The sequence below is a fragment of the Kitasatospora sp. NPDC089797 genome, from assembly GCF_040684795.1.
GTDB lineage: Bacteria > Actinomycetota > Actinomycetes > Streptomycetales > Streptomycetaceae > Kitasatospora.
Window position 1 is genome coordinate 1 of sequence record NZ_JBFBGS010000021.1, and the last position, 57,671, is coordinate 57,671.

The window sequence follows — 57,671 nt, forward strand, 5'->3', positions numbered from 1 at the left end:
TTCCGAACCCGGAAGCTAAGCCTCACAGCGCCGATGGTACTGCTGGGGGGACCCTGTGGGAGAGTAGGACGCCGCCGAACAATCATTCAGAAAAGGCCCCCCCGGGTTACCGGGTGGGCCTTTTCGCGTTTCCGGACCGGAGCCCTCCGGAGTCTTCCGGGGAGCGGGCGAGGAATCGAGGAAGTTCGGAAGATCCTGGCCGGCCGTGTCGAGAACCCGTGGCCTGCTCCGTCCCCGGGGTGGATGTCGCCACAATGGGTGGCACCAGCGCCGAAGGAGAAGCACCATGGCCAAGTACCTGCTGCTGAAGCACTACCGCGGGGCCCCGGAACCGATCAACTGCGCGCCGATGGACCAGTGGACGCCGGAGGAGGTCACGGCGCACATCAAGTTCATGCAGGACTTCGCGGCCCGACTGGAGCGGACCGGTGAGTTCGTCGACGCCCAGGGGCTGGCGCCCGAGGGGACGTGGGTGCGGTACGACGGCGAAGGGCGCCCGCCGGTGACGGACGGTCCGTTCGCCGAGACCAAGGACCTCATCGCCGGCTGGATGGTGATCGACGTCGACAGCTACGAGCGTGCCGTCGAACTGGCCGGGGAGCTCTCGGCGGCCCCCGGGGCCGGTGGCCGTCCGATTCACGAGTGGCTGGAGCTCCGCCCGTTCCTGGGCATGCCGGCGACCATCACCGAGTGACCTCCCCGATGGACGAGGCATTGATCCGGAGCCTCACCCCGGGCGTACTGGGTGTCCTCGTCCGCCGCGGAGCCGACTTCGCGGCGGCCGAGGACGCCATGCAGGAGGCGTTGGTGGAGGCGGTGCGGGTCTGGAGGACGGACGCGCCGCGGGACCCGAAGGGCTGGCTGGTCACCGTCGCCTGGCGGAAGTTCCTCGACGCGACCCGAGCGGACACCGCTCGTCGGCGTCGGGAGGACGCCGTCGAGCGGGAGCCGGAGCCCGGCCCCGCGCGCCCGGTGGACGACACGCTGCAGCTCTACTTCCTGTGCGCCCACCCGTTGTTGACGCCCTCCTCGGCGGTCGCGCTGACCCTGCGCGCCCTCGGCGGGCTGACCACGCGGCAGATCGCCCGGGCCTATCTGGTGCCCGAGGCGACCATGGCGCAGCGGATCAGCCGGGCCAAGCGGACGGTCTCGGCGGTCCGGCTCGACCGGCCGGGGGACGTCGCCACCGTGCTGCGGGTGCTCTACCTGGTGTTCAACGAGGGCTACTCCGGCGATGTCGACCTGGCCGCCGAGGCGATCCGGCTGACCCGGCAGCTGGCGGCGGTGATCGACCACCCCGAGGTGGCGGGACTGCTGGCGCTGATGCTGCTGCACCATGCCCGGCGGGCCGGTCGGACCGGCCCCGACGGCCGTCTGGTGCCGCTCGCCGAGCAGGACCGGGGCCGGTGGGACACCGGGTTGATCGCGGAGGGCGTCGGGATCCTCCAGGCGGCCCTGGCCCGGGACGGGTTGGGCGAGTTCCAGGCCCAGGCGGCCATCGCGGCGCTGCACGCGGACGCTCCCACCGCGGCGGAGACCGACTGGGTGCAGATCGTCGAGTGGTACGACGAGCTGGTGCGTCTGACGGACAGTCCGGTGGTCCGGCTGAACCGCGCGGTGGCGGTCGGTGAGGCGGACGGGCCGCGCGCCGGGCTGGCGGCGCTCGAAGCGGTGGACGACGCGCTGCCGAGGTACGCGGCCGTGGCGGCGTACCTCCACGAGCGGGACGGCGACCGGGCGGCGGCGGCCCGCCGGTACGCCGAGGCGGCCCACCGGGCGCCGAACCTCGCGGAGCGCGAGCACCTGACCCGCCAGGCCGCGCGGCTGAACGCCCGACCCGACGCCCGGCCCGATGCCCGATCCGCTCCCCGGCCCGGCCCGCAGGGCTGAGCCCGGGCGGGGTCAGAGCCGGCCGGCCGCCTTCAGCGCCAGGTAGGCGTCCGCCAGCGCCGGGGCGATCCGGGCGGGCGGGGCGTCGAGGACGGTGACGCCGTGCCGGGTGAGCCGGTCGGCGGTGTGGCGGCGGTCGGCCCGGGTCTGTTCGGCGGCGGCCGCGCCGTAGACGGCCTCGACGGTGCCGCGGCCGGCCGCCAGCACGTCCAGGTGCGGGTCGGCGACGGAGGCGAGGACCACCTCGTGGCGCTTGGTGAGCAGGGGCAGCACCGGGTGCAGGCCGTCCTCGACGGTGGCCGCGTCGAGGCCGGTGAGCAGGACGATCAGCGAGCGGTGCGGGGCCGTCTTGAGCGCCGTGGAGACCAGGGAGCGCATGTCGGTCTCGTGCAGCGCGGGCTCCAGCAGGGCCATCGCGTTGGTGAAGGCGGGCAGGATCTCGCTCGGCGGGCTGCCGATCACCGAGGCGCGCTTGCGGGCGTCGTGGGCGAGCAGGTCGACCCGGTCACCGGCCCGGGTGGCGAGGGCGGTGAGCAGCAGCGCGGCGTCCAGCGCGGCGTCCAGCCGGGGGGCGTCGCCGACCCGGCCGGCCGAGGTGCGGCCGGTGTCGAGGACGACGAGGATGTGCCGGTCGCGTTCGGGGCGCCAGGTGCGGACGGCGACGGTGTTGCGGCGGGCGCTGGCGCGCCAGTCGATGGAGCGGACGTCGTCGCCCGGCAGGTACTCCCGCAGCGAGTCGAACTCGGTGCCCTGGCCGCGGGTCAACACCGAGGTGCGGCCGTCGAGTTCGCGCAGTCGGGCGAGTCGGGAGGGCAGGTGCTTGCGGCTGTTGAACGGCGGCAGGGCGCGGACCGTCCAGGGGACGTGGTGGGAGCCCTGACGCCCGGCCAGGCCGAGCGGGCCGAGTGAGCGGACCGTCACCCGGTGGGCGTGGTGGTCGCCGCGGCGGCCGGGGGTGAGCACGGAGGTGACCCGGCGCCGTTCGCCGGCCGGGACGGTGAGGGTGTGCCGGGAGGCGGTCTCGGCGGTGCCGGGTCGCCAGGCGGAGGGGGCCCAGGCGTCCCGGAGCAGGGCCCGCAGCGGCCGCCCGGAGGGGTTGGTGACGGCCAGTTCGACCGAGGCGGTGTCACCGAGCCGGACGGTGGTGTCGCCGCCCCGGACGATCCGCAGGCTGCGGACGGGGGCGGCGAGCACCAGGTCGACCAGGACGGCCAGCAGGAGTCCACCGGTGACGGCCCCGATCCCGGCCCAGGAGGGCAGCAGCAGGCCCACGAAGAGTGCGCCGAGTGCGGCGATCAGGGCGGTTCGCCCGGTGAGGGCCATGCGGGTGCGCTCCTTCGGAAGCCCGGGACGGAGAGGGGCCGTGGATCAGCGGGGGGCGGGCGTCTGGGCGAGGACGGCCTGGATGACGGAGTCGGCGGTGACGCCCTCCATCTCGGCCTCGGCGCGCAGCGCGACCCGGTGCCGCAGGGTGGGCAGGGCGAGTGCCTTGACGTCGTCCGGGGTGACGTAGTCGCGTCCGGCCAGCCAGGCCCAGGCGCGCGAGGCGGCGAGCAGGGCGGTGGCACCGCGGGGGGAGACGCCGATGGACAGCGACGGGGACTGCCGGGTCGCCCGGCAGAGGTCGACGATGTACGCCAGGACCTCGGGCGAGACGGTCAGTTCGGCGATCTGCGCGCGGGCGGCGGCGAGGTGCTCCGGGCCCGCGACCGGGCGGACGCCGGCGGCGGCGAGGTCCTTCGGGTCGAAGCCGGAGGCGTGCCGGGACAGCACCTGGAACTCCTGGTCGCGGTCGGGCAGCGGCAGGATCAGCTTGAGCAGGAAGCGGTCCAGCTGGGCCTCGGGCAGCGGGTAGGTGCCCTCGTACTCGACCGGGTTCTGGGTCGCCGCGACCAGGAACGGGACGGGCAGCGCACGCGGCACGCCGTCCACCGTGACCTGCCGCTCCTCCATGGCCTCCAGCAGGGCGGCCTGGGTCTTGGGCGGGGTGCGGTTGATCTCGTCGGCGAGCAGCAGGTTGGTGAAGACCGGGCCGGGCTGGAAGGAGAACTCGGCGGTGCGGGCGTCGTAGACGAGCGAGCCGGTGACGTCGCCGGGCATCAGGTCGGGGGTGAACTGGATGCGCTTGGTCTCCAGGCTGAGTGCCGTGGACAGGGTGCGGACCAGCAGGGTCTTGGCGACGCCGGGGACGCCCTCCAGCAGCACGTGGCCGCCGCAGAGGAGGGCCACCACCAGGCCGGTGACGGCGGCGTCCTGGCCGACGACGGCCTTGCCGATCTCGGCGCGCAGGGCGGTCAGGGCCGCGCGCGGGTCGGTGACGGGCGTGGCCGGTGCGGCGCTCGGCGTGCCGGGGGTGATGCGGAGCTGGGCGGTCGCCTGTTCGGTCACGGGTTCCGTACCTGCCTTTCGAGGGCGTCGAGGTCGTCGGCGAGCCGCAGCAGCGCGGCGTCGTCGGTCGGGGGCGGGCCGTACAGCAGGGCCCGGACGTCCCCGGCGGGTCGTTCGGGGAGGCGGCCGGCGACGGCCGCGCAGAGTGCCTCCGGATCGGGCCCGTCCGCTTGGAGCGGGAGGCCGAGGGCGGGGGCGAGGCGGTGGGCGGCGGCGCGGCGCAGGGCCTCGGCGGCCCGGCCGTGGGCCTTGGCGCGCCGGTAGAGGCGGGCCCGGCCCTCGGTGGTCTCGGCGGCGCGGACCACCACGGGCAGGTTCTCGCTGACCACCGGGCCGAGCCGGCGGGCGCGCCAGAGGGCGGCCAGGACGGCGGCGACGGCGAGTTGGTAGCCGGCCCAGTGCCAGCCCTCGGGGAGGTAGTCCTCGAGGGACTTGGTGCGGGTGCCCGCGGCGACCGGTGCGGAGTAGTCGGGCAGGTGCCAGGTGAGGCGGGGCTGCGAGCCGAGCAGGCCGAGCGCGAGCGAGGCGTTGCCGTCCTGGGCGAGTTCGCCGTTCTGCAGGAAGCGGCCGCTGCCGAGCACGATCACGTCGCCGCCGCCGTCGGGCGTGCTGACCAGGGGGTAGCCGTGGCTGCGCGGGTAGCAGCCGTCGCCGCGGCTGCCGCTGGTGTAGAGCATGCCGCCCATCGAGGCGCTGCCGGCCCGGACGGCTTCGGGCAGCGCGCAGCCCGGCGCGCTGCCGTGGACGGCCGCGAACGGCACCCCGCCGGCCTCGTCGGCGGTGCGGATGCCGGGGGCGAGTGCGGTGAGGGCGGCCGGGCCGGGGGCGATCAGCACCAGCCGCTGGTGCCGGGCGGCGGCGACGGCGCGCAGCTGGGCCGGGGTGAGCAGGTCGGGTTCGGGCAGCACCAGGGTGTCGGCGCCGCTCGCGGCGGTCGCCGGGTCGGTGCTGAGGTCGGTCCGGACGCCCTGGCGTTCGAGCAGGGCGACCACCGCGTGGGCGCCGTCCGCGTCGTAGGAGCGCGGGTCGGTCGGCGGGTAGCGGTGGCCCTGGCCGAGGGTGGCGACGCCGACGGCGGCGGCCAGCAGGACGCCGAGGAACACCAGGTACCAGCGGGCCCGGCGGAGCAGGCCGCGCCCGGTGGGGGCGAGGCTGGTGGGCGCGGTGTCGGCGGCGGGTCGTTCGGCGGCGGGGGGAGCGGGGGCGGTGCTGGTCATGCCGCTCCTCCCGGGGGCGGGGCGGGGGCCGCGGCCGGGGCGGCGGTGTGGGCGAGCACCGGGCGGGTGCGTTCCAGGGTCCGGTCGAGGTCCAGCAGCAGCTGGTAGGCGGGCCGGTCGGCGGTGCGCTCGCCGTAGGCGATGTCGTCGAAGGTCCGGGCGGCCGCGGCCAGTGCGGCGGCGTGCTCGGGCAGGGCCCGGCCGGCCTCGGCGGCGGCCTCGTCGGCGGTGCGGCCGGGGCGGACGTCGAGCAGGGTGCGTTCCTCCAGGGCGCGCACCAGGGCGCGCATCTGCTCGCGGACGGCCTCGGCCCAGCGTCCGGCGGCGGCGTGTCCGGCGGCGTCCGCGCGGTGCTGGGCGGCGCTGCGCGGACCGTCGGTGCCGTACACGCCGAGGTCGGTGCGGACGGCGCGCCCGGGGGCGCCCAGGCGCCACCAGACGGCGGCGCCGATCACCAGGGCGACGATCAGGAACAGCACCAGTCCGGTGGTGCCGTCGGTGCCGTCGGCGGAGATGCTGCCCATGGCGCGGTCGATGTGGTCCCAGATCCAGTCGACGACGCGTTCCAGGAGCCCCGGGTCGTTCTTGTGGTACTCGGCGTTGAGCAGCTCGTCGCGGGCGGCGTCGCGGGCCGGGTCACGCGGAACGGTGACCGGGGCGCCGCCGGCGGCGAGGAGCCTGTCCCCCCAGATAGGCATCCGGTTCAGTGCCTCGCCGGGGTCTGCTCGGCCTGGCCGTTCCAGCCGCTGCCGTCCTGCTCGGGCAGTCCGGCGGCGCGGGCGAGCTCGATGTCCAGGGCCTCGCGGCGGATCCGCTGGTCGATGTACACCAGCACGCCGACGGCGGCGAGGAACGGGGTGGTCAGCGCGGAGGCGATGATCCCGGCGATCGCGGTCATCACCATCATGCCGATGGACTGGTGGTCGGTGTCGCCGAGCCGGTCCATGGAGCCGAAGCCGAGGACCAGGCCGATGAAGCGGAACGGGATGAGCAGGGTCGCCCCGACGATCCCGGCCAGGACCCGGCTGAGCAGGACGATGCCGAGGATCCGCCACCAGGAGCCGCGGGCCAGCCGCCGCGAGCGGGACAGCGCGGTCACCACGCCCTGCTTCTCCAGCATCAGCGCGGGGGCGGCCAGGCTGTAGCGGATCAGCAGCCAGAGGGCGACCGGGACGGTCAGCAGGCCGACCAGGAACAGCAGCGACACGGTCGCGGGCGTGTCGGCGCCGCCGGCGCTGTAGCCGAGCAGCGGGGTGAAGCCGAGCAGCACCACGCCCGCGGTCATCAGGGTGGTGAGCACGGTGAGCCCGAGCAGCTGGAGCAGCCGGGGGCGGGCGTCGCGCCAGGCGTCGCCGGCGGTGACCGGGCGGCCGAGGACGGCGCGGCTGACCACGACGGTGAGCAGGGCCACGGCGAGCGCGTCGAGCAGCAGCGTCAGCGGCATGCTGGCGAGCAGGGTGAGGAACTGGGTGGCGGCGCCGGTGCGGCCCTTGACCAGCAGCTGGGCGACGAAGGAGCCGGCCTGGTCGAGGACGGCGATGCCGAGCGAGAGGGTGAGCGCGGTGCGCCAGTGCCGGCGGACGGTGGTGACGGCGCCGTCGAGCAGTTCGCCGACGCTGAGCGGGCGCAGCGGGATGACGCCGGGCCGGGGGCTGCGGGCGGCGTCCCAGCCGTACGGGTCGCGGCCGGGCGGCTGCGGGCCGCGGTTCGGCTGTCCGTACTGGGCGCCCCAGCCGGGGGTGGGCCGAGGGGGTGCCGACGGACCGGGCACGGCGGCGGGCGCGTCGGCCGGGGGCCGGGCACCGTCGCGGGGCGGCTCGGACGAGCTGGGCGAGGCCCAGCCCGGAGTGTCGGTCATCACTGCTCCTCGGAGGGGCGTCCTGGGCGCGGTTCCGGGCGGATCTTTCGCCCGCGCGCAGCGCCCATCGTGCCATGGGGCCCGGAGACGCCCCAGGGGTATCCGGTTGCTGATCGGCAACGGGGGCCGTCGGGGGGTCGGACGGCGGGTTCCGGACTGCCCGGAGGTGCTCTGACGAGGGCTATTCGCCCGGTATGGCCGGAATTCGACGGCGCGGGAGTTGGCCGTTGTGGAGCAATGACACTGCTGTGCGGCAGGTCACAATCCGGTAATGAGAAGATGGACCCATGAAGGGACGCGTCCTCGTCGTTGATGACGACTCCGCACTGGCCGAGATGCTCGGCATCGTGCTGCGTGGTGAGGGTTTTGAGCCGTTTTTCGTCGCGGATGGGGACAGGGCGCTAGCCGCGTTCCGGGAGAGCAAGCCTGACCTGGTCCTGCTCGACCTGATGCTGCCCGGTCGGGACGGCATCGACGTGTGTCGGCAGATCCGGGCGGAGTCCGGCGTGCCGATCGTGATGCTGACCGCGAAGACGGACACGGTCGACGTGGTGGTGGGCCTGGAGTCCGGCGCCGACGACTACGTCACCAAGCCGTTCAAGCCCAAGGAGCTGGTGGCCCGGGTGCGCGCCCGGCTGCGCCGTGCCGAGGAGCCGACGCCGGAGCAGCTGACCATCGGCGACCTGGTGATCGACGTGGCCGGCCACTCGGTGAAGCGGGAGGGGCGCAGCATCCCGCTGACCCCGCTGGAGTTCGACCTGCTGGTCGCGCTGGCCCGCAAGCCCTGGCAGGTGTTCACCCGCGAGGTGCTGCTGGAGCAGGTCTGGGGCTACCGCCACGCGGCGGACACCCGCCTGGTCAACGTCCATGTGCAGCGACTGCGCTCCAAGATCGAGAAGGACCCGGAGCGCCCCGAGATCGTGGTGACCGTCCGCGGCGTCGGCTACAAGGCCGGACCCAGCTGACGTGACGGACCGGGCTGACGACACCCCGTCGGGTTCCGCGACCGACGGGGCGGGCGCCGTGCGCGGGGACGTGCTGAGTTCGACCACCCGCCGCCGCGGCCCCTCCGGGGTGTTCGGCCTGCTGAAGCGTCAACTCCGGCGCCCGGTGCGCCGGGTGACCGCGCTGTACCGCCGGTCGATCCAGCTGCGGGTGGTCGCGGTCTCGCTGCTGGCCTCCATCGCGGTGGTCCTGGTGCTGGGCGTGGTGGTGGTGGCGCAGGTGCGCAACGGCCTGCTCGGCACCAAGATCGACGCGGCCCGGGCGCAGGCCCGGATCGGCTTCCAGGTCGAGCAGAAGAAGATCGACGAGGCCCGGGACCAGAACCTGCGCGGCGCCGTCGACCCGACCGCCGGCGAGACCGGCACCTGGCTGCTGCGCCAGGTCAACGACCTGGCCGCGAGCGGGCAGACGGTCTACTCGGTGATCGCGATGGCGCCCGGCACCGGGACGGTCGTCCCGGACAGCGCGGGCTTCGCGCCGCGCTACTCCGGCGACATCCAGCCCAGCAGCATCCCGGACACCCTGCGCGCCAAGCTGTTCGCCGAGCCCGCCCAGATGTTCGACCAGCCGACCCGGATCCACCGCTCGCCCGAGAGCGGCGGCAAGAGCGAGCCGGGACTGGCCCTCGGCATGCAGTTCGTCGGCCCGGCCAACACCAGCTACCAGCTGTTCTACGTGTTCTCCTTCGGCCAGGAGACCGACACCCTCAACCTGATCACCGGCACCCTGGCGACCGCCGGCGTCTTCGTGGTGATCCTGATGGGCGGCATCGCCTGGGTCGTGGTGCGCCAGGTGGTCACCCCGGTGCGGATGGCGGCCGGCATCTCCGAGCGGCTCGCCGACGGGCACCTGGAAGAGCGGATGAAGGTGACCGGGACGGACGACATCGCCCGCCTCGGGGAGTCGTACAACCGGATGGCCAACGCCCTCCAGGCGCAGATCCGCCAATTGGAGGAGCTGTCCCGGGTGCAGCGGCGCTTCGTCTCCGACGTCTCGCACGAGCTGCGCACCCCGCTGACCACGGTCCGGATGGCCGCCGACCTGATCTACGACAGCCGCGAGGACCTGGACCCGATGGCGGCCCGCTCGGCGGAGCTGCTGCAGGGCCAGCTGGACCGCTTCGAGTCGCTGCTCGCCGACCTGCTGGAGATCAGCCGCTTCGACGCCGGTGCGGCGATCCTGGACGCCGAGCCGGTCGACCTGCGCGAGATCGTCGCCCGGGTGGTGGAGGCCGCCGACCCGCTGGCCCAAGCCAAGGGCAGCACCGTGGTGATCCGCGGCGACGGCGAGCCGGTGCTGGCGGAGGTGGACTCCCGGCGGATCGAGCGCATCCTGCGCAACCTGGTGGTCAACGCGCTGGAGCACGGCGAGGGCCGTGACGTGGTGGTCCGGCTGGGGTCGGCCGACGGCGCGGTCGCGGTCGGCGTGCGCGACTACGGCATCGGCCTCAAGCCGGGCGAGGCCTCCCGGGTGTTCCACCGTTTCTGGCGGGCGGACCCGTCCCGGGTGCGCACCACCGGCGGCACCGGTCTGGGCCTGTCGATCGCGGTCGAGGACGCCCACCTGCACGGCGGCTGGCTCCAGGCCTGGGGCGAGCCCGGCGGCGGCTCGCACTTCCGGCTGACGCTGCCGCGCACCCGCGGCGGCGAGATCAACCGGGCCCCGTTCCGGCTGGAGCCGGAGGACTCGCGCAACAACCGGGGCCTGGGCGCGTACGGCACGCCGTACCGGAGGGCGATCTCCCCGTCCGGCTCGACGGCGATGACCGCCGCCGAGGATCCGAGCGAGGCGCCGGAGGGCCCCGGCAGCGGGCTCGGCAGCGGGCTCGGCGGGGTGCTGAACATCGGCCCCGGACTGGGCCGGAACCGGCTGCCCGAGGGGCCGCGCTCGGACCCCTCGGACGTGCGGACGACGGGGGCCGGCTACGGCGTCACCGGCGCCCAGGTCATGGTGGACCCGACGCCCGGCCGGCCGTCGGTGGCACAGCGGACGGCGGAGCCGTACGCGACGGGTGGGACGGACCTGGAGGGGTCGCAGCGTGCGAAGGACGAGCAACAGGACTGAGCCGCGGCTCGTGGCGGTGGCCGGCGTGGTGCTCGGCGCCCTGGTGGCGAGCGGCTGCGCGGCCATGCCGGACTCCGGCGGCATCACCAAGGTGGAGCTGTCCCAGGGCTCGGCCGACAAGAACCTCCAGGCCAGGGTCTTCCCGGTGGCGCCCGGCAGGGGCGCCAAGCCGCGCGAGCTGCTGACCGGCTTCCTGGACGCGGTGACCGCCGACGAGGGGTACGAGACGGCGCGCAAGTACCTCACCGAGCGCGCCGCCGCGACCTGGGACCCTGACTCGGGCATCAAGGTGCTCTCCGCCACGAAGATCCCGGTCGACCAGGCGGTCGGCGACGGGGACACCAAGTTCTCCGAGACGGTGACGGGGCAGCTGCTGGCCAAGGTCGACGAGCGGCACTCGTACTCGCTGGCGGTCGGGGCGCAGCCGACCGACTCGTTCGACTTCACCTTCGTCCGGGAGAAGGACGGCGAGTGGCGGATCGACGCCCTGCCGGCCGGCGTGATCATGAACGAGACCAACTTCCGGAACAGCTTCCGGCAGGTCGAGCGCTTCTTCTACACCGCCCCCGACCCGTCCGTGCCCGGCTCCGGGAGCGGCGGCCAGGAGGTGCTGATCGCCGACCCGGTCTACCTGAGGCGTCGGGTCGACCCGCTGACCGCGGCGGCCAAGGCGCTGGTCGGCGGGCCCTCGGTCTGGATCGCGCCGGTGGCCCGGACGGCCTTCCCGGAGGGCGCCACGGTCGACAAGGTGACCGTCGACGACGGCCGGGTGGCCCACGTGCAGCTCGGCGGGGTGGACCTGGGCGATCCGTCGGCCTGCCGCCGGATGGCGATCCAGCTCTACTACACCTTCGCCGACCAGGGCCGGGGGCAGGTCGACCGGACCGAGCTGAAGGGGCGGCGCGGCTCCTGCGTCTTCGCCCGCGGCGACGGCGCGGCCGTCGGCCCCGGCGCGCTGGCCGGGCCGGTGACCCCGCAGCAGTACTACCAGCGGGCCGACAACGGCGTGCTGATGGTGACCGAGGACGGGCACAGCGGGGACCCGGTGCCCGGGGTGCTCGGCAAGCCGCACGCCAACGGGGTGCCGGCCCTGGGCACCGTCGCGGTCAGCCGGGACGGCTCGCAGGCCGCCGCGATCTCGGACGACGGGCACCAGCTCTACTCGGTGTCGTTGCAGGCCGGGGCCGTCACGATGCCCGATCCGGTGCTCAGTTCGCCGGTGAAGGCCGGGGCCAAGGACGACGGCCTCACCTCGCCCAGCTGGGACGGGCGCGGCGACCTCTGGGTGGTGGACCGCAACCCGCAGGCCCCGCGGGTGGTGATGGTGCGCGGCGGCCGGGCGTACACCGTGCCGGTCAACGACCTGTTGACCGGGCAGACGGTGCAGGCGGTGAAGCTCTCCTCGGACGGCGCCCGGATCGCGCTGATCGTCAAGTCGCCCGGGGTAAGCGGCAGTTCGCTGAAGTTCGGGCTGGTCGAGCGTGGCGGTACGCCGAGCGCGCCGACCGCGCGGATCACCGGGCTGCGCGCGGCGGCCCCTTCGCTCACCGATGTCACCTCGGTCTCCTGGGCGGACGCCGACCAGCTGCTGGTGCTCGGCAAGGAGGCCGACCGGCCCCAGCAGCTGTACTACATCAGCACCGACGGCTCGCAGAGCACGGACAGTCAGCTGCAGACCGGCAACGGCCTGCCGTCCTCGCCGCAGTCCATCTCGGCCGCGGAGTCCCGCGGGTACCTCCAGGCCCAGCCCTGGCCGGTGCTCGCGGTGGCCGGCGGCACCGTCTACCGGCTGGTCAACAACCAGTGGCGGGAGGCCCAGTTGGTGGACAAGGCCCGTTCGTACTTCTACGCGGGCTGAGGCCCCGGCGGGGGAGCGTCAGCCGGCCGGCCGCACCGAGGTGGCCGCGACGGCGGCGCCGGCCCGGGCCGGCAGCCCGGCGTCGGCCAGTGCCCGGGCCGCCTCGGCCAGGCTCGCCCCGGTGGTCACCAGGTCGTCCACCAGCACCGGTTGACGGCCGGCCAGGCCCCGGCGGGCGCGCGGCAGCACGGTGAGCGCGCCGTGCAGGTTGCGCCGCCGCTCGGCGGCGCTCAGCCCGGCCTGGTCGGCGACCGGGCGGGCGTGCCGCAGCAACGGCGCGGCCCGGACGTCCAGTCCGGCCCGGCGCAGCGACCGGGCGGCGGCCCCGGCCAGCCGCAGCGTCGGGTCGTGGCCCCGGGCGCGCACCGCCGCGCGGGCCGAGGGCATCGGCACCAGCAGCAGCGGTGCGGCCCCGGCCCGGGCTCCCAGGGCGGAGCGCACCGCCCGCCCGAGCGCCTCGCCCAGCGGTCCGGCCAGGCGCAGTGCGCCGCGCTCCTTGTGCGCGAGCAGCAACTGCCGCACCGGGTCGGCGTAGGGCGCGGCCGCGTGCGCCCAGGGCAGCGGCGTGGGGCCGGGGCAGGAGGTGGCCAGGACGTGTCGGCAGGCCGGGCAGAGCTGACCGCCCCCGGTGCCGCAGCCCGCGCAGTTCGCGGGGAGCAGGACGTCCAGCAGCCCGGCCAGTGCGTGGCCGAACGGTGTGGGTGCGGACGGCGCGCGGGAGGGGGTAGGCGGACGGGAAGGGGAGGGAGGCACGGCTGCTCCTGGCGGCGGCAGGCACGGAGAGTCAGCAAAGGATCCGCCGTATGGGGGGCGTTGTCCAGGTATTTACCCTTACTTCACCCGCCGGAGGGTAGACAGGGTGCAACAGCTTGACCGCACGCCACCGGCACCGCCCGCAGTATCGGGTCATACCCACCTTCTCGCCTGGGGAGGCGAAAACCCCGTGTGAGGTGTTCGATAAGGCTCCAAGGGGTTTCAACCGTCCCTGATGGGGAGGAAGTGGTTGAGGGCCAGTCGTTCCCGCCGCTGGCGGCGGGGGCGGGGGCCGGCAGTGGATGGGCTGGTCCAGCTGGAGCTCAGTCCGGTCCGGTAGCACCCGGATCGGCGTCAGCACGAGGGATCGGAGTTCTGCGTGGACATCGTCGTCAAGGGCCGCAAGACCGAGGTGCCCAAGAGGTTCCGCGAGCACGTGGCCGAGAAGCTGGAGAAGGTCCAGAAGTTCGACGGCAAGGTGATCAGCCTCGACGTCGAGGTGTCCAAGGAGCACAACCCGCGGCAGGCCGACCGGTCCGACCGCGTGGAGATCACTCTCCGTACCCGGGGCCCGGTCATCCGGGCCGAAGCCGCCGCCGCTGACCCGTACGCGGCGCTCGACCTGGCCTCGGCGAAGCTCGACGCCCAACTGCGCAAGTCCGCGGACCGGCGTCGGGTGCACAAGGGCGGTGCCAACGGCCGCACTCCGATCAGCGTTGCCGAGGCGACCGCGGCACTGGCCGCGCTGCCGGCCGCGACGCCGCCGGAGGGCGGGACGAACGGGGCCGTCCGCAAGACCATGATGGGATCCCTGGAAGTGGAGGGCGAAGGCCCGCTGGTGGTCCGGGAGAAGACGCACTCGGCCGCCCCCATGGCGCTGGACCAGGCGCTCTACGAGATGGAGCTGGTCGGCCACGACTTCTACCTCTTCGTGGAGAAGGACAGCGGCCTGCCGAGCGTCGTCTACCGCCGGCACGGCTACCACTACGGCGTCATCCACGTGCAGCCGGACATGGCGGCCGGCGTGGCCAGCGGCGCCGGCGGCGCGATCGGCCGGTCCGTCGACGAGGACTGACCGTCGACGAGGACCGACCGTTCCGGCAGTGATGGACGGAGGGGTGACCCCGGTGGCAGCGGCCGCCGGGGTCACCGGCGTTTCGGGGCGTTCCGCCCGTACCGGGCACCGCCGGTGGGACGGGTTCGAACGGTGCGCGGGCCCGTTGCGCGGAGGGGTCACCCGATGCGGGGGAATCGGCGCCGGAGGGTGACTGCGGCGGTGGCTGGGCGTGGAATGATTGGGCGCACGTCGACCCGCGAAGGGGGAGGAGCGGATGGGGGATCACTTCGGGCTGGGGCCCGCAGCGGGGCCGGTCACCGGGCTGCCGCCGGGGCCGGAGGAGGAGCCCGCGTACGCGCCGCGCCGGGGTGAGCCGATCCGTGTCCTGGTGGTGGACGACCACGCGTTGTTCCGCCGCGGGCTGGAGATCGTGCTGGCGGAGGAGCCGGACATCAAGGTCGTGGGTGAGGCCGGGGACGGCGCCGAGGCCGTGCTCAAGGCCGCCGACCTGCTGCCCGACATCATCCTGATGGACGTCCGGATGCCGCGCCGCAGCGGGATCGAGGCCTGCACGGCGATCAAGGACGTGGCGCCCAGCACCAAGATCATCATGCTGACGATAAGCGACGAGGAAGCCGACCTCTACGAGGCGATCAAGGCGGGGGCCACCGGCTACCTGCTCAAGGAGATCTCCACCGACGAGGTCGCCACCGCGATCCGCGCGGTCGCCGACGGGCAGTCGCAGATCAGCCCGTCGATGGCCTCCAAGCTGCTCACCGAGTTCAAGTCGATGATCCAGCGGCGCTCCGACGACCGGGACCTGGTGCCGGCGCCCCGGCTCACCGACCGGGAGCTGGAGGTGCTGAAGCTGGTGGCGACCGGGATGAACAACCGGGAGATCGCCAAGGAGCTGTTCATCAGCGAGAACACCGTGAAGAACCACGTCCGCAACATCCTGGAGAAACTCCAACTGCATTCCAGGATGGAGGCGGTGGTGTACGCGATGCGGGAGAAGATCCTCGAAATAGGGTGACCCGGCGGCCCGCCGCCGCTATTCCCCGAGGAGCTTCTCCAGGGTCGGGCGCAGCCGTTCGTCGTGCAGCGCCTCGACCCGCACCGCGTCGCAGCCGACCCACCCGGCCGCCTCGCGCAGGGCGGCGGCGAGCGCCTCCAGGTGCCGGGCGGAGCCGTCCCGGCCGTCGGTCAGCGAGACCTGCCGGGCGACCAGGGTGCGGCCCTCCCGGGCCGGGTCGACCCGGCCGACCAGCCGGCCGCCGGCCAGCAGCGGCATCGCGAAGTAGCCGTGCACCCGCTTGTGCTTGGGCGTGTAGGCCTCCAGCCGGTGCGACATGCCGAAGATCCGCTCGGTGCGGGCGCGGTCCCAGATCAGCGAGTCGAACGGTGAGAGCAGCGTGGTCCGGTGGCGTCCGCGCGGGGCGGCGGCCAGGGCGGCCGGATCGGCCCAGGCGGCGGCCCGGGCACCGTCCGGGCCCCAGCCCGCGACCTCGACCGGGACCAGCCCGCTGTCCGCGAGCACCGGGTCCAACTGCTCGGCGCGCAGCCGGTGGTAGTCCAGCAGGTCGGCCCGGGTGGCCACGCCCAGCGCGGCGCCGGCCTGGGCCACCAGGGTGCGCAGGCACTCCTCGTCGGACCGGTCCTGGCCGAACAGGGCGTCGGGGACGGCCTGTTCGGCCAGCGCGTAGACCCGCTTCCAGCTCCGGCGCTCGGTGCAGACCACGTCGCCGAAGGCCAGTGCCCGCTCCACCGCGATCTTGGTGTCGGACCAGTCCCACCACTCGGCCGTCCGCTTGGCGCCGCCCAGTTCGGTGGAGGTCAACGGCCCCTCGGCGCGCAGCTTGTCGAGCACCGCCCGGTACGTCCCGGGCTCGACCCGGTGGCTCCAGACCCGGCCGCGGTCGCGGTAGGCGCGGCGCCGGAAGGCGAACAGCGGCCACTCCTCGACCGGCAGGACGCAGGCGGCGTGCGACCAGTACTCGAAGCCGGTGCCGGAACCCCAGTAGGCCGCCTCGACCGCCGGACGGCCGACCGCGCCGAGCCGGGCGTACGGCACCAGCTCGTGCGAGCGGGCCAGCACCGAGATGGTGTCCAGCTGGACGGCGCCCAGGTGTCGCAGCACCCCGCGCACCCCGGCCCGGCGGTCGGGCGCGCCCAGCAGGCCCTGGGCGCGCAGCGCGATCCGGCGGGCGTCGTCGGCGCCCAGGACGGTGACGGGGGTGTGGCCGGCGGCGGAGGTCATGCCGGCGAGCGTAGCCGGGGGCACCGACAGCGGGGCTCCGGGCCGGGGCCCGGTCGGGCCCGTGCGGACGGGCCGCGCCGAGCCGGCGTCCGGGGCCGGGGTCCGGGCCCGGCGTCCGGGCTCAGGCCAGGTCGGCGGGGAGCAGCGAGCCGACCCAGGCGTCGCGGAAGACGCCGCGCTGGTCGGCGTACGACCGCAGGGTGCCCTCGTGGCGGAAGCCGACCCGCTCGGCGACGGCCCGCGAGCCCTCGTTGCCGACGTAGGCGAGCCACTGGAGGCGGCGCAGGCCGAGGTCGGTGAGCGCCCAGCGGGCGACCGCGCGGGCGGCCTCGACGGTGTAGCCGCGGCCGCGCCGCTCCGGCGCCGTCCACCAGCCGACCTCGCCGGCGCCCGGGTCCCCCAGCCTGCGGATGACCGCCTGGGTGCCGACCAGGAGCCCGGTCTCCCGTTCGACCACGCACCAGATGAACCGGGCGCCCCCGGCCAGCCCCTCGGGGGCCAGGGTGCGGACGAAGAACTCGGCGTCCTCGCGGCGGTAGGGGGCGGGGACGACCGTCCAGCGCTGGATCTCCGCGTCCTGGCAGGCGGCGAGGACCGGGTCGATGTCCGATTCCTGCGGTGCGCGCAGCACCAGCCGCCCGGTGGTGAGGGTGACGAGTTCGTTCCGGGGTTCTTCCACGGGCGGATTATTTCCTCGCGGGAGGAGGGCGGGCATCGGAATTCCGGGCCAACTCCAGGGCCGGTCGACCGTTTTGTCCCGGTGGGCGGTGCTATCGGGCCATGTGCACGTGCGGGTGACACGGGAATACCGTGCTGACGCACCTCCCGGCGCATTGGACTCCTCGCATACGATGGCCCGTGCGGTGGGGTGGACCCCCCGTGCAGTCGTCCAGTGCCAATACAGGCAAGGAGCCCGCTCAAGTGTCCGTCTTCGACAAGATCCTGCGCGCCGGCGAAGGCAAGATCCTTCGCAAGCTGCAGCGGATTGCTGCCCAGGTCAACTCCATCGAAGAGGACTTCGTCAACCTCACCGACGCCGAGCTGCGCGCGCTGACCGACGAGTACAAGCAGCGGCTCGCGGACGGCGAGACGCTGGACGACATCCTCCCCGAGGCGTTCGCCACCGTCCGCGAGGCCGCCAAGCGCGTGCTCGGCCAGCGGCACTACGACGTCCAGATCATGGGCGGGGCGGCCCTGCACCACGGTTACGTCGCCGAGATGCGCACCGGTGAGGGCAAGACCCTCGTCGGCACCCTGCCCACGTACCTGAACGCGCTGACCGGCAAGGGCGTCCACCTGATCACGGTCAACGACTACCTCGCCGAGCGCGACTCGGAGTGGATGGGCCGGGTGCACCGCTTCCTCGGCCTCGAAGTCGGCGTGATCCTGGCCAACATGACGCCCGTCGAGCGCAAGCGCCAGTACGCGATGGACATCACGTACGGCACGAACAACGAGTTCGGCTTCGACTACCTGCGCGACAACATGGCCTGGTCGCAGGAGGAACTCGTCCAGCGCGGCCACAACTTCGCGGTGGTCGACGAGGTCGACTCGATCCTCATCGACGAGGCCCGCACCCCGCTGATCATCTCCGGCCCGGCGGACCAGGCGACCAAGTGGTACGCCGACTTCGCCAAGCTGGTGCTGCGTCTGAAGATCGACCGCGACTACGAGGTCGACGAGAAGAAGCGCACCGTCGGCGTCCTGGAGGAGGGTGTCACCCGGGTCGAGGACTACCTCGGCATCGACAACCTCTACGAGTCGGTGAACACCCCGCTCGTCGGCTTCCTGAACAACGCCATCAAGGCGAAGGAGCTGTACAAGAAGGACAAGGACTACGTCGTCATGAACGGCGAAGTCATGATCGTCGACGAGCACACCGGCCGCATCCTGGCCGGGCGCCGCTACAACGAGGGCATGCACCAGGCGATCGAGGCGAAGGAGGGGGTGGAGGTCCAGAACGAGAACCAGACGCTGGCCACCATCACCCTGCAGAACTTCTTCCGTCTGTACGACAAGCTTTCCGGCATGACCGGTACCGGCACCACCGAGGCCGCCGAGTTCCACCAGATCTACAAGCTCGGCGTGGTGCCGATCCCGACCAACAAGACGCCGCTGCGCATCGACCAGCCCGACCTGATCTACAAGTCGGAGCCGGCCAAGTTCGCCGCCGTGGTCGAGGACATCGCCGAGAAGCACGAGAAGGGCCAGCCGGTGCTGGTCGGCACCGTGTCGGTCGAGAAGTCCGAGTACCTGTCGCAGGAGCTGCGCAAGCGCGGCATCCCGCACGAGGTGCTGAACGCCAAGCACCACGAGCGCGAGGCGCAGATCGTCGCGCAGGCCGGCCGCAAGGGCGCCGTCACCGTCGCCACCAACATGGCCGGCCGTGGCACCGACATCATGCTCGGCGGCAACCCGGACCACCTGGCGGCGGCCGAGCTGGCCCAGCGCGGGCTCTCCGCGGGCGACAACCCGGAGGAGTACGAGGCCGAGTTCCCGGCCGCGCTGGAGAAGGCCAAGGCCTCCGTCAAGGCGGAGCAGGACGAGGTCAAGGAGGCCGGCGGCCTCTACGTCCTCGGCACCGAGCGGCACGAGTCCCGCCGGATCGACAACCAGCTGCGCGGCCGCTCCGGCCGCCAGGGCGACCCGGGCGAGTCCCGCTTCTACCTGTCGCTGGGCGACGACCTGATGCGCCTGTTCAAGGCCGGCATGGTCGAGCGCGTGCTCTCGATGGCGAACGTGCCCGAGGACGTGCCGATCGAGTCCAAGATGGTCACCCGCGCGATCGCCTCCGCGCAGACCCAGGTCGAGCAGCAGAACTTCGAGATCCGCAAGAACGTCCTGAAGTACGACGAGGTGCTCAACCGCCAGCGCGAGGTCATCTACGGCGAGCGCCGCCGGGTCCTGGAGGGCGAGGACCTCCAGGAGCAGGTCACCCACTTCATGGACGACACCGTCGAGGCCTACGTCAAGGCGGCCACCGGCGAGGGCTTCGAGGACGACTGGGACCTCGACAAGCTCTGGACGGCGTTCAAGCAGCTCTACCCGATCACCCTGGACCTGGCGGACCTGGAGGAGGAGGTCGGCGGCCCGGCCGGCCTGACCCCCGAGTTCCTGATCAAGGTCGTCCAGGAGGACGTCCAGGCACAGTACGGCGCCCGCGAGGACCAGCTCGGCGAGGAGATCCTGCGCGAGCTGGAGCGCCGGGTGGTGCTGTCGGTGCTGGACCGCCGCTGGCGCGAGCACCTCTACGAGATGGACTACCTCCAGGAGGGCATCGGCCTGCGCGCCATGGCGCAGCGCGACCCGCTGGTCGAGTACCAGCGCGAGGGCTTCGACATGTTCACCGCGATGATGGAGGGCATCAAGGAGGAGTCCGTCGCCTACCTGTTCAACCTGGAGGTCCAGGTCGAGCAGCAGGTCGAGGAGGTTCCGGTCGAGGACGCCGAGGTGCTGCTCGACAAGCTGGAGAAGGACGCCGCCCGTCCGGAGATCAAGGCCAAGGGCCTGGAGGCCCCGAAGCCGCAGCGGCTGCACTACACGGCCCCCTCGGAGGAGGTCGGCGGCGGTGTGGTCGAGGGCGACTTCGAGGACGCCGTGCCGGACGAGGACGGCGACGGGCTGACCCGGGCCGAGCGCCGCAAGGCCGCCAAGTCCGCGAAGGGCCGCCGCCGCAAGGGCTGAGCCGGCCGCAGGACGCCGCACAGGGCGCCGCTCCCGTACTACCGGGGCGGCGCCCTGCGCCGTCCCGTGCGCCGTGGTCCTCATCGGGCCTCCACGGCGGTGCACCGCCACTGGCCGGCCGGGCCGCGCTGCTCCAGCCGGAAGGCCACCATGTGGTGCCGGCGGCCGAGGTCGACCCGGACGCAGGCCTCGACCGCGTCGGGCGAGGGCGAGCGGTCGTGCACCGGGCCGAGCCGGGGGCGGTCGGCGGGGCCGCCGCGGCGCAGCGCACCGGCCCGGACCAGGGCGGCGAGCTGCCCGTAGCCGTCCAGGCTGGTGTGCCGCATCAGCTGGCCCGCGGGGCGGGCGCCGGTGAGCACCTCGACCAACTGGTGGGCGAACCGGGCGGCGAGCGCCCGGGCGTCGTGCGGGACGGGCCCGGCGGTGGCGGCGCCGGCGGGCCCGGCGGCGCAGGCGGCGCGCGGGTGGCGCGGTCGGCGCCCGGCCGGGGCGCAGCTCCCGGAGGCGTGCACCCGGCGGTGCGGACGGGCGGTGGGCTGGGTGGTGCGGCGGACGGTCACGGTGCCTCCCGGCAGGGGTGGTGCGGGTACGGACGGGTCCAGGCTGGTGGTGGTGATCATCGAGGGGCAACGCCTTTCCGGGCGGCCCGGAGCCCGGCCGGAAGTTCACCTATCCGGGTGAGTGGACCAGTGCGGCTGCGGGCCCGGAGCCCGTTCCGCGTGCGCCCGGTTGACGTGCGGGGACGGTCCGTACGGCCCGGAAAGGGGACGCCCCGGTACGGCGGACGGGGTGGGCCCGCCCCGGGCTCGCGTTGCGCCGTCCGGGCGTCCGCGCGCACCATCGGAGCCTGACCCCGAACCGGACGATGACGGGCGGCCGGGATGAGCACAGTCGGGACGACCACACGGGCGGCGGCACCGGGCCCGACCGCCGGGGGCGCACTCCGGCGCGGCCTGGTGCTGGGCGGCGGCGGGATGCTCGGCGCTGCCTGGACGGTCGGCGCGCTGTGCGCCGTCGAGGAGGCCACCGGGCAGCGGCCGGGCGGGGCGGACGTCCTGCTCGGCACCTCCGCGGGCGCGATCCTGGCCGCGCTGCTGGTCGGCGGCGTGGGCCCCGAGCAGCTGCGCGACCACCAGCGCGGGCTGCCGGTCACCGAGGGCCCGCTGGCCGGGGTGGCGTTCGACTACGACACGGTGCTGGGCGGCGCGCTGCCGCCCCGGCCGCGGGCCGGGATCGGCTCGCCCGACCTGCTGCGGGACGCCGTCCGGCACCCGCGCGAGTACCCGCTGCTGACCATGGTCTCGGCGGTGGCGCCGCACGGCCGGGGCTCGCTCGCCCCGATCGGTGACCTGGTGCGCGGGCTGCTCGGCCCGGGCGCCTGGCCGGACCCGGACCCGGGCCCGGCGGCCCGGGCGGTCCCCGGCGCGGTGCCGCCGAGCGCGGCCGCCGCGTCGCTGCGGGTGGCCGCGGTGGACTACCGCAGCGGTCACCGGGTGGTCTTCGGCGACCCGGACGCGCCGGCCGTCCCGGTGGCCGGGGCCGTGATGGCCTCCTGCGCCATCCCCGGCTGGTTCGCCCCGGTGCGGCTGGACGGCTCGGCGTACGTGGACGGCGGCTGCTGGTCGGCGACCAACGCCGACCTGCTGCTCGGCCGGGGCCTGGACGAGGTGTACGTGCTCGCCCCGATGGCCGTGCGGCTGGGCCCGCGGCCCGAGCGCTCCGGCCGCGGCGGTCTGGCCGGGCTGCGCGAGTGGCGGGCCCGGGAGCGCCCGCACGGCGTGCTGGCCCAGCTGGTCGGCCGCTACCGCCGGGCGGTGACCCGGCAGCTGCTGCGCGAGGCCGCACTGCTGCGGGCCGACGGGGTCCGGGTGCGGCTGCTCGCGCCGACCCCGGCCGACCTGGCGCTGATGGGCCCGAACCCGATGGACCCGGCCCGCCGCGGCGCGGCGCTGGAGAGCGGCCTGCGGTCCGGCCGGGAGGCGCTGGGAGCCGGGCGCGGCCCGGGCCCGGGGTGATCACGGGCGGTCCGGCGGAGCTTATTCTTGGGGACGCTGGATGCTGTGCCGCTGGACGCTGTGCTGTCGGACCGACGGCCCGCTGGACGCTGTGCTGTCGGACGACGGCCCGCTGATCGAACCGGAGAGTGCCACCGATGCGCGTGTACGTGCCCACCACCCTGACCGGCCTGGCGGCGGCGCGCGAGGACGGCTCCCTGGAGCAGTCCGCGGCCTACGCCGTGACGCCCGCGCTGCGCGAGTGGTACGTCAGCGACGACCTGGAGGAGCTGGAGTACGCGGCCCTGAACCGGGCCGCGCAGTCCTCGCTGCGGCTGCTGGCGGCCGACCCGGACGCCCCGCGCCGACGCGTCGTGGTGGCGCTGGACGTGGCCGACACGGCCGTCCGGCCCTTCCCCGGTGACGAGTACCAGGACCAGGCCTCGCTGGGCCGGGTGGTGCTCTCCGGCCCGGTGAAACTGGCGAAGGCTGCCGCGGTGCACGCCGACGTGGCCGACGACGAGGTGGTCGAGGACGTCGCGGCCGCGGTCGCCGCGGTGGCCGCCGCCGACGCGGGCGACCAGGACGCCCAGTTCACGGTGGACGGCGCGGAGGACCACGACCTGCTCTGGTACGCGACCCAGGAGATCCCCGGCCTGCTCGCCTGAGCGCCGCCGGCCGGCCGGCGGCGTGAGGATCGTCCTACCGGCGTGTCGGCCGTTCGGGCTACCGTGTGATCCCGTGCGCACTCACATCGTTTGGGACTGGAACGGGACGCTCTTCCACGACATGGACGCCGTCCTGGGAGCCAGCAACGCCGCGTTCGCGACCATCGGCGTCGAGCCGATGACCCTCCAGCAGTACCGCGAGCAGTACGAGATCCCGATCCCCCGCTTCTACGAGCGGCTGCTCGGCCGGATGCCCTCGCAGGCGGAGTGGCTGGCGCTGGACGACGCCTTCCAGGACCGCTACCGCGAGCTCAGCCCGGCCTGCGGCCTGACCGCGGGCGTGCCCGAGCTGCTGGCCGGCTGGCAGGCGGCCGGGCACAGCCAGTCGCTGCTGTCGATGTACCTGCACGACCGGCTGGTGCCGCTGGTCGACTCCTTCGGGCTGACCGGCAGCTTCCTGCGGGTGGACGGCCGCAGCGGCCCGTCCGGCGGCCAGAAGGCGGAGCAGCTGACCCGGCACCTGGCCGAGCTCGGCGAGCGGGTCGACCCGGCCCGCACGGTGCTGATCGGCGACGCCGCGGACGACGCCCTGGCGGCGCTGCACGCGGGCGCCCACGCGGTGTTGTACACCGGCGGTTCGCACACCCGGGAGAAGCTGGAGCCGGTCGGCGTCCCGGTGGTGGACAGCCTGGCCGAGGCGGTCGAGCTGGCGGGCCGGCTGACCGGCTGAGCCCTCCGGCCCGGCGGCGGACGTGGCGGGCGCCACGTCCGCCGTTGGCGTGTCTGGACGGGCGGATCGGTCCGGTGCTGGTCAGGCTGGAGTCGAACCCCGGCCCGAACCCCGGTCCTGAGCCCGCTCCGGGGCCCCGGCCCGACGCCCGGTTCGGGGCTCCGGGCGGGAGCCCGGGAACGAGCCCCCCCGCCGACCCCCAGCCGCCAGCCCCCAGCCAGCAGGACGGAGCCGCCATGCCCATCGACGCAGTCACCGAGGTGCCGACCCCGGTCAACGAACCGGTGCGGTCGTACGCGCCGGGCAGCCCGGAGCGGGACCGGCTGGTCCGGCGGCTGGACGAACTGGCGGCCGAGCAGATCCCGCTGCCGATGACCATCGGCGGCGAGCAGCGGTTCGGCGGCGGCGAGCGGATCGAGGTCGTCCAGCCGCACCACCACGCGGCCAAGCTGGGGGTGCTCGGCAACGCGACCCGGGAGGACGCCCGGGCGGCCGTGGACGCGGCGCTGGCGGCCGGGCGGCAGTGGCGCTCGCTCTCCTTCGACGACCGGGCGGCGGTCTTCCTGCGCGCCGCCGACCTGCTGGCCGGGCCGTGGCGGGAGACGCTCAACGCGGCGACGATGCTCGGCCAGTCCAAGACCGCGCAGCAGGCCGAGATCGACTCCGCCTGCGAGCTGATCGACTTCTGGCGGTTCAACGTCGGGTTCGCCCGGCAGCTCCTGGCGGAGCAGCCGATCTCCTCGCCGGGGGTGTGGAACCGGGTCGACCACCGCCCGCTGGAAGGTTTCGTCTACGCGGTCACCCCGTTCAACTTCACCGCGATCGCGGGGAACCTGCCCACCGCCCCCGCGCTGATGGGCAACACCGTGGTCTGGAAGCCCGCGCCGACCCAGACCCTGGCCGCGTACCACCTGATGCGGCTGCTGGAGGCGGCCGGCCTGCCGCCCGGGGTGATCAACCTGGTCACCGGCGACGGCCTCCAGGTCTCCCCGGTGGCGCTGGCCGACCCGGCGTTCGCCGGGCTGCACTTCACCGGCTCCACCGCCACCTTCCAGTCGCTCTGGCAGACGATCGGCGCCAACATCGGCGGCTACCGCACGTACCCGCGGATCGTCGGGGAGACCGGCGGCAAGGACTTCCTGCTGGCCCACCGCTCGGCCGACCCGGAGATCCTGCGGACCGCGATGATCCGCGGCGCCTTCGAGTACCAGGGCCAGAAGTGCTCGGCGCTCTCCCGCGCCTACCTGCCGCGCAGCCTCTGGCTGCGGATCAAGGACGACTTCCTGGCCGAGGTGGACGCCCTGACGGTGGGGGACGTCACCGACCTGTCGAACTTCATGGGCGCCCTGATCGACAAGCGCGCCTTCGAGAAGAACCGCATCGCCATCGAGCGGGCCAAGGCCGACCCGACCGTCGAGCTGGTGGCCGGCGGGCAGTACGACGACGCGATCGGCTGGTTCGTCCGGCCGACCGTGCTGGTCTCCTCCGACCACCGGGGCGAGATCTTCCGCACCGAGTACTTCGGGCCGATCCTGGCGATCCACGTCTACGAGGACTCCCGCTGGGACGACGTGCTCGGCCGGGTCGACGGGGGCGCCCCGTACGGCCTGACCGGTGCGGTGATCGCCCAGGACCGCTACGCGATCGCCCAGGCCGTGGAGGAGCTGCGGTTCACCGCGGGGAACTTCTACATCAACGACAAGCCCACCGGCGCGGTGGTCGGCCAGCAGCCGTTCGGCGGCTCCCGGGCCTCCGGGACCAACGACAAGGCGGGCGCCGCGCAGAACCTGCTGCGCTGGACCTCGGCCCGGGCGATCAAGGAGACCTTCGTCCCGCCGACCCACCACGGTTACCCGCATATGGGCTGAAAGCGAACACCACGCTCCGGTTTGGACATGCTGTCCAGGACGGACCCGACATCCTGCGGGTTTGCGCCTCCCTGTCCCTGTGCACCTTCGATTGATCCGGTTAGGCTGGCTGGCGTCGTCGGGTGGCTTGCAGGACGAACGAGTCGTCCTACCCGCTGGGAGGGCGTTTCATGCGTGCCATGAGCCCCTTTCAGTCGGACGGTGCGGCAGGATTGCGAGCGACCCGTCGGTGTACACCCACACACCACCGAGTCACGCAACGGCGCGCGACAGGAGCCAAGAAGTCATGCAGACCAAGCTGGACGCAGCCAAGGCCGAACTGCTCAAGAAGGCAGCCGCAGCCGCTGAGAACAGCCAGGTGGGGGGAGCGGCGCCGGGGGAGGGTCTGAGCAACGGCGCTCTGACCGCGTACCTGCACCACTACTACCTCCACACCGCGCCCGAGGACCTGGTCGACCTCGACCCGGTCGACGTGTACGGCGCGGCCGCCTCCCACTACCGCCTGGGCCTCAAGCGCCCCCAGGGCACCGCCGAGGTGCGGGTCCAGACCCCCTCGGTCGAGGAGAACGGCTGGTCCTGCGGCCACACCGTGGTCGAGGTCGTCACCGACGACATGCCCTTCCTGGTCGACTCGGTCACCAACGAGCTCTCCCGCCAGGACCGCGCGATCCACCTCGTCGTCCACCCCCAGCTGGTCGTCCGCCGTGACATCACCGGCAAGCTGCTGGAGATCCTGGACGTCGACGCCTGCTCCCGCAGCCAGGCCGCCGGCACCGAGTGGCCCGCCGACGCGACCGTCGAGTCGTGGATGCACATCGAGATCGACCGCGAGACCGACCGCGACGACCTGCGCAGCATCGAGACCAACCTGCGCCGGGTGCTCGGCGACGTCCGCGAGGTCGTCGAGGACTGGGGCAAGATGCGCGACAGCGCGCTGCGCCTGGCCGACGAGCTGGCCGAGGAGCCCCCGGCCGGCCTGGCCGAGCAGGAGGTCGGCGAGGCCTGGGAGCTGATGCGCTGGCTCGCCGACGACCACTTCACCTTCCTCGGCTACCGCGAGTACGACCTGGTCGAGCACGAGGGCGAGGAGGTCCTCAAGGCCGTCGCCGGGACCGGACTCGGCATCCTGCGCTCCGACCCGCACAGCCACGACGACCGCCACCACTCGGTCTCCGAGGCCTTCGGCCGGCTCTCCGCGCCGGTCCGCGCCAAGGCCCACGAGAAGAAGCTGCTCGTCCTGACCAAGGCCAACAGCCGCTCCACCGTGCACCGCCCGGCCTACCTGGACTACGTCGGCGTCAAGAAGTTCAACGCGGCCGGCGAGCCCACCGGCGAGCGCCGCTTCCTCGGCCTGTTCTCCTCCGCCGCCTACACCGAGTCCGTCACCCGGATCCCGGTCGTGCGCCGCAAGGTCCAGGAGGTGCTGGAGGACTCCGGCTTCTCCAGCGAGAGCCACGACGGCCGCGACCTGCTGCAGATCATGGAGACCTTCCCGCGCGACGAGATCTTCCAGACCTCGGCCGGCGAACTGCTCTCCATCGCCACCAGCGTGCTCTACCTGCAGGAGCGCCGTAAGCTGCGCCTCTTCCTGCGCCAGGACGAGTACGGGCGCTACTTCTCGGCCTTCATCTACCTGCCGCGCGACCGCTACACCACGCGCATCCGGCTGCTGCTCACCGACATCCTCAAGGAGGAGCTGAACGGCGCCACCATCGACTACACGGTGTACGCCACCGAGTCGGTGCTGACCCGCCTGCACTTCGTGGTCCGGGTCGCCCCGGGCACCGAGCTGCCCCGGCTCACCGACTCCGACATCGAGCGGATCGAGAACCGGCTGGCCGAGGCCGCCCGGTTCTGGATGGACGGCTTCCACGACCAGCTGCACACCGAACTGGGCGAGGAGAAGGCCGCCGAGCTCGGCCACAAGTACGCCAACGCCTTCCCGGACGGCTACCGCGCCGACTTCCCGCCGCGCACCGCCGTCGCCGACATCAAGCAGATCGAGTCGCTGCACGGCGAGGGCGACTTCCGCCTGAACCTGTACCAGCCGGTCGGCGCGGGCGACGACGAGCGCCGCTTCAAGATCTACCGGGTCGGCGGCCCGATCTCGCTCACCGAGGTCCTGCCGGTGCTCCAGCGCCTGGGCGTCGAGGTGCTGGACGAGCACCCGTACGCGCTGCGCCGCTCCGACGGCACCACCGCGTGGGTGTACGACTTCGGTCTGAAGCTGCGCGAGGCCACCGAGCTCACCGAGGAGGCCCGCGAGCGCTTCCAGGAGACCTTCGCCGCGACCTGGACGGGCAAGGCCGAGAACGACGGCTTCAACGAGCTGGTCCTCACCGCCGGGCTGAACTGGCGCCAGGCGACGGTGCTGCGCGCGTACGCCAAGTACCTGCGCCAGGCGGGCTCCACGTTCTCCCAGGACTACATGGAGGACGCGCTCCGCAACAACACCCACACCACCCGCCTGCTGGTGAACCTCTTCGAGGCCCGGCTGAGCCCGAGCCACCAGCTGGGTGCCGCGGAGCTGACCGAGGGCATCCTGGAGGAGCTGGCCGGCGCGCTCGACGAGGTCGTCTCGCTGGACGAGGACCGCATCCTGCGCTCGTTCCTGAACCTCATCAAGGCCACCCTGCGGACCAACTTCTTCCAGCACGACGGCTCCGGCGCGTGGCACTCCTACGTGTCGATGAAGTTCGACCCGAAGGCCATCCCGGACCTGCCGGCCCCGCGCCCGGCGTTCGAGATCTGGGTCTACTCGCCCCAGGTCGAGGGCGTGCACCTGCGCTTCGGCAAGGTCGCCCGCGGCGGTCTGCGCTGGTCCGACCGGCGCGAGGACTTCCGCACCGAGATCCTCGGCCTGGTCAAGGCCCAGATGGTCAAGAACACCGTCATCGTCCCGGTCGGCGCCAAGGGCGGCTTCGTCGCCAAGCAGCTGCCGGACCCGTCGGTGGACCGGGACGCCTGGCTGGCCGAGGGCATCTCGTCCTACAAGACCTTCATCTCGGCGCTGCTGGACATCACCGACAACCTGGTGGCCGGCGAGGTCGTCCACCCGGCCGACGTGGTCCGCCACGACGAGGACGACACCTACCTGGTCGTCGCCGCCGACAAGGGCACCGCGACCTTCTCCGACATCGCCAACGGCGTCGCGGAGTCGTACGGCTTCTGGCTGGGCGACGCCTTCGCCTCCGGCGGCTCGGCCGGCTACGACCACAAGGGCATGGGCATCACCGCCCGCGGCGCCTGGGAGTCGGTCAAGCGCAACTTCCGCGAGCTCGGCGTCGACACCCAGTCCGAGGACTTCACCGCCATCGGCATCGGCGACATGTCCGGCGACGTCTTCGGCAACGGCATGCTGCTCAGCGAGCACATCCGGCTGGTCGCGGCCTTCGACCACCGCCACATCTTCCTGGACCCGAACCCGGACGCGGCCGTCTCGTACGCCGAGCGCCGCCGCCTGTTCGAGCTGCCGCGCAGCTCCTGGGACGACTACGACAAGTCGCTGATCTCGACCGGCGGCGGGATCTTCCCGCGCAGCGCCAAGTCGATCCAGGTCAGTGCGCAGGTCCGGGCCGTCCTGGGCATCCAGGAGACCCGGCTGACCCCGGCCGAACTGATGAAGGCCATCCTCCAGGCGCCGGTCGACCTGTTCTGGAACGGCGGCATCGGCACCTACGTCAAGGCCTCCACCGAGACCAACGCCGCGGTCGGCGACAAGGCCAACGACGCCATCCGGGTCAACGGCGAGCAGGTCCGGGCCCGGGTCATCGGCGAGGGCGGCAACCTCGGCTGCACCCAGCTCGGCCGCATCGAGTACGCCGCCACCGGCGGCCCCGAGGGCACCGGCGGCTGGATCAACACCGACGCCATCGACAACTCGGCCGGTGTGGACACCTCGGACCACGAGGTCAACATCAAGATCCTGCTCAACCAGGTCGTCGCCGACGGCGACATGACGGTCAAGCAGCGCAACGTGCTGCTCGCCGAGATGACCGACGAGGTCGGCCACCTGGTGCTGCGCAACAACTACGCGCAGAACGCGGTGCTGGCCAACGCCGTCGCCCAGGCGCACAGCATGGTCAACGTCCACGCCCGGATGATCAACCGGTTCGAGGCGGCCGGCCAGCTCGACCGCGGGCTGGAGTTCCTGCCCGCCGAGCGCCAGATCCGCGAGCGCCAGCAGGGCGGCCGCGGCCTGTCGCAGCCGGAGATGTCCGTCCTGCTGGCCTACACCAAGATCATCCTGGCCGAGGAGCTGCTGGCCACCGACCTGCCGGACGACCCGTACTTCCGCACCGCGCTGCACGAGTACTTCCCGACCGCGCTGCGGGCGAAGTTCGCCGACGCGATCGACAGCCACGCGCTGCGCCGCGAGATCATCACCACGCTGATCGTCAACGACACGATCAACCGCGGTGGCTGCACCTTCGCCTTCCGCCTGAAGGAGGAGACCGGCGCGACCTACGAGGAGATCGCCCGGACGCACACCGCCGCGCGGGCCGTCTTCGGCCTGGAGGAGATCTGGGCCGAGATCGAGGGCCTGGACAACAAGGTCCCGGCCCGGATCCAGACCAAGATGCGGCTGCACTCGCGCCGCCTGGTCGAGCGCGCCACCCGGTGGATGCTCAACAACCGCCGCCAGCCGCTCGACATCGCCGGCACCATCGAGTTCTTCCACGACCGGGTCCACCAGGTCTGGGGCTCGCTGCCCAAGCCGCTCCGCGGCGAGGACCTGACCTGGTTCGAGGGCATCCAGGGCGAGCTCGCCGCGGCCGGCGTGCCGGACGAGCTGGCCACCCGGATCGCCGGACTGTCCTCGGTCTTCCCGACCCTGGACATCAGCGAGGTCGCGGACCGCTCCGGCAAGGACGTCGCCGACGTCGCCGAGCTGTACTACGACCTGGGCGACCGCCTGCAGATCTCGCACCTGCTCGACCGCATCATCGACCTGCCCCGCACCGACCGCTGGTCGTCGATGGCCCGGGCCGCGATCCGCGAGGACCTCTTCGCGGCGCACGCGGCACTGACCGCCGACATCCTGGCCTGCGGCCCCGAGGGCGCCACCCCCGAGGAGCGCTACAACGCCTGGGCGGACCTCAACTCCACCCTGCTGAACCGCGCCAAGGCCACCCTCGACGACATAAGGGGTTCGGACAACTACGAGCTGTCCAGCCTCTCGGTCGCGATGCGCGTCATCCGCACCCTGCTGCGCACCGGTTCGATGCGCTGACGGACGGCTGCACGGAAGGGCCCGCGTCTCCGGACGCGGGCCCTTCCGCCTTCCCGGCCCCGTGAACCGGTTGTCGATCGTGCCCGCACGTTCGGTACGGTGCTCCCGAACGATCTTTTGGGGGAGAGCACATGGGGAAGAACCGGGGACGGATCCGCGCGGTGGGCGTGGGCGTCTCGGTGGTGCTGCTGGTCGCCGGAGCGGCGGCCTGCGGCAACGACGACACGAAGGACACGGCCAAGGCCGGTTCCACGGCTTCCGCGGCTCCGGCCTCCGCGGCGCCGACGTCCAAGGCGCCGGAGGCCTTCGCGGCGGTCGGCTACCGCGGCCTCAAGCCGGGGATGGCGAAGGAGGCCGGGCTGGCCACCGGCGCGCTGGAGGCGGCGCCGGTCTCGCTGCTCGACGGCTGCACCGACTTCGTCTACCGGGGTGGTCCGGCGCCCGACAAGGCCCGGATGGACGCCGAGGCGGCCACCGAGGCCCGCTACAAGGACCTCAACGCCAAGGCGGACGCCGCCTCGGGCAAGGCGCCCGCGCCGGCCGGCACCCTGCCGCCGAACGCCTCCGCCAAGGACGCCGCCGCGGCCGCCGCCGGCTCGGCCGCCGGGGCCAAGGACTCGGCCGCCGGCGCGAAGCTGATGGCCGACGCCACCCAGTCCATCGTGGACATGTGGACGGCCCGCGAGGCCAGGGACAAGGCCTTCCTGGCCACCGGCCGGGCCTCCTTCGCCGCCACCGGCCTGCGCGAGCTGGTCGCCCCGGCCGACGCGAGGACGGCCGAGGGCATCGGCGCCGGCTCCACGCTGGACGCCCTCCAGCAGGCGTACGGCGCCAAGGGCCTCCAACTGGCCAAGAGCGGCAAGTACGAGCTGCCGGTCGAGGGTCAGCAGGGCTGGAAGTGGGAGTTCACCGTGGACGGCGGCAAGGTCACCGGGATGGCCGTGGCCGACCGCGACATCACGTGCGGCTGACCGGCTGACGGTCCGCTCGGCGCTGTGCCGTGACGAGTTGCCCGGGCCCGCGCAGGGCCGCGCGGGCCCGGCAGGCCGGGGAGCAGTGCGTGGGCCAACTCGGCTTCGCCACAGCCCCGTTCGAGCCGAGCGCAGGAAGTCGACCCCGCCGACTTCCTGCGCAGAACAAGGGAGAGCGCCCGGTTCTGGTCCAGGCGGCCCCGGCCGACTTCGGCCGGGGCCGCCATTTCCTTGTGGCTACTCGCCAGCCTGGCTCAGCGCGCGGCGGCGCGCTGGAGGGCGCTGGCGAGGAGGGCGAGGTCGGTGGGGCCGTTGCCGAGTTCGCGGACCGGGCGGCGGGCGGGCGGGGCGCCGAGCTGGAGCGGGTCTATCGCGACCACGGTGGGGCGCAGGGTGGCGGTGCGGGGGATCCGGCCGCTGATCCGGGCGGTCTGGAAGGCGGTGACGCCCCCGTCCGGCCGGCGCAGGTAGCCGCGGCCCGGGGTGTCCTCGGGGAGGGCGGCCGCGTCACCGAGGTGGATCAGCAGGTCGGAGTCGGCCGGGTCCTCGGTGCGCAGGGCGATCCGCAGCAGGGCGGCCTCGTCGACCTCGGTGCCGGTGCTCTCCTCCGGGCGGCCGGTGGCGACCGCGAGGTGGATGCCGAGCGGGCCGCCGCGCCGGGCGACGGCGGCGAGCGCGCGGGCCAGCGGGCGGCCGACCGGGGAGGTGGGGGAGAGCAGGGCGTCGTAGTCGTCGACCACGACGACCAGCCGGGCCGGGGCGGGCTCGGCCGGGGTGCCGGCCGGGCGGGAGCCCTCGGCGCTGCGCGCGGTCGGGATGATCCGCGTGCCCGGAGTCGGGCCGGCGCCGACGGTCGCGGGGACCGGTACGGCGTCGAGGCTGCGCCCGTCGAGGCGCTGTCCGTTCAGGCCGTGTCCGTCCAGGCTGTGCCCGTCCAAGATCCGGGCGGCGTGCCAGGAGGCGAAGTCCAACCCGTCGAACAGCCGCTCCCGCAGGGCGAGTTCGTCCTCCAGCGCCTCGGCGGCGAGGAGTGCGGCGCGCGGGTCGGCGGCGGCGTTCACCCGGCCGGTGACGTGCGGCAGCTCGGTGCAGCCGTCCAGGCCGTCCTGGCCGTCCCCGGTCGCCCGGCCCTCGATGATGGTGACGGCGAGGCGCTCGGGCCGCTCCGAGACGGCGAGCGAGGCGACCAGGGTGCGCAGCAGCTCGGTCTTGCCGGAGCCGCGGGCACCGCCGATCAGCAGGTGCGGGCCGCCCGGATCGGGGGAGGGCAGGGTGAGCTCGGGGTCGGCCAGGTCGAGGGTGCAGAGCTCGTCCCGGGTGGTGCCGAGCAGCGCGGTGGCGGCGCCGATGCCCCCGGCGTGGGCGGCCCAGCGGGCGGAGAGCTTGGCCGGGGTGACGGTGTCCAGCTGGAGCAGGTCGAGCAGCCGCAGCGCGTCCGGCAGCGGGCCGCGGGAGGCCGGGGCGGCCTCGCGCAGCGGGGCGAGGACCCGGGCGAGCCGCTCGGCCCAGGCGTCCGAGACGGCGTCCAGCGAGACCTCGTGCAGGGTCTCCCGGCCGCGGGCGACCGGGCGGTCCAGCGAGAGCTGGGTGCCGACCTCGCCGGTGATCAGGGCGGTGGCACCGAGGCCCCGCGGGAGCAGTTCGGGCTGTTCGGCGAGGCAGACCGGGAAGATGCCGACCGCCGGGCCCTGACGCAGCAGCAGGTCGAGCGCGTGCCGGGCGGCCTCGTCGGCCGGGCGGCCGTCCACCACGACGACGGTGGCGGGGTGGCCGCCGAGGCCGGTCGGGGCGCTCAGCCGGGCGGTGAGCTCGGTGAGCCGGGCGGTGGCCTGGTCGTCGTCGAAGCCGACCAGCAGCCGGCAGTCCTGGCCCTCGGCGGGGCGCAGGTGGGGGAGCCACAGTGCCCAGGCCCAGGTGTCGACCCGGTCCTCGGGACTGCGGGCCGGGTCGGCGTCGACCACCACCAGGCTCAGCCCGGTCGGCGGGTGGAGCGCGGCGAGCTGGGCGACGACGGCTCGGGTGAGCGCGTCGAGGCGCTCGCGCGGGCCGCTGAGGCCGAGGCTTCCGGCGGTCTGCAGGTCGAGGGTGACCGGGACGGCGGGCAGCATGGTGCCGGGGGTGGTGCCGGGGCCGCCGGGGCGGTCGGCGGTGCCCAGCCGCAGGGTGAGCGCGTCGGGGTGGCCGGGGCCGCGCTCCCACAGCCGGGGGCCGGGACCGACGGCGTTGAGCAGCACGGTGGCGAGGTCGGGCCAGCGTTCGCGCTGGGCGGCGGTCTGGCGCAGCCGGACGGCGGCGTGGTGGCGTTCGGCGCTCTCCTGGCCGGGTGGTTCGGCGGCGCGGCCGGGCAGCAGCGAGAACAGTCCGCGGCCGCGGCCCTGGGCGGGCTCGGGGGCGGCGGGCGGTTCGATCACCGGCGGCGCGGTCCGGACCGGGCCGGGGGCGGCGAGCTGGAGGTGGCCGTGGCCGTCGGGCAGGGCGGCGCGGGCGGGCTCGCCGAGCGGTTCGAGGACCTGGAGGGTGGACTCGCCGATCCGCAGCAGGGCGCCGTTCTCCAGCGGGACGGCGGCCTCGGCCGGCAGCGGCGGGACGAGCCGGCCGTCCAGCGTGGTGCCGTTGGTGGAGCCGAGGTCGCGGACCGCGACCCGGCCGTCCTCGCCGAGGTGCAGGGCGAGGTGCAGCCGGGAGACGTCCGGGTCGTCGAGCGGGACGTCGGCCTCGCCGGAGCGGCCGATCCGGATCTCCCGGCCGTGCAGCCGGTGCACGCCGCCGGCGTCCGGTCCGCCGACCACCCGCAGTTCGGCCGCGGCGGGGGTGTCGTCGGGGTCGTCGGCGGTCGGGTCGGGTTCGTTGAGGCTGAGGACGGCACCGTCGAGGAGCGGGGGGTGGCCGAGCAGGGTGTGCTCGTCCACCCGGTGCGCCCCGGCGTACAGGTGCACATGGGTGGCGGCCCGCGGTCCGCGCACGCCCACGGCACCGGCGAGCGCGCCCGCGATGGCGCCGAGCGCGGTGCCGACGGGTGCGGTGACCAGCACGTCCACGTAGGGGATGGCGGAGCCGGCGGCGGTCGGGCCGCTGCGCGGTCGGAGGACGGTCAGCCGGATCTGCATCTCGCCCGCGGGTCCCTTCTGCTGGTGTGATGCCTGGTACCGCTGCCCGGGGTCGTCGCGGACGCGCGGGGCGGTCGCGGCGACCCTTTGGGCCACACGAGTGGCGAGTGTCCATCCTGCCATCCGACGTGGACAGTCCGCGCACGGTACCGGATTTGACGATCTTGCGATCATCGCCATGGTGGAGGCGACGGAGGGTCAGGTCAACCGCCGCCCCGACGGCTCCGGCGGCCGGCCCCGCCCGCGGGCCCGGGACGGGTCCGGGCGGTCCCCTAGGGGATGTCCCCCAACCCTGCTCGGATGGCCCGCCGGTCACCTCAAAAACCCGTACGGACACCGTTAGAGTGGCCGCAAACACGGGCCCGGCAGGCTCACCGCACACCGGCGGGGGAGCGCCCCGCGCGGGCGGCACGGCGAGGAGTGCGACAGGTGCGGCCAGTCGGCAGCAAGTATCTGCTTGAGGAGACCCTGGGGCGGGGGGCCACCGGGACGGTCTGGCGCGGTCTGGTGCGCCAGGACGTCCAGGTGCCGGGCAGCGAGCCCGGGCAGCAGGTGGCGATCAAGGTGCTGCGCGAGGAACTGGCGGCCGACCCGGACGTCGTGATGCGCTTCCTGCGCGAGCGCTCGCTGCTGCTGCGGCTGAGCCACCCGAACATCGTCCGGGTCCGTGACCTGGTCGTCGAGGGCGAGCTGCTGGCGCTGGTGATGGACCTGGTGGAGGGCCCCGACCTGGCCCGCTACCTGCGCGCCAACGGTCCGTTCAGCCCGATCGCGGGCTCCCTGCTGATGGCCCAGGTCGCGGACGCGCTGGCGGCCAGCCACGCGGACGGGATCGTGCACCGCGACCTCAAGCCGGCCAACGTGCTGCTCGCCTCGACCGTGGTGCAGGGCACCGAGCAGATGCACCCGATGCTGACCGACTTCGGCATCGCCCGGCTGGCCGACTCCCCGGGCGTCACCCGCACCCACGAGTTCGTCGGCACCCCCGCGTACGTCGCGCCGGAGTCCGCCGAGGGCCGCCCGCAGACCTCCGCGGTGGACGTCTACGGCGCCGGGATCATGCTGTACGAGCTGGTCACCGGCCGCCAGCCGTTCCAGGGCGACAGCGCCATCGCGCTGCTCCACGCCCACCTGTCCCAGGAGCCGCAGCGTCCCAGCACCATGCCCGAGCCGCTCTGGACGGTGATCGAGCGCTGCCTGCGCAAGGACCCGGCGCACCGCCCGAGCGCCACCGCGCTGGCCCGGGCGCTGCGGGTGGTCGCGGCCGGCGTCGGGGTGCACGCCTCCCCGGCGGCGGTGGACGAGGCGCTGGCGGTCGGCGCCCTGCTGCTGCCGGACCCGCAGCCGACCGCCGTCCCCGGCACCGTTCCGGCCGTCCCCGGCGGACACGGCGGCCCGGGCGCCCCGGGCGGCGGCGAGGACCGCACCCAGGTGCTGCCGCCGCCCCCGGGCGCCCCGCAGTACGACCCGGCCGCGGCGACCCGGGTGATGGGCACCCAGCCGCCGCCCGCGCCGCCGTACGGCAGCCAGGACCGCACCCAGGTGATGCCGCCCGCCGCCGTCCCGCCGCCCCCGCCGGCCGGCCCGCCCGCGCCGCAGGAGGAGGTGCCGCATCCGTGGCAGACCCAGCTGCGGGCGGCCCGCGACCGCAACCAGCAGACCCAGGTCGGCTACTTCTGCCCGGAGGACTTCGAGGACCCGCAGGTCGCCCCGCCGCCCTACCAGGCCGGCCACGGGGGCCAGGGCGGTCCGGGCGGCCCCGGGCACCAGCCGCCGGCCGGCTACCGCCCGGACCAGCGCCGCCAGGGCCCGCAGCCCGGCTACGCCCAGCGCCCGCCGGTCGCCCCGCCGCCGTACCAGGTCAACCAGGGCGGTCAAGGCGGCCAAGGAGGCCAGGGCGGCCGCGGCAACCAGGCCGCGCAAGGCGGCCGGGTCAACCAGGGCGGTCAGCCCGGCGGCCGTCCGCAGCCGCAGGGCGGCTACCGGCAGGCCCCGGCCGGGTACGGCCAGCCCCAGGGCGGCTACCCGCCGCCGCCCCCGCCCACCCCGGTGCCGCGCCGGGCCGAGCCGCCCGCGCCGCAGCACCGGGAGCCCCGGCCGCCGCGGGAGGAGCCGCGCGAGCAGCCCCGCCGGGAGAGCGCCCCGCCGCGCGAGCGGCGCCAGCGCAGCCGCAACCGGATGTACATCCCGGGGTTGGGTTGCCTCAAGGGCTGTCTGATGGTGGTGCTGGTGCTGGTGGTGGCCGGGTTCGCGCTGTGGCACTTCACCGCGCTGCCGCAGTACTGGGACAACGTGGTGAGCTGGTTCGACACCGCGCGTGACTGGGTGACCAGCGTCTTCGGCAGTTCCGGCCAGTAGCGGGGGAGCGGGCCGCGGGCGGCGCCGGAGGCGGTGCGAGGGGCCGTCCGGCGGCTGACCCGGGGTCCGGGGCCCGGCCTGGAACCGGGATTGACGCTTTGTCGACAATCCGTGAGATTTATCGACCCGAGTCCCGCTCCACGCCCCCCAGGCGGCCCGCGCAGGGCGTCCGGGCGCGTAGGTTGGTCGCTGTTGTCCCGCCCCACCGAGCGCGCCCGGACCCCCGGAGCGCTCCCGCGCCGCCCACGGAGCAGCATTGGCACGCAAGATCGGCAGCCGGTACACCGTCCACCAGGTCATCGGCCGGGGTTCGGCCGGGACGGTCTGGCTCGGTGAGGGGCCGGACGGCCCGGTGGCGGTCAAGCTGCTGCGCGAGGACCTCGCCGCCGACCAGGTGCTGGTCGGCCGCTTCGTCCAGGAGCGCACCGCGCTGACCAGCCTCGACCACCCCCGGGTGGTCGGCGTGCGCGACATGGTCGTGGACGGCAGCGACCTCGCCCTGGTGATGGAGCTGGTCCAGGGCACCGACCTGCGCTCCCGGCTGGAGCGGGACGGCGCCCTCCCACCGCAGGCCGCCGCCTCGATCATCGCCGACGTCGCCGACGGCCTCGCGGCCGCGCACGCGGCCGGGATCGTCCACCGCGACGTCAAGCCGGAGAACGTCCTGCTCGACCTCGCCGCCGCCCCCGGCCCCGGCGGCGCCCCGCGCGCCAAGCTCACCGACTTCGGCGTGGCCCGCCTGGTCGACGCCCCGCGCCGGACCAGGGCCACCCGGATCATCGGCACCCCCGACTACCTCGCCCCCGAGATCATCGAGGGCCTGGAGCCGCGCGCCGCCGTCGACATCTACGCCCTCGCCACCGTGCTGTACGAGCTGCTGGCCGGCTCCACCCCGTTCGGCGGCGGCCACACCGGCGCGGTGCTGCGCCGGCACGTCACCGAGCAGGTGCCGGCGATCCCCGGACTGCCGGACGGGCTGTGGCGGATCATCTCCGAGTGCCTGGCCAAGGCCCCCGCCTCCCGGCTGCGCGCCGCCGAGCTGGCCTCCCGGCTGCGCGAGCAGCTGCCCTCGCTGGCCGGCCTGCCGGTGCTGGCCGTGCCCTCCCAGGGCCGCCCCCCGGCCGAGGAGCAGCTGACCCCCGGCGAGGCCGTCTACGCCGAGGTCGACGCCGGCCCGGGCGTGCACAAGCGCCGCCGCGGCCCGGCCGTCCCGCTGGTGCCCGGCGTCGCCCCGGACTCCACCCGGGACACCCACACCAGCCTGCGCCGCCCCTCGGCCGACGAACTGGCCGCGTACGCCGCCGAGTCGCGCGCCCAGCGCACCGCCCCGGGCCACCGCCGGGACCGCGCGGCCCTGCTGCGCCGCCGCCGGATGCTGGCCGTGCTGCTGGCCACCGTGCTGCTGCTGGCGGGCGCCGCCGCGGCCTGGACGGCCTTCGCGGCCACCGGGCCGAAGGGCGGCCACCCGTCCCGTCCGGCCGTGCACAGCACCGCGCCGCGGGCTCCCTGACCCCCGGGGGACCGGGGGTGTCGTCATGACCACCCCCGGAACCATTACCCTGGGGGCGTGGCAGCCGTCGATCCTTCCGAAGAGCTCAAGAACCTCGATACGACCATGGGGTCGATCGAGGCCGTCCTCGACCTGGACAAGATCCGGGCCGACATCGCGGTCCTGGAGGAGGAGGCAGCCGCCCCCACCCTGTGGGACGACGTCGCGAACGCGCAGAAGGTGACCAGTCGGCTCTCCTTCCTCCAGGGCGAACTGCGCCGCGTCGAGGGCCTGCGCGGCCGCATCGACGACCTGGGCGTGCTGTTCGAGCTGGCCGAGGCCGAGGACGACGCGGACACCCGCGCCGAGGCCGAGGCCGAGCTGGTCTCGCTGCAGAAGGCGGTCGAGGAGCTGGAGGTCCGCACCCTCCTCTCCGGCGAGTACGACGCCCGCGAGGCGCTGATCAACATCCGCGCCGAGGCCGGTGGCGTGGACGCCGCCGACTTCGCCGAGCAGCTGATGCGCATGTACCTGCGCTGGGCCGAGCGGCACGGGTACCCCACCGAGGTGTACGACACCTCGTACGCCGAAGAGGCCGGCATCAAGTCCGCGACCTTCACCGTGAAGGCGCCCTACGCCTACGGCACCCTCTCGGTCGAGCAGGGCACCCACCGCCTGGTCCGCATCTCCCCGTTCGACAACCAGGGCCGCCGGCAGACCTCCTTCGCGGGCGTCGAGGTGCTCCCGGTCGTCGAGCAGTCCGACCACGTCGACATCGACGAGGGCGAGCTGCGGGTGGACGTCTACCGCGCCTCCGGCCCCGGCGGCCAGGGCGTCAACACCACCGACTCGGCGGTGCGCATCACCCACCTGCCGACCGGCATCGTGGTCTCCTGCCAGAACGAGCGCTCGCAGATCCAGAACAAGGCGTCCGCGATGAACGTCCTCCAGGCCAAGCTGCTGGAGCGGCGCCGCCAGGAGGAGAAGGCGGCGATGGACGCGCTCAAGGACAGCGGCAGCTCCTGGGGCAACCAGATGCGCTCCTACGTGCTGCACCCGTACCAGATGGTCAAGGACGTGCGCACGGCGTACGAGGCGGGCAACCCGCAGGCCGTCCTGGACGGCGACATCGACGGCTTCATCGAGGCCGGGATCCGCTGGCGCAAGCAGCGCGAGACCAGCGCCGAGTAGGCGGCCGGACCGCCGAGCAGGCACCCGGACACGGAGAAGGCCCCCGACCGCAGCGGTCGGGGGCCTTCGTCGCACCTTCGGGGGCTCAGCCCAGCGCCTGCCGCGCGATCAGCGCCACCGCGAGCAGCCCGGCCAGCAGGGCCAGCAGCAGGGCGGGGGAGAGCGCAGCGAACGGACCCTGCTGCTCCTGCAGCCGGGCCCGGTTGGCACGGCACACCGGGCAACGCCCGTCGCTGACGCGGCCGTTGCAGTTGGCGCACACCAGATGGTCGCAGGTCATGCGATCTCCTCCTCGCTGCTACAGCCAACGCACCGGACGGGGCTTTGGTTCCTGGTTCTGCCCTGTACGGGGGAGCGTCCGGACACGGTCGCCACCTCCACTCTGCCAGGTTCTGGCGCTTCCGGCTCCCGGGCTGTGAGATGGCTCGCAATTATCGGGGCACAACCGGACATTCTCCCCCAGATTCCCGGTCCTGTCCTGGGCTGACCCTGCGGGCCGACCGCCGGTTCGCGTATGGTCCCAGACCGGGAGCGGCCCTCTGCGCTCCCTTCGTCCGCCCCCGGGCCAGGCCTCCGGGGCGGACCGACCGAGGACTGGCGCCGCCTAGGATGGCCTCCGTGATGCAGCCGTGATCAGATTCGACAACGTCTCCAAGACCTATCCCAAGCAGAACCGTCCCGCCCTGGACAACGTCTCGCTGGAGATCGAGAAGGGCGAGTTCGTCTTCCTGGTCGGCTCGTCCGGCTCGGGCAAGTCCACCTTCCTGCGCCTGTGCCTGCGCGAGGAGCGTCCCAGCACCGGTGCCGTGCACGTGCTGGGCAAGGACCTCGGCAAGCTGTCCAACTGGAAGGTGCCGCACATGCGCCGCCAGCTGGGCACCGTCTTCCAGGACTTCCGCCTGCTGCCGAACAAGACGGTCGCGCAGAACGTCGCCTTCGCGCTGGAGGTGATCGGCAAGCCCAAGAGCGCCATCAACAAGGTGGTGCCCGAGGTGCTGGAGCTGGTCGGCCTCGGCGGCAAGGAGGACCGGATGCCGGGCGAGCTGTCCGGTGGTGAGCAGCAGCGCGTCGCGATCGCCCGCGCGTTCGTGAACCGTCCGATGCTGCTGATCGCCGACGAGCCCACCGGCAACCTCGACCCGCAGAACTCGGTCGGCATCATGAAGCTGCTCGACCGCATCAACCGCACCGGCACCACCGTGCTGATGGCCACCCACGACCAGGCCATCGTCGACCAGATGCGCAAGCGGGTCATCGAACTCGACAAGGGGCTGCTCGTCCGCGACCAGGCCCGCGGCGTCTACGGATACCAGCACTGACCGACCAGCGCTGATCCGTAGGGCCGCCGGCCCGGACCGCCAGACCGCGCAGTACCGACCCTGGAGTTGTTTCCCGCATGCGTGCCCAGTTCGTCCTGTCGGAGATCGGTGTGGGTCTCCGACGCAACCTGACCATGACCATCGCGGTCGTGGTCAGCGTCGCGCTCTCCCTCGCCCTCGCCGGTTCCTCGCTCCTGGTCCGCGACCAGGTGAACTCCATGAAGGGGTACTGGTACGACAAGGTCGAGGTGAGCATCTACTTCTGTACGAAGGCGGATGCCCGCAACTCGCCGCAGTGCGACAAGGGCGCGGCCACCGACCAGCAGGTCCAGGACATCAAGGACCAGCTGGACAAGATGAGTTCGGTGGTCCAGTCGTCCACGTACGAGAGCTCCGCGGAGGCGTACAAGCACTGGAAGGACATGAACCCGGACAACCCGCTCATCTCCGTCCTGGGCCCGGACGCGATGCCGCAGTCCTGGCGGGTGAAGCTCAACGACCCGACCAAGTACGACGTGATCCAGAGCGCCTTCGCGGGCAAGCCGGGGGTCAAGTCGGTCGAGGACCAGCGGAAGATCCTGGAGAACCTGTTCGGCCTGCTCAACGGCCTCCAGACGGCGGCGTTCGTGATCATGGTGTTGATGCTCTTCGTCGCCTTGCTGCTGATCGTCAACACCGTCCGGGTGTCGGCGTACAGCAGGCGGCGCGAGACCGGCATCATGCGCCTGGTGGGCGCGTCGAACTTCTACGTCCAGATGCCGTTCATCGCCGAGGCCGCGTTCTCCGCGCTGCTCGGCGCGGGACTGGCCTCCGGACTGCTGATCGGCGGGCACTTCTTCGTCCAGAACTGGCTGGCCGACCGGGTGCAGTTCATCCACTTCATCGGCCTCGGCTCGGTACTGGCGGTGATCCCGCTGCTGATCGTGGTCGGCATGGGGATGGCCGGCATCGCGGCGTTCTTCACGCTGCGCAAGTACCTCAAGGTCTGATCCCGGCCCGTTCCTTCGGCCCCGTACGGCACTGCGCCGTACGGGGCCGTCGCCGTTCCGCGCTCCACCGTTCCGGCCCGCCGTGCGCGGTGCGGTGTCTACACTCCGTTGCCATGCTGCAAACTCCGCGCAGGGCGCGTCAGGTGGCCGCCCTCAGCCTGGTGTTCGGCGCCGTGCTGCTGACCGGCGCCGCGACCGGTGCCTGGGGCGACCCGAGCGACCCGCACCGCGCCCCCGCCGACCGGGCCCCGGCCGCCGCCGGGCTCCCGGCGGACCCGGCCGGTGCCGCGCTGTCCGAGCAGCAGGCCGAGCACCTGCTCGCGGCCGGCGGCGACCGCTGGGGCGCGTACTACAGCGCCCAGGAGTACGCCGAGTTCAGCCAGGGCCTGGACGGCCGCTACCCCGGGGTCGGGTTGTCGGTCGGCCGCGGCGAGGACGGTGTCACCGCGGTCTCCCAGGTCACCCCGGCCGGGCCCGCCGCCGACGCCGGGATCGCCCCCGGCGACCGGCTGCTGCGGATCGACCGGGACCAGGCCGACCGGCTGCCGGTCACCGAGGTGGTGGCCCGGCTGCGCGGGCAGGGCGACGAGCGCCGGGCCGGCTCCGAGGTCACCCTGGCCGTGCGGCGCGGTGACGGACCGGTGCGCGAACTGCGGCTGCGGCGGGTGCTGCTGGACAGCCGGCAGGTCACCGCGGAGCACCTGGACAAGGGCGTGCTGCGGATCACCGTCCGGGCCTTCACCAGCGGCGTGGCCGACCAGGTGCGCGCCGCGCTGCGGGCCCCGCACGCCGCCGTGGTGCTCGATCTGCGCGGCAACTCCGGGGGGTTGCTGGACGAGGCGGTCGGCACCGCCGGGTGCTTCCTCGACGGCGGCCCCGTCGGCTCCTACCAGGAGCGCGGCGAGCAGCGGGAGTTGACCGCCCCGTCGGGCGGCGACCCGCGCACCCCGCTGGTGGTGCTGGTGGACGGCGGCACGATGAGCGCCGCCGAACTGCTCGCGGGGGCGCTGCAGGACCGCAGCCGGGCCGTCGTGGTGGGCGCGCGGACCTTCGGCAAGGGCACCGTCCAGCAGCCCAGCCGGCTCGCCGACGGGGCGGTGCTGGAACTGACCGTCGGCCGCTACTACACCCCGGCCGGGCGCTCGCTGGACGGCACCGGACTGACCCCGGACGTCCCGGCCGCCGCCGGCGAGGACGCCGACGCGCTCGCCCTGCGGGTGCTCGCCGGGCTGGGCACGCGCTCCTGAGGCGGCCGCCCGCCCGCAAAACAGCTGCCCGACCGGGCGCCGAAGTGCGAGAATGGCCGCGTTATGGCAAAGGAAACCGGACAGAAGCTGATCGCGCAGAACAAGAAGGCGCGACACGAGTACACGATCCTCGACACCTACGAGTGCGGCCTCGTCCTCACCGGGACGGAGGTCAAGTCGCTGCGCGAGGGCCGGGCCAACCTGGTCGACGGCTACGCCTACATCCAGAACCACGAGGCGTGGATCGACAACGTCTTCATCCCCGAGTACACCCAGGGGACGTGGACCAACCACGCGGCCCGGCGCAAGCGCAAGCTGCTGCTGCACAAGCTGGAGATCCGCAAGATCGAGACCAAGGTCCGCGACGCGGGCCACACCCTGGTCCCGCTGTCCCTGTACTTCAAGGACGGCCGGGTCAAGCTGGAACTCGCACTGGCGGTCGGCAAGAAGCTCTACGACAAGCGCCAGACGCTGCGGGAGAAGCAGGACACCAGGGAGACGGCCCGCGCGGTGGCGGCGGCCCGGCGGCGCCAGGCTTAATCCGCTGGACCCTCGCCCGTCGCCTCGCGTACTATGGCGCCAGCAACACGGACGGTCACCGTCCGAGCTGTTTCTCAAAAAAACATGGGGATGATCGGTTTCGACAGGGGATGTTGAAACAGGGGAAGCGAGCCGAGGAACGCGGCAATGATCTCGTTAACCACGTGTCGCAAAAAAATAATCGCCAACTCTAAGCGCGATTCCCAGCAGTTCGCTCTCGCTGCCTAATAAGCACCGATAGCGCTTGGGTGTCAGACCGGGGGGTTCCCGACCCGGACCCTGGCATAATCTAGGGAACTCAACCGTCCGCCCGGGCTGCGGGGGTGGATGGGAAATCAAACAGCAGCTGGGCCTGTTGGCGGCTTGCCCGCGTGACTGCCAGGGCCGAGAAAATCACAGCGGACTGCGCTCGGAGAAGCCCTGAATTAACACCACTGGACCCGGGTTCGATTCCCGGCATCTCCACCACCCCATGTTCATACCGAAGGCCGTCCACCGCTGATGCGGAGGGCGGCCTTCGAATTGTTACGGTCCCGGTGCGGCACGGCCGTGCCCCCGGGCGTAGGATCATCCGTCCGCTCGTTTTCCGGAGCCGGATTCCGTCGCAACCCCCGAGGCCATGCAGAGCAACACGGACACCACCCCCACCCCCGATCACGAGAGCGTCCGCGAGCGCGAGATCGCCGGTGAGCAGCAGCACCTCGACACCGTCTACCACCGGCTGGAGGAGAAGCTCGCCGAGGCCGAGTACATCCTGGAGGACGCCGCCAAGCGGGTCCAGGTGGGTACTCCCGGCGCGCTCGCCGAGCGCGACGCCCAGGTCTACCGGGCCGGCGCGCACCTCCAACGGCTCAACAACGAGTTCGAGGACTTCCTCTTCGGCCGGATCGACCTCCAGCGGGCGGACGCCCCGGAGGAGCACGGCATCCCCTCCGACACCCCGCTCGACCCGGCCGACCCGGCCGTCGCCGAGACCCTCCACATCGGTCGGTTGGGCGTCCTGGACGCCGAGTACGGCCCGCTGGTGATCGACTGGCGGGCCCCCGCCGCGGCACCGTTCTACCGCGCCACCCCGGTGGAGCCCGGTCGGGTGATCCGCCGCCGGGTGATCCGCTCCAAGGGCCGCAAGGTGATCGGCGTCGAGGACGACCTGCTGCGCCCCGACCTCACCCCGACCCTGGGCGGCGAGGAACTGGCCGTGGTCGGCGACGGCGCGCTGATGGCCTCCCTCGGCCGCGCCCGCAGCCACTCGATGCGGGACATCGTCTCCTCGATCCAGAAGGAGCAGGACGAGGTGATCCGGGCCGCCGCGGCCGGGGCCACGCTCGTCACCGGCGGCCCGGGCACCGGCAAGACCGCCGTCGCCCTGCACCGCGCCGCGTACCTGCTCTACCAGGACCGCCGCCGCTACGCCGGGGGCATCCTGGTGGTCTCGCCCACCCCGCTGCTGGTCTCGTACACCGAGGGCGTGCTGCCCTCGCTCGGCGAGGAGGGGCAGGTCGCCATCCGCGCGGTCGGCTCGCTGGTGGACGGCGTCGAGGCGGGGACCTACGACACCCCGGAGGCGGCCCGGGTCAAGGGTTCGGCCCGGATGGTGCAGCTGCTGCGCCGGGCCGCCCGGGCGGCGCTGGAGCTGCGCGCACCGCAGGAGCTCAAGGTGGTCGCCCGCGGCGAGGTGCTGAAGCTGGACGCGGGCCGGCTGAAGGCCGTCCGCGGCAACGTGGTGGGCTCCGGCGGCACCCCGCTGAACCTGCTGCGCCCGCGCGCCCGCCGGCTGCTGCTGGACGCCCTGTGGCAGGAGGCCACCCGGCACCTCCCGAGGCCCGCCGACCACTACGCCCGGGAGCAGCGCCAGGAGGAGAAGGAGTCCTTCGACGAGTACGTCTCGGACGAGGCGTCCTTCCTGGACTTCCTGGACGCCTGGTGGCCGCCGCTGACCCCGCGCCGGGTGCTCGGCACGCTCAAGCACCCCCGGCACACCAACCGGATCGCCCGCCGCGCCGTCACCCCGGACGAGGCCCGGCTGCTGGCCGGCTCCTGGCGCCACCTGTCGGCGGACGGCGAGGGCGAGCTGTCGGCGCACGACGTGGCGCTGGTGGACGAGCTGCAGCTGCTGCTCGGCGAGCCGGCCCGCCCGAAGGTCCGCGAGGTGGACGCGGTGGACCTGCTGAGCGGCCTGGACGAGGTCACCACCTTCGCCGACCGCAACTCCCGTCAGCGGGACCGCCTGCCGGTCGAGCGCAAGGAGTACGCGCACGTCATCGTGGACGAGGCCCAGGACCTCACCCCGATGCAGTGGCGGATGATCGGCCGCCGCTCCCGGATGGCCACCTGGACGATCGTCGGCGACCCGGCGCAGTCCTCCTGGCCGTTCCCGCAGGAGGCCCAGGCGGCGATGGACGAGGTGCTGGCCGGCAAGCCGCGCCGCCGCTTCACGCTGACCGTCAACTACCGCAACCCGGCCGAGATCGCCGAGGTCGCGGCCAAGGTGCTGGCGCTGGCCGCGCCGGGCACGCCGTCGCCGAGCGCGGTGCGCCGGGTCGGCGTCGAGCCGCGCTTCGCGGCGGTCACCGAGCCGGGCCCGGAGGCCTTCGGCCGGGGGGCCCGGGCCGAGCTGGAGCGGCTGCTGGGCGAGGTGGACGGCACCGTGGCGATCGTGGTGCCGATGGACCGCCGGGCCGAGGCGGCCGGCTGGGCCGAGGGCCTGGGCGGCCGCGTGGTGGCGCTGGGCAGCCTGGAGGCCAAGGGCCTGGAGTACGACGCGACGGTGGTCGCCGACCCGACCGGCATCGCCGGCGAGTCGGAGGCCGGTCTGCGGGTGCTGTACGTGGCGCTCACCCGGGCGACCCAGCGGCTGACCGTGCTGTCCGGTCCTGACGACCTGCCGGACGCGGCCGGGGTGCCCGCGCTGCTGCACGGCTGACCCGCCCGCCCACGACGAAGGCCCCTCACCGGTGGTGAGGGGCCTTCGGACGTTTAGTACACCGACCCGCCATGCTCGCCTCGCGGCAAGTGGTCCCTCTGAGGGACGAAGGTTGGGCCCGGGGGCTTGGATCGAGCCGGTGCCTGTCCAATGTAACGCATCGGCCGGGAGAGGCAAGGAGTGCGCGGGCGGAGACTGCGGGCGATCGGGCCGGGTTGTCGGGTCCGCACACTCAATGAACGTTATTTCTGGCAAGCCCTTGGAAGGTGCGACGATCGAGGTCTAGCATGCGCAGGCGATGCCTTCAACAAAATGTTGAGCCTGCGGGACAGACGGAAGAAGGAAGCGTCGATGGCGACGGTGCCCAGTGTCTCCAACTCGATCACGGTGCGTCTGGAGGTCCCGGCCCGCGGCAACGCGGTCAGTGCGATCACCACGGCCGTGGAGTCCTCCGGCGGATCGGTGACCGGTCTCGACGTCACCGCTTCCGGCCTGGAGGCGCTGCGGATCGACGTGACCGTGGCGGCCTCGTCGGTGGCGCACGGCGAGGAGATCGTCGAGAAGCTGCGGACGATCGACGGCGTGTCGATCGGCAAGGTCTCGGACCGCACCTTCCTGATGCACCTCGGCGGCAAGATCGAGATGTCCTCGAAGCTGCCGATCCGCAACCGTGACGACCTCAGCATGATCTACACCCCGGGCGTGGCCCGGGTCTGCATGGCGATCGCCGAGAACCCCGAGGACGCCCGCCGCCTGACCATCAAGCGCAACAGCGTCGCGGTGGTCACCGACGGCTCGGCCGTGCTCGGCCTGGGCAACATCGGCCCGGCCGCCGCGCTGCCCGTGATGGAGGGCAAGGCGGCCCTGTTCAAGCGCTTCGCCGGGATCGACGCCTGGCCGATCTGCCTGGACACCCAGGACAGCGACGAGATCGTCGCCATCGTCAAGGCGATCGCCCCCGGCTTCGCGGGCATCAACCTGGAGGACATCTCCGCGCCGCGCTGCTTCGAGATCGAGGCCCGGCTGCGCGAGGCCCTGGACATCCCGGTCTTCCACGACGACCAGCACGGCACCGCGATCGTGGTGCTGGCCGCCCTCACCAACGCGCTGAAGGTGGTCGGCAAGGAGATCGGCGACATCCGGGTGGTGATGTCGGGCGCCGGCGCCGCCGGGACGGCGATCCTCAAGCTGCTGCTGGCCGCCGGTGTCGAGCACGCCACCGTCGCGGACGTGCACGGCGTGGTCCACCAGGGCCGGGAGGACCTCAACGACAGCCTGCGCTGGATCGCCGAGCACACCAACCGCTCGGGCCGCACCGGCAGCCTCAAGGAGGCCGTGGCGGACGCGGACGTCTTCATCGGCGTCTCGGCCCCGAACGTCCTGGACGGCGACGACCTGGCCACCATGGCGGACCAGGCGATCGTCTTCGCACTGGCCAACCCGGACCCTGAGGTCGACCCGGGGGTGGCCCGGCACACCGCCGCCGTGGTCGCCACCGGTCGCAGCGACTTCCCCAATCAGATCAACAACGTGTTGGTCTTCCCGGGTGTCTTCCGCGGCCTGCTGGACGCCCAGAGCCGCACGGTCAACACCGAGATGATGATCGCCGCGGCCCGGGCGCTGGCCACCACCGTCGGCGACGACGAGCTGAACGCCAACTACATCATCCCGAGCGTCTTCAACAAGGACGTGGCCAAGACCGTCGCCGCCGCGGTGCGCGAGGCGGCCCTGGCGGACGCCCAGGAGCCCGCCGCCCCGGCCCGTCCGACCCCCGGCATCGTCGGCACCCTGGACACCGCCGCGTTCCCCGTCGTCAAGCTCTGAGGGGCGCCGCCCGGCGCCGTCGGGGTGGTCCGACGGCGCCCCGCTGATCGCTCAAACGTCCGATTGACGGCCATACCCACCCAAGCCCGCCCCGAACCCTTGCGACACAAGGGCGAGGGGCGTGTTTGGGCTTGTCGTGCCTAGGGCGTACGGTAGCCCTGCACGGGGCAGGCGTGTCCGACAAGTACGGAACGTCCCCCTGGTCTTCCGGCGCGTCGTCCCGACCGCCGCCCGCGCCCGGTCCGCCGGAGCCGACGGAGCGTCACACCTCCAACGGGCGGGCGATGTTCGGGTGGCGCGGCCGGGGCCCGATTGGCTTTCTCGGGGCAGGTCGGGGCAGGATTCGTTCCCAGGCAGGCGGCGGGCCTCTTCGACGGCTCCGGCGCGCGGCATCGGGTTCGAGCCCGGCCGGCGACCACGCAATGCCTGCATGAGCACAGTGTGCGGACCTGCGGCCCATCCGGGTGCCCCCCGGTGGGAGCACCGATGGGCCCCCGCACACCGCAAGCGAACAGACCACAGGAGTACACATGAACCGCAGTGAGCTGGTGGCCGCGCTGTCCGAGCGCGCCGAGGTGACCCGCAAGGACGCCGACGCCGTTCTGGCCGCCTTCGCCGAGATCGTCGGCGAGGTCGTCGCCAAGGGCGACGAGAAGGTCACCATCCCCGGTTTCCTGACCTTCGAGCGCACCCACCGCGCTGCTCGCACCGCCCGCAACCCGCAGACCGGCGAGCCGATCCAGATCGCGGCCGGCTACAGCGCCAAGGTGAGCGCCGGCTCCAAGCTGAAGGAAGCCGCCAAGGGCGCCTGAACCACCCCTTGAACGCCCGAGAGGCCGGGCTCCCCGCGGGGAGCCCGGCCTCTCGCCGTGCGTGCGGCCGCTCGGCCGACGTTCCTACGCGTCGACCAGCTGCTCGCTGGGCAGCTCGACGTGGGCGCCGAGGTCCCGCAGCTTGTCCATGAAGTTCTCGTAGCCGCGGTTGATCAGGTCGATGCCGTGCACGGTCGAGGTGCCCTCGGCCGCCAGCGCCGCGATCAGGTACGAGAAGCCGCCGCGCAGGTCCGGGATGACCAGCTCGGCGCCCATCAGCTTGGACGGGCCGGAGACGACCGCGGAGTGCAGGAAGTTGCGGGCGCCGAAGCGGCACGGGGTGGCGCCCAGGCACTCGCGGTAGAGCTGGATGTGTGCGCCCATCTGGTTGAGCGCGCCGGTGAAGCCCAGCCGCGACTCGTACACCGTCTCGTGGACGATGGACAGGCCGGTGGCCTGGGTCAGCGCGACCACCAGCGGCTGCTGCCAGTCGGTCTGGAAGCCCGGGTGCACGTCGGTCTCCAGGGCGATCGCCTTGAGCTCGCCGCCCGGGTGCCAGAAGCGGATGCCCTCGTCCTCCACCTCGAAGGCGCCGCCGACCTTCCGGAAGGTGTTGAGGAAGGTCATCATCTCGAGCTGGCGGGCGCCGCGGACGTAGATGTCGCCCTTGGTGGCGAGCGCCGCGCAGGCCCAGGAGGCGGCCTCCAGGCGGTCCGGCAGGGCCCGGTGGGTGTAGCCGTTCAGCTCGTCCACACCGGTGATCAGGATGGTGCGGTCGGTGCCCAGGGTGATGATCGCGCCCATCTTCTGCAGCACGCAGATCAGGTCGACGATCTCCGGCTCGATGGCCGCGTTGCGCAGCTCGGTGACGCCCTCGGCGAGGACGGCGGTCAGCAGCACCTGCTCGGTCGCGCCGACCGAGGGGTAGGGCAGCTCGATCTTGGTGCCGCGCAGGCGCTGCGGGGCGACCAGGTAGGTGCCCTGCGGGTGCTTCTCGATGGTGGCGCCGAACTGGCGCAGCACCTCGAAGTGGAAGTCGACCGGACGGCCGCCGATGTCGCAGCCGCCCAGGCCCGGGATGAAGGCGTGGCCGAGGCGGTGCAGCAGCGGGCCGCAGAACAGGATCGGGATCCGGGAGGAGCCGGCGTGGGCGTCGATGTCCGCGACGTTGGCGCTCTCCACGTGGGAGGGGTCGAGGATCAGCTCGCCGTCCTCGTCGCCGGTGCGCACGGTCACACCGTGCAGCTGCAGCAGGCCGCGGACCACCTTGACGTCGCGGATGTCCGGGACGTTGCGCAGTCTGCTGGGGCCCTGGCCGAGGAGGGCGGCGACCATGGCCTTGGGGACCAGGTTCTTCGCACCGCGGACGCGGATCTCGCCTTCGAGCGGGTTTCCGCCGTGGACCAGCAGGACGTCGTCGGTCATCGTTCTCGCAATCCGGGGTGCCAGAGGAGTGGGAAGGGCTCCGGGGCGGAGCCGGTGGTGGACCGGTGTGACAGGTGTACGGGCGCGTTCGGGCCCCCGGAGAATCCGAGTCGGCACCGTAGAGGGGCGTCCACCATCCGTAGATGGTAGTAGGCGTGCCGATGGTTCCCGTGAGCCCTCTCCCGTGATGGTGCTCTCTCCGGTCCCGATCACGCCCGCCGGTACGGCCGTACGGGTGTTCGCCCGGCGTGGCGCGGTTTCGGGTGTTGCGGTGTCCGACCGGTGCCGTTCTGCGGGATCATGTGTGGCATGACGGCGGCCCATTCGCACGGAGGCCGGTCCCACACCGGCCGTCTGCTCGTCGCGACGCCCGTGCTCACCGACCCGAACTTCGCCCGGGCGGTGGTGCTGCTCCTCGACCACGACGTCGAGGGGGCGCTCGGCGTGGTGCTCAACAGACCGACCCCGGTCGAGGTGGGCAGCGTGCTGGACGGCTGGGGCCGACTGGTCGGGCAGCCCGCGGTGGTGTTCCAGGGCGGGCCGGTGGCGCTGGACTCGGCGCTCGGCCTGGCGGTCGCGCCGGGGGAGCCGGGCAGCGGCGAGCCGCTCGGCTGGCGGCGGGTGCACGGCGCGATCGGCCTGGTGGACCTGGAGGCGCCGCCCGAGGTGCTGGCCGGGGAGCTGGGCAGCCTGCGGATCTTCGCCGGGTACGCCGGCTGGTCGCCGGGCCAGCTGGAGGCGGAGCTGGAGAGCGGTGCCTGGTACCTGGTGGACTGCGAGCCCGGGGACGTCTCCAGCCCCGAGCCGGAGCGGCTGTGGCGCTCCGTACTGCGCCGCCAGCGCGGTCCGCTGGCCCTGCTGGCGACCTATCCGGACGACCCCACGATGAACTGAGCGGCGCCCCGCGACCCCGGGCCGCCGCGCGACACTGGCCCGGTTTCCCGGGGCGCCCATAGACTTGGCACCTATGAGCACTCTTGAGCCCGAGCGCGGCCTCGGCACCGGCACCCTGGTCGAGCCCGTCCCGCAGGTGTCCAACGGGGACGGCGACCACGAGCGCTTCGCGCACTACGTCCAGAAGGACAAGATCATGGAGAGCGCGCTCTCCGGGTCCCCGGTGGTGGCGCTGTGCGGCAAGGTGTGGGTGCCCGGGCGCGACCCGAAGAAGTACCCGGTCTGCCCGATGTGCAAGGAGATCTACGACGGCATCGGCAAGCCGCAGGGCGGCGACGGGGACAACGGCGGCAAGTAGTCCGCCGCGGTCCGCGGAACGCCGTTTTGCATAGCACCGCGTTTCCGAAGTGGTCTATGCCAATCGGTCCGGGCCTGGGCAGGATGTCGGAATGGACCTCATTCCCGCACCTTCGAGTGCCGTCCGGCGCCCGGACGAGGACTTCCCGCTCGACGCCACCACCACGCTGACCGCTCCGCCCGGGCTGGCCGATGCCGAACGGTGGCTGCGCGGCACGCTCTCCGCCGCCACCGGCCTGCCGCTCGGCCCGGGCCGCCCGGGCGGCGGCATCGAACTGGTCCTGGACGACACCCTGGCCGCCGAGGCGTACCGGATCACGGTGCGCCCCGGCCACGCCCGGCTCGCCGCGGGCGGCCCGGCCGGCGCGCTGTGGGCGGCCCAGACCCTGCGGCAGCTGCTCGGGCCGGACGCCTACCGCCGTTCCCCGCTGCGCCGGGACGGCTGGGTGCTGCCCGGCGCGGACATCGCGGACGCGCCCCGGTTCGGCTGGCGCGGCGCGCTGCTGGACGTCGCCCGGCACTTCCTGCCCAAGTCCGACCTGCTGCGCTTCGTCGACCTGCTGGCCGCGCACAAGCTCAACGTGCTGCACCTGCACCTGACCGACGACCAGGGCTGGCGGATCGAGATCAAGCGCTACCCGAGGCTGACCGACCACGGTGCCTGGCGGGAGCGCTCGATGGTCGGCTACCGCTCCGCGCAGCGCCGCGACGACCGCCCGCACGGCGGCTACTACACCCAGGACGACCTGCGCGAGATCGTCGCCTACGCGGCCGAGCGCGGGGTCACCGTCGTCCCGGAGATCGACCTGCCCGGCCACACCCAGGCCGCCGTCGCGGCCTACCCCGAGCTGGGCAACACCGACGTGGTGGACACCGCCGCGCTGGGCGTGTGGACGGACTGGGGGGTGAGCCACAACGTGCTCAACGCCTCCGAGGGGACCCTGCGCTTCTTCGAAGGGGTGCTGGAGGAGGTCCTGGAGCTCTTCCCGTCCGAGTTCGTGCACCTGGGCGGCGACGAGTGCCCCAAGGAGCAGTGGAAGGACAGCGCCGCCGCCCAGGCCCGGATCCGCGAGCTGGGCCTGGCCAACGAGGACGAGCTGCAGAGCCACCTGATCCGGCACTTCGACCGCTGGCTGGCCGAGCGCGGCCGCCGGCTGATCGGCTGGGACGAGATCCTGGAGGGCGGCATCGCCCCGGGCGCGGCGGTCTCCTCCTGGCGCGGGTTCGGCGGCGGGATCGCCGCCGCGAAGGCCGGGCACGACGTGGTGATGTGCCCCGAGCAGCACGTCTACTTCGACCACCGGCAGGCGGACGGGCCGGACGAGCCGATCCCGGTCGGGTTCGTGCGCACCCTGGAGGACGTCTACCGCTTCGAGCCGGTCCCGGCGCAGCTGGACGAGACCGCCGCCCGGCACGTCATCGGCACCCAGGCGAACCTGTGGAGCGAGTTCATGGACAGCGCCCGGGACATCGACTACCGGGCCTTCCCCCGGCTGGTCGCGTTCGCCGAGGTCGCCTGGTCCGAGCTGCCCGCCGAGCCGGCCGAGCGCGACTTCGCGGGCTTCGAGCGGCGGCTGGGCGGCCATCTGGCGGTGCTGGACGCGCTCGGCGTCGAGTACCGCCCGGCCGCCGGGCCGCACCCCTGGCAGCGCCGGCCCGGGGTGGCGGGGCGTCCGATCGAGGGGCCGCCCCCGGTGCGCTGAGCCGGTGCTGCCGTGCGCTGATGTGTCCTTCGGGAACTTATGGACGGTCATCTGACGTCAAGAAAAGATGAACATCTGCTCCGGTCCTGTACGGGCCGGGGCAGATACCGCCCGGATTCCGTCCCAATCGGGCAGTCCCGTTCACCGGTCCCGAAATGATCATCGAGCATTGTGTGCCAGAGTTGCCCAACCCGGCCCGATCGCCCGTACCCTACGGCCAGGCCGGGCTGCTGACGCGGACAGTGCGGCCACGGCCGCGGGCGGCAGGCGATCGATGAGCAAGTGGAGCACGGTGGGACCCAGGTGAACCGGACGATCATGCTGCCGGCCTCGCTCGACGAGGCCGTCGACGCGTTGGCCGCCGCCCCGGCCGCGGTACCGGTGGCCGGAGCCACCGACCTCATGGAGGCCGTCAACGCCGGCCGGCTGCGCCCCGCCGCCCTGGTCGGCCTCGGCCGGATCACCGAACTGCGCGGCTGGCGCTACGAGGACGGCGGCACCGCCGTGCTCGGCGCCGGCCTCACCCACGCCCGGATGGACCGCCCCGACTTCGCCGCGCTCATCCCCGCCCTCGCCGACGCCGCCCGCACCGCCGGCCCGCCGCAGGTCCGCAACGTCGGCACCCTCGGCGGCAACATCGTCACCGCCGCCCCGGCCGGCGACACCCTCCCGGTGCTCACCGCCCTGGAGGCCACCGCGACCCTGGCCCGGGCCGGGGGCAGCCGCGAGGTGCCGGTCGGTCACCTGCTCACCGGCCTCGACCCGGTGCGCCCCGGCGAGCTGCTCACCTGGGTGCGGGTCCCGCTGCTGCACGCGCCGCAGGTCTTCCTCAAGGCCACCGGCCGCAGCGGCCCGGCCCGCGCCACCGCCTCGGTCGCGCTCGTCCTCGACCCGGCCCGGCGCGCCGTGCGCTGCGCCGTCGGGGCCGTCGCCCCGGTGCCGCTGCGCCCGCTGGAGGCCGAGGCCTGGGTGGCCGGCTGCATCGACTGGGACGGCAGCCGGGAGATCGACCCGGCCGCGGGCGCCGCCTTCGGCGAGTACGTGGCCGCCGCCTGCGTCCCCGACAACTACGGCGCCGAGGGCGCCTGGGAGGCCGCGACCGAGGGGCCGACCGCGGCCGCCGTCCGACTGCGGCGTACCGTATCGGTGCTGGCCCGACGGGCACTGGGAAGGGCGCTGAAGTGACCACAGACCCCATCGAGACCCTCGACGCCGACCCGCTCGGCCTCAGCCCGCAGGTCAGCCGGGAGCTGCGCCCGTGCGCCTCCTACACCCTGCGGGTCAACGGTTTCGAACGGCCCGTCACCGACGCCTGGATCGGCGAGAGCCTGCTCTACGTGCTGCGCGAGCGGCTCGGCCTGGCCGGCGCCAAGGACGGCTGCGAGCAGGGCGAGTGCGGAGCCTGCTCGGTGCAGGTCGACGGCCAGCTGGTGGCCGGCTGCCTGGTGCCCGCCGCGCTGGCCGCCGACAGCGAGATCAACACCGTCGAGGGCCTGTCGGCCGCCGGCGGCGCGAGCGACGTCCAGCAGGCGCTGGCCGCCTCCGGCGCCGTGCAGTGCGGCTACTGCACCCCCGGCATGGCGATGGCCGTGCACGACCTGCTCCAGCGCAACCACCGGCCCACCGAGGTCGAGGCCCGCCAGGCGCTGTGCGGCAACCTGTGCCGCTGCACCGGCTACCGCGGGGTGCTGGCCGCCGTCCAGACCGTCGCGGACGCCCGTGCGCTGGAGGCCGAGGAGGCGGAGGAGGCCGCCGCGGCCGCCGCCGAACCGGCCGCCGGGGCCGCTCCGGCCGAGCAGCCCGCGGCCGGGAGGCCGGAGCCGGTCGTCGAGCCGCCGGTCCACGCCGACGCCGAGGCCTGGATCGAGCACGTCCCGCAGCCGGCCGCCGAGCCCGTCGCCGCCCCGGTGGAGACCCCGGCCCCGGCCATGGTCGAACAGTCGTACGGCGACAGCGGCTACGACACCGGCGTGTACGACACCTCCGCCCTGACGGCGATGCAGCCCGGTATCCCCGCCCAGGCCACCGACGACCAGGTGTACTACCCGCCGCAGGGCTACCCGGAGCAGCAGCCGTACCAGGCCACCCCCGCGCACGGCACCTACGTGCCGGCCGGCTACCCGGACGGCCGGCAGCAGCACGTCGGCTACGACACCGGCTACGACGCCCCGGTCTACGAGCCCACCCCCGCGCACGGCACCCCGTTGCCCGGCGCCGTCCACGACGGCACGCCCCCGCACGGCACCCCGTACGCGGACCCGCACGGCGCCCCGGCCGAGGCCGGCGCTCCGACCACCGGCGTCCCCTACGGCGCCACCCCCGCCCACGGCATCCGGCTCCCCGAGGACGACCACGCATCATGACGTCGCCTACCGACATCGGCGCAGCACTCCAGCAGGACGGCGGCGAGGGCGGCGCCGCGCCGGAGCCGTTCGGCCTGGGCAGCTCCCCGCTGCGCAGCGACGCCCTGCCCAAGGCGCTCGGCATCTACCCGTACGCGGCCGACCTGTGGGCCGAGGGCCTGCTCTGGGGCGCGGTGCTGCGCTCGCCGCACCCGCACGCCCGGATCCGCGGCATCGACACCTCGGCCGCGCTCGCCCTGCCCGGGGTGCACGCCGTGGTCACCGCCGCCGACCTGCCGCCCGGCCCGGACGGCCGCCCGGACGGCGCCCCGGCCGGTCCGATCGTCGCCGACCGGCCGGTGCTGGCCGCCGACGTCGTCCGCCACCACGGCGAGCCGATCGCCGCGGTCGCCGCCGACCACCCGGACACCGCCCGGCTGGCGGTCGGTCTGATCGCGGTCGACTACGAGCCGCTGGAGGCCGTCACCGACCCCGAGCAGTCCTTCACCGCGCCGGCCCTGCACCCGGACGGCAACCTGTTCCGCCACCTGCCGCTGCGCACCGGGGACCCGGACGCGGCCGGCGAGATCGTCGTCGAGGGCCTCTACCAGGTCGGCCGGCAGGACCCGGCCCCGTTGGGCGCCGAGGCCGGGCTGGCCGTGCCGCGCCCGGACGGCGGCGTCGAGCTGCACCTGTCCTCCACCGACCCGCACGGCGACCGCGACCGCACCGCCGCCTGCCTGGGCCTGGAGCCGGACCGGGTCCGACTGGTCGTCACCGGCGTGCCGGGCGCCACCACCGACCGCGAGGACATCTCCTTCCAGGTCACCCTGGCCCTGCTGGCGCTGCGCACCGGCCGCCCGGTGAAGATGACCCTCACCCGGGAGGAGTCCTTCCACACCCACGCCTCGCGCCACCCCGCGCTGCTGCGCTACCGCCACCACGCCGACGCCGAGGGCAACCTGGTGAAGGTGGAGGCGCAGATCCTGCTGGACGGCGGCGCCTACGCGGACGTCTCCGCCGAGGCGCTGGCCGCCGCGACGGCCTTCTCGGTCGGCCCGTACGTCTGCCCGAACGTGTTCGTGGACGCCTGGGCGGTGCGCACCAACAACCCGCCGGCCGGGCGGATGCGCGGTGAGGGCGCGCTGCAGGCCTGCTTCGCGTACGAGTCGCAGCTGGACCAGTTGGCCGCCCGGGTCGGCGTGGACCCGGTGGAGATCCGCCGCCGCAACGCGATGGCCACCGGCGATCCGCTGCCCACCGGACAGGCCGTCACCTGCCCGGCCCCGGTGCGCGCGCTGCTGGACGCGGTCGCCGCCGAGCCGCTGCCGGCCCTGCCGGTGGACGACCCGGACGCCGAGTGGCTGCTGCCCGGCGGGCCGGGCGGGGCCGGGGACCCGGCCGCGGTGCGGCGCGGGATCGGCTACGCCGTCGGCATGGTGCACATGCTGGGCGCCGAGGGCGAGGACGAGGTCTCCACCGCGACCGTCCGGGTGAGCGGCGACCACGCCACGGTGATCTGCGCGGCCGTCGACGCCGGACAGGGCTTCGCCACGCTGGCCCGGCAGATCGTGCAGACCGTGCTGGGCGTCAGCGAGGTCTACATCGCACCGGCCGACAGCGACCAGTCGATCGCCGGGCCGTCCGCCCGGGGCC

42 protein-coding genes, 1 rRNA gene and 1 other RNA gene (1 of these 44 running past the window's edge) are annotated in these 57,671 nt (G+C 73.7%); 32 read left to right on the top strand and 12 right to left on the bottom strand.

The annotated features are described in order from the left end of the window. From rrf to AB0O91_RS18410, 3 genes are all read left to right on the top strand, one after another. Nucleotides 1–80: ribosomal RNA gene (gene rrf, locus AB0O91_RS18400) — 5S ribosomal RNA — on the top strand; the annotation flags it as partial. A gap of 206 nt (nt 81–286) precedes the next feature. After that, nucleotides 287–694, top strand: coding sequence for a YciI family protein (locus AB0O91_RS18405; protein ID WP_363433940.1), 408 nt, complete (start codon nt 287–289; stop codon nt 692–694). Nucleotides 695–702: 8 nt separating this feature from the next. Beyond that, complete coding sequence (locus AB0O91_RS18410) at nt 703–1,890, top strand: DUF6596 domain-containing protein (RefSeq protein ID WP_363434267.1); 1,188 nt, start codon at nt 703–705, stop codon at nt 1,888–1,890. 12 nt (nt 1,891–1,902) lie between these two features. On the opposite strand, the gene AB0O91_RS18415 is transcribed toward AB0O91_RS18410, so the two are convergent. From AB0O91_RS18415 to AB0O91_RS18435, 5 genes are read right to left on the bottom strand one after another with little or no spacing between them, the layout of a single operon-like run. Continuing rightward, the gene (locus AB0O91_RS18415; protein WP_363433943.1) at nt 1,903–3,213 is read right to left on the bottom strand and encodes a DUF58 domain-containing protein; all 1,311 of its coding nucleotides are present in this window, start codon (nt 3,211–3,213) and stop codon (nt 1,903–1,905) included. A 45-nt stretch (nt 3,214–3,258) separates the two neighbouring features. Next, nucleotides 3,259–4,248 (bottom strand): MoxR family ATPase, encoded by a 990-nt coding sequence (locus AB0O91_RS18420; RefSeq protein WP_363434270.1) that lies wholly within the window; start codon nt 4,246–4,248, stop codon nt 3,259–3,261. A 26-nt stretch (nt 4,249–4,274) separates the two neighbouring features. Continuing rightward, nucleotides 4,275–5,495, bottom strand: coding sequence for a DUF4350 domain-containing protein (locus AB0O91_RS18425; protein ID WP_363433946.1), 1,221 nt, complete (start codon nt 5,493–5,495; stop codon nt 4,275–4,277). Beyond that, nucleotides 5,492–6,193: a DUF4129 domain-containing protein gene (locus tag AB0O91_RS18430; protein WP_363433949.1), complete on the bottom strand. Its 702-nt coding sequence runs from the start codon at nt 6,191–6,193 to the stop codon at nt 5,492–5,494. The genes AB0O91_RS18425 and AB0O91_RS18430 overlap by 4 nt, the downstream gene beginning before the upstream one ends. 5 nt (nt 6,194–6,198) lie before the next feature. Then, a complete protein-coding gene (locus AB0O91_RS18435; RefSeq protein ID WP_363433952.1) occupies nt 6,199–7,353 on the bottom strand; it encodes a hypothetical protein in 1,155 nt (384 codons plus the stop codon). Between the two features lie 287 nt (nt 7,354–7,640). On the opposite strand from AB0O91_RS18435, the gene mtrA reads away from it, so the two are divergent. From mtrA to AB0O91_RS18450, 3 genes are all read left to right on the top strand, one after another. Further along, nucleotides 7,641–8,318 carry an MtrAB system response regulator MtrA gene (gene mtrA, locus AB0O91_RS18440; RefSeq protein WP_363433955.1) on the top strand — a complete coding sequence of 226 codons (678 nt, stop codon included), beginning with the start codon at nt 7,641–7,643 and terminating at the stop codon, nt 8,316–8,318. Nucleotides 8,319–8,427: 109 nt separating this feature from the next. Further along, complete coding sequence (gene mtrB / locus AB0O91_RS18445) at nt 8,428–10,422, top strand: MtrAB system histidine kinase MtrB (RefSeq protein ID WP_363434273.1); 1,995 nt, start codon at nt 8,428–8,430, stop codon at nt 10,420–10,422. After that, nucleotides 10,397–12,280 (top strand): LpqB family beta-propeller domain-containing protein, encoded by a 1,884-nt coding sequence (locus tag AB0O91_RS18450; RefSeq protein ID WP_363433957.1) that lies wholly within the window; start codon nt 10,397–10,399, stop codon nt 12,278–12,280. Before mtrB ends, AB0O91_RS18450 begins: the two co-directional genes overlap by 26 nt. Before the next feature lie 18 nt (nt 12,281–12,298). Here the strand turns inward: AB0O91_RS18450 and AB0O91_RS18455 are convergent, their stop codons facing one another. Further along, entirely contained in the window at nt 12,299–13,033 is a 735-nt protein-coding gene (locus AB0O91_RS18455; RefSeq protein WP_363433960.1) for a ComF family protein, read from the bottom strand. Between the two features lie 379 nt (nt 13,034–13,412). Between AB0O91_RS18455 and raiA the strand changes: the two genes are divergently transcribed. Both raiA and AB0O91_RS18465 read left to right on the top strand, forming a co-directional pair. Next, nucleotides 13,413–14,108 (top strand): ribosome-associated translation inhibitor RaiA, encoded by a 696-nt coding sequence (gene raiA / locus AB0O91_RS18460; RefSeq protein ID WP_363433963.1) that lies wholly within the window; start codon nt 13,413–13,415, stop codon nt 14,106–14,108. Nucleotides 14,109–14,364: 256 nt separating this feature from the next. Further along, a complete protein-coding gene (locus tag AB0O91_RS18465) occupies nt 14,365–15,123 on the top strand; it encodes a response regulator transcription factor (protein WP_363433966.1) in 759 nt (252 codons plus the stop codon). 18 nt (nt 15,124–15,141) lie between these two features. On the opposite strand, the gene AB0O91_RS18470 is transcribed toward AB0O91_RS18465, so the two are convergent. Beyond that, the gene (locus AB0O91_RS18470) at nt 15,142–16,347 is read right to left on the bottom strand and encodes a crosslink repair DNA glycosylase YcaQ family protein (RefSeq protein WP_363433969.1); all 1,206 of its coding nucleotides are present in this window, start codon (nt 16,345–16,347) and stop codon (nt 15,142–15,144) included. Between the two features lie 121 nt (nt 16,348–16,468). After that, nucleotides 16,469–17,026 carry a GNAT family N-acetyltransferase gene (locus AB0O91_RS18475; protein WP_363433971.1) on the bottom strand — a complete coding sequence of 186 codons (558 nt, stop codon included), beginning with the start codon at nt 17,024–17,026 and terminating at the stop codon, nt 16,469–16,471. Between the two features lie 242 nt (nt 17,027–17,268). Here AB0O91_RS18475 and secA point away from each other — a divergent pair, with 242 nt between their 5' ends. Continuing rightward, nucleotides 17,269–20,031, top strand: a complete 2,763-nt coding sequence (secA, locus tag AB0O91_RS18480) for a preprotein translocase subunit SecA (RefSeq protein WP_363433974.1) — start codon at nt 17,269–17,271, stop codon at nt 20,029–20,031. An 80-nt stretch (nt 20,032–20,111) separates the two neighbouring features. Here the strand turns inward: secA and AB0O91_RS18485 are convergent, their stop codons facing one another. Further along, the gene (locus tag AB0O91_RS18485) at nt 20,112–20,651 is read right to left on the bottom strand and encodes an Rv3235 family protein (protein WP_363433977.1); all 540 of its coding nucleotides are present in this window, start codon (nt 20,649–20,651) and stop codon (nt 20,112–20,114) included. Between the two features lie 261 nt (nt 20,652–20,912). Here AB0O91_RS18485 and AB0O91_RS18490 point away from each other — a divergent pair, with 261 nt between their 5' ends. From AB0O91_RS18490 to AB0O91_RS18515, 6 genes are all read left to right on the top strand, one after another. Next, complete coding sequence (locus AB0O91_RS18490) at nt 20,913–22,046, top strand: patatin-like phospholipase family protein (RefSeq protein ID WP_363433979.1); 1,134 nt, start codon at nt 20,913–20,915, stop codon at nt 22,044–22,046. Nucleotides 22,047–22,183: 137 nt separating this feature from the next. Next, nucleotides 22,184–22,693 (top strand): hypothetical protein, encoded by a 510-nt coding sequence (locus AB0O91_RS18495; RefSeq protein ID WP_363433982.1) that lies wholly within the window; start codon nt 22,184–22,186, stop codon nt 22,691–22,693. Nucleotides 22,694–22,766: 73 nt separating this feature from the next. Next, nucleotides 22,767–23,423, top strand: coding sequence for an HAD hydrolase-like protein (locus AB0O91_RS18500; protein WP_363433985.1), 657 nt, complete (start codon nt 22,767–22,769; stop codon nt 23,421–23,423). A gap of 242 nt (nt 23,424–23,665) precedes the next feature. Continuing rightward, a complete protein-coding gene (gene pruA / locus AB0O91_RS18505; RefSeq protein ID WP_363434276.1) occupies nt 23,666–25,291 on the top strand; it encodes an L-glutamate gamma-semialdehyde dehydrogenase in 1,626 nt (541 codons plus the stop codon). A gap of 286 nt (nt 25,292–25,577) precedes the next feature. Next, a complete protein-coding gene (locus AB0O91_RS18510; protein ID WP_363433988.1) occupies nt 25,578–30,524 on the top strand; it encodes an NAD-glutamate dehydrogenase in 4,947 nt (1,648 codons plus the stop codon). Between the two features lie 131 nt (nt 30,525–30,655). Further along, entirely contained in the window at nt 30,656–31,495 is an 840-nt protein-coding gene (locus AB0O91_RS18515) for a hypothetical protein (RefSeq protein ID WP_363433991.1), read from the top strand. A 254-nt stretch (nt 31,496–31,749) separates the two neighbouring features. Here AB0O91_RS18515 and AB0O91_RS18520 read toward each other — a convergent pair whose 3' ends face one another. Beyond that, the gene (locus tag AB0O91_RS18520) at nt 31,750–34,602 is read right to left on the bottom strand and encodes an FHA domain-containing protein (RefSeq protein ID WP_363433994.1); all 2,853 of its coding nucleotides are present in this window, start codon (nt 34,600–34,602) and stop codon (nt 31,750–31,752) included. Between the two features lie 429 nt (nt 34,603–35,031). Here AB0O91_RS18520 and AB0O91_RS18525 point away from each other — a divergent pair, with 429 nt between their 5' ends. From AB0O91_RS18525 to prfB, 3 genes are all read left to right on the top strand, one after another. Then, entirely contained in the window at nt 35,032–36,960 is a 1,929-nt protein-coding gene (locus AB0O91_RS18525) for a serine/threonine-protein kinase (RefSeq protein WP_363433997.1), read from the top strand. Between the two features lie 256 nt (nt 36,961–37,216). Beyond that, a complete protein-coding gene (locus tag AB0O91_RS18530; RefSeq protein ID WP_363433999.1) occupies nt 37,217–38,470 on the top strand; it encodes a serine/threonine-protein kinase in 1,254 nt (417 codons plus the stop codon). 57 nt (nt 38,471–38,527) lie between these two features. After that, nucleotides 38,528–39,640, top strand: coding sequence for a peptide chain release factor 2 (prfB, locus tag AB0O91_RS18535; RefSeq protein WP_363434002.1), 1,113 nt, complete (start codon nt 38,528–38,530; stop codon nt 39,638–39,640). An 85-nt stretch (nt 39,641–39,725) separates the two neighbouring features. Here the strand turns inward: prfB and AB0O91_RS18540 are convergent, their stop codons facing one another. Further along, nucleotides 39,726–39,920 carry a hypothetical protein gene (locus AB0O91_RS18540; protein WP_363434005.1) on the bottom strand — a complete coding sequence of 65 codons (195 nt, stop codon included), beginning with the start codon at nt 39,918–39,920 and terminating at the stop codon, nt 39,726–39,728. Between the two features lie 349 nt (nt 39,921–40,269). On the opposite strand from AB0O91_RS18540, the gene ftsE reads away from it, so the two are divergent. The 8 genes from ftsE (at nt 40,270) to AB0O91_RS18580 (ending at nt 49,294) form a co-directional block, all read left to right on the top strand. Then, nucleotides 40,270–40,959, top strand: a complete 690-nt coding sequence (ftsE, locus tag AB0O91_RS18545) for a cell division ATP-binding protein FtsE (RefSeq protein ID WP_030059730.1) — start codon at nt 40,270–40,272, stop codon at nt 40,957–40,959. Between the two features lie 77 nt (nt 40,960–41,036). Next, entirely contained in the window at nt 41,037–41,948 is a 912-nt protein-coding gene (gene ftsX, locus AB0O91_RS18550) for a permease-like cell division protein FtsX (RefSeq protein ID WP_363434007.1), read from the top strand. Between the two features lie 113 nt (nt 41,949–42,061). Then, entirely contained in the window at nt 42,062–43,195 is a 1,134-nt protein-coding gene (locus AB0O91_RS18555) for a S41 family peptidase (protein ID WP_363434010.1), read from the top strand. Nucleotides 43,196–43,258: 63 nt separating this feature from the next. Next, the gene (smpB, locus tag AB0O91_RS18560) at nt 43,259–43,735 is read left to right on the top strand and encodes an SsrA-binding protein SmpB (protein ID WP_363434013.1); all 477 of its coding nucleotides are present in this window, start codon (nt 43,259–43,261) and stop codon (nt 43,733–43,735) included. Between the two features lie 86 nt (nt 43,736–43,821). Further along, nucleotides 43,822–44,203, top strand: a transfer-messenger RNA (tmRNA) gene (gene ssrA, locus AB0O91_RS18565). 151 nt (nt 44,204–44,354) lie between these two features. Continuing rightward, nucleotides 44,355–46,658, top strand: coding sequence for a UvrD-helicase domain-containing protein (locus tag AB0O91_RS18570; protein WP_363434014.1), 2,304 nt, complete (start codon nt 44,355–44,357; stop codon nt 46,656–46,658). Between the two features lie 351 nt (nt 46,659–47,009). Beyond that, complete coding sequence (locus AB0O91_RS18575; protein WP_363434016.1) at nt 47,010–48,482, top strand: NAD-dependent malic enzyme; 1,473 nt, start codon at nt 47,010–47,012, stop codon at nt 48,480–48,482. Between the two features lie 530 nt (nt 48,483–49,012). Beyond that, a complete protein-coding gene (locus tag AB0O91_RS18580) occupies nt 49,013–49,294 on the top strand; it encodes an HU family DNA-binding protein (RefSeq protein ID WP_030059737.1) in 282 nt (93 codons plus the stop codon). An 84-nt stretch (nt 49,295–49,378) separates the two neighbouring features. Here the strand turns inward: AB0O91_RS18580 and murA are convergent, their stop codons facing one another. Beyond that, complete coding sequence (gene murA, locus AB0O91_RS18585) at nt 49,379–50,719, bottom strand: UDP-N-acetylglucosamine 1-carboxyvinyltransferase (protein ID WP_350514899.1); 1,341 nt, start codon at nt 50,717–50,719, stop codon at nt 49,379–49,381. Nucleotides 50,720–51,028: 309 nt separating this feature from the next. Here murA and AB0O91_RS18590 point away from each other — a divergent pair, with 309 nt between their 5' ends. The 6 genes from AB0O91_RS18590 to AB0O91_RS18615 all read left to right on the top strand — a co-directional run. After that, nucleotides 51,029–51,613, top strand: coding sequence for a YqgE/AlgH family protein (locus AB0O91_RS18590; RefSeq protein WP_363434019.1), 585 nt, complete (start codon nt 51,029–51,031; stop codon nt 51,611–51,613). A gap of 73 nt (nt 51,614–51,686) precedes the next feature. Further along, complete coding sequence (locus AB0O91_RS18595; protein WP_350514897.1) at nt 51,687–51,971, top strand: DUF3039 domain-containing protein; 285 nt, start codon at nt 51,687–51,689, stop codon at nt 51,969–51,971. A gap of 91 nt (nt 51,972–52,062) precedes the next feature. Then, on the top strand, nt 52,063–53,673 hold the full coding sequence (locus AB0O91_RS18600) for a beta-N-acetylhexosaminidase (RefSeq protein WP_363434022.1): 1,611 nt from the start codon (nt 52,063–52,065) through the stop codon (nt 53,671–53,673). 318 nt (nt 53,674–53,991) lie between these two features. Next, complete coding sequence (locus AB0O91_RS18605; protein ID WP_363434279.1) at nt 53,992–54,858, top strand: FAD binding domain-containing protein; 867 nt, start codon at nt 53,992–53,994, stop codon at nt 54,856–54,858. Then, nucleotides 54,855–56,036 (top strand): 2Fe-2S iron-sulfur cluster-binding protein, encoded by a 1,182-nt coding sequence (locus AB0O91_RS18610; protein ID WP_363434025.1) that lies wholly within the window; start codon nt 54,855–54,857, stop codon nt 56,034–56,036. Before AB0O91_RS18605 ends, AB0O91_RS18610 begins: the two co-directional genes overlap by 4 nt. Further along, nucleotides 56,033–57,671, top strand: the 5' portion of a protein-coding gene (locus tag AB0O91_RS18615) for a xanthine dehydrogenase family protein molybdopterin-binding subunit (RefSeq protein ID WP_363434027.1). The gene runs 692 nt beyond the window's last position; only the first 1,639 of its 2,331 coding nucleotides appear in the window; it begins with the start codon at nt 56,033–56,035; the stop codon falls past the right edge of the window. The genes AB0O91_RS18610 and AB0O91_RS18615 overlap by 4 nt, the downstream gene beginning before the upstream one ends.

Bases quoted from the DNA above. Each gene is read 5' to 3' on its own strand.
- AB0O91_RS18405 (WP_363433940.1), top strand. From the start codon at position 287: ATGGCCAAGTACCTGCTGCTGAAGCACTACCGCGGGGCCCCGGAACCG.
- AB0O91_RS18410 (WP_363434267.1), top strand. From the start codon at position 703: ATGGACGAGGCATTGATCCGGAGCCTCACCCCGGGCGTACTGGGTGTC.
- AB0O91_RS18415 (WP_363433943.1), bottom strand. From the start codon at position 3,213: ATGGCCCTCACCGGGCGAACCGCCCTGATCGCCGCACTCGGCGCACTC.
- AB0O91_RS18425 (WP_363433946.1), bottom strand. From the start codon at position 5,495: ATGACCAGCACCGCCCCCGCTCCCCCCGCCGCCGAACGACCCGCCGCC.
- AB0O91_RS18430 (WP_363433949.1), bottom strand. From the start codon at position 6,193: ATGCCTATCTGGGGGGACAGGCTCCTCGCCGCCGGCGGCGCCCCGGTC.
- AB0O91_RS18435 (WP_363433952.1), bottom strand. From the start codon at position 7,353: ATGACCGACACTCCGGGCTGGGCCTCGCCCAGCTCGTCCGAGCCGCCC.
- mtrA (WP_363433955.1), top strand. From the start codon at position 7,641: ATGAAGGGACGCGTCCTCGTCGTTGATGACGACTCCGCACTGGCCGAG.
- AB0O91_RS18465 (WP_363433966.1), top strand. From the start codon at position 14,365: ATGGGGGATCACTTCGGGCTGGGGCCCGCAGCGGGGCCGGTCACCGGG.
- AB0O91_RS18470 (WP_363433969.1), bottom strand. From the start codon at position 16,347: ATGACCTCCGCCGCCGGCCACACCCCCGTCACCGTCCTGGGCGCCGAC.
- AB0O91_RS18485 (WP_363433977.1), bottom strand. From the start codon at position 20,651: ATGATCACCACCACCAGCCTGGACCCGTCCGTACCCGCACCACCCCTG.
- AB0O91_RS18490 (WP_363433979.1), top strand. From the start codon at position 20,913: ATGAGCACAGTCGGGACGACCACACGGGCGGCGGCACCGGGCCCGACC.
- AB0O91_RS18495 (WP_363433982.1), top strand. From the start codon at position 22,184: ATGCGCGTGTACGTGCCCACCACCCTGACCGGCCTGGCGGCGGCGCGC.
- AB0O91_RS18510 (WP_363433988.1), top strand. From the start codon at position 25,578: ATGCAGACCAAGCTGGACGCAGCCAAGGCCGAACTGCTCAAGAAGGCA.
- AB0O91_RS18515 (WP_363433991.1), top strand. From the start codon at position 30,656: ATGGGGAAGAACCGGGGACGGATCCGCGCGGTGGGCGTGGGCGTCTCG.
- AB0O91_RS18520 (WP_363433994.1), bottom strand. From the start codon at position 34,602: ATGCAGATCCGGCTGACCGTCCTCCGACCGCGCAGCGGCCCGACCGCC.
- AB0O91_RS18540 (WP_363434005.1), bottom strand. From the start codon at position 39,920: ATGACCTGCGACCATCTGGTGTGCGCCAACTGCAACGGCCGCGTCAGC.
- ftsX (WP_363434007.1), top strand. From the start codon at position 41,037: ATGCGTGCCCAGTTCGTCCTGTCGGAGATCGGTGTGGGTCTCCGACGC.
- AB0O91_RS18555 (WP_363434010.1), top strand. From the start codon at position 42,062: ATGCTGCAAACTCCGCGCAGGGCGCGTCAGGTGGCCGCCCTCAGCCTG.
- smpB (WP_363434013.1), top strand. From the start codon at position 43,259: ATGGCAAAGGAAACCGGACAGAAGCTGATCGCGCAGAACAAGAAGGCG.
- AB0O91_RS18570 (WP_363434014.1), top strand. From the start codon at position 44,355: ATGCAGAGCAACACGGACACCACCCCCACCCCCGATCACGAGAGCGTC.
- AB0O91_RS18575 (WP_363434016.1), top strand. From the start codon at position 47,010: ATGGCGACGGTGCCCAGTGTCTCCAACTCGATCACGGTGCGTCTGGAG.
- AB0O91_RS18580 (WP_030059737.1), top strand. From the start codon at position 49,013: ATGAACCGCAGTGAGCTGGTGGCCGCGCTGTCCGAGCGCGCCGAGGTG.
- murA (WP_350514899.1), bottom strand. From the start codon at position 50,719: ATGACCGACGACGTCCTGCTGGTCCACGGCGGAAACCCGCTCGAAGGC.
- AB0O91_RS18590 (WP_363434019.1), top strand. From the start codon at position 51,029: ATGACGGCGGCCCATTCGCACGGAGGCCGGTCCCACACCGGCCGTCTG.
- AB0O91_RS18595 (WP_350514897.1), top strand. From the start codon at position 51,687: ATGAGCACTCTTGAGCCCGAGCGCGGCCTCGGCACCGGCACCCTGGTC.
- AB0O91_RS18600 (WP_363434022.1), top strand. From the start codon at position 52,063: ATGGACCTCATTCCCGCACCTTCGAGTGCCGTCCGGCGCCCGGACGAG.
- AB0O91_RS18605 (WP_363434279.1), top strand. From the start codon at position 53,992: ATGCTGCCGGCCTCGCTCGACGAGGCCGTCGACGCGTTGGCCGCCGCC.